Annotated in this window: 30 protein-coding genes, 5 tRNA genes and 1 riboswitch; of the genes, 19 read left to right on the forward strand and 16 right to left on the reverse strand. The window is 72.7% G+C overall.

Annotated elements, in window-relative coordinates; genetic code table 11:
• Positions 1 to 339: 339 nt before the first annotated feature.
• Entirely contained in the window at positions 340 to 900 is a 561-nt protein-coding gene (locus tag ACZ7MX_RS39275) for a MarR family winged helix-turn-helix transcriptional regulator (protein WP_472139478.1), read from the reverse strand.
• 201 nt (positions 901 to 1,101) lie between these two features.
• Between ACZ7MX_RS39275 and ACZ7MX_RS39280 the strand changes: the two genes are divergently transcribed.
• A complete protein-coding gene (locus tag ACZ7MX_RS39280; RefSeq protein ID WP_472139518.1) occupies positions 1,102 to 2,406 on the forward strand; it encodes an MFS transporter in 1,305 nt (434 codons plus the stop codon).
• 172 nt (positions 2,407 to 2,578) lie between these two features.
• Here ACZ7MX_RS39280 and ACZ7MX_RS39285 read toward each other — a convergent pair whose 3' ends face one another.
• Complete coding sequence (locus ACZ7MX_RS39285; RefSeq protein WP_472139480.1) at positions 2,579 to 4,393, reverse strand: ATP-binding SpoIIE family protein phosphatase; 1,815 nt, start codon at positions 4,391 to 4,393, stop codon at positions 2,579 to 2,581.
• Between the two features lie 311 nt (positions 4,394 to 4,704).
• The gene (locus ACZ7MX_RS39290; RefSeq protein ID WP_472139520.1) at positions 4,705 to 6,084 is read right to left on the reverse strand and encodes an NAD(P)/FAD-dependent oxidoreductase; all 1,380 of its coding nucleotides are present in this window, start codon (positions 6,082 to 6,084) and stop codon (positions 4,705 to 4,707) included.
• A gap of 532 nt (positions 6,085 to 6,616) precedes the next feature.
• On the opposite strand from ACZ7MX_RS39290, the gene ACZ7MX_RS39295 reads away from it, so the two are divergent.
• Positions 6,617 to 7,435, forward strand: a complete 819-nt coding sequence (locus tag ACZ7MX_RS39295; RefSeq protein WP_472139522.1) for a TetR/AcrR family transcriptional regulator — start codon at positions 6,617 to 6,619, stop codon at positions 7,433 to 7,435.
• Between the two features lie 423 nt (positions 7,436 to 7,858).
• Positions 7,859 to 9,871 carry a sigma-70 family RNA polymerase sigma factor gene (locus tag ACZ7MX_RS39300; protein WP_472139482.1) on the forward strand — a complete coding sequence of 671 codons (2,013 nt, stop codon included), beginning with the start codon at positions 7,859 to 7,861 and terminating at the stop codon, positions 9,869 to 9,871.
• Between the two features lie 174 nt (positions 9,872 to 10,045).
• Here ACZ7MX_RS39300 and ACZ7MX_RS39305 read toward each other — a convergent pair whose 3' ends face one another.
• Complete coding sequence (locus ACZ7MX_RS39305; protein ID WP_472139484.1) at positions 10,046 to 12,142, reverse strand: asparagine synthase-related protein; 2,097 nt, start codon at positions 12,140 to 12,142, stop codon at positions 10,046 to 10,048.
• Positions 12,143 to 12,943: 801 nt separating this feature from the next.
• Here ACZ7MX_RS39305 and ACZ7MX_RS39310 point away from each other — a divergent pair.
• The 6 genes from ACZ7MX_RS39310 to ACZ7MX_RS39335 all read left to right on the forward strand — a co-directional run bounded on the left by ACZ7MX_RS39310 (position 12,944) and on the right by ACZ7MX_RS39335 (position 19,334).
• Positions 12,944 to 14,392: a hypothetical protein gene (locus tag ACZ7MX_RS39310; protein ID WP_030415920.1), complete on the forward strand. Its 1,449-nt coding sequence runs from the start codon at positions 12,944 to 12,946 to the stop codon at positions 14,390 to 14,392.
• A gap of 297 nt (positions 14,393 to 14,689) precedes the next feature.
• Positions 14,690 to 15,910 carry an L-2-hydroxyglutarate oxidase gene (gene lhgO, locus ACZ7MX_RS39315; RefSeq protein WP_472139486.1) on the forward strand — a complete coding sequence of 407 codons (1,221 nt, stop codon included), beginning with the start codon at positions 14,690 to 14,692 and terminating at the stop codon, positions 15,908 to 15,910.
• Between the two features lie 187 nt (positions 15,911 to 16,097).
• Entirely contained in the window at positions 16,098 to 16,895 is a 798-nt protein-coding gene (gene trmB / locus ACZ7MX_RS39320) for a tRNA (guanosine(46)-N7)-methyltransferase TrmB (protein WP_472139523.1), read from the forward strand.
• 28 nt (positions 16,896 to 16,923) lie between these two features.
• Positions 16,924 to 18,279, forward strand: coding sequence for a PrsW family intramembrane metalloprotease (locus ACZ7MX_RS39325; RefSeq protein WP_472139488.1), 1,356 nt, complete (start codon positions 16,924 to 16,926; stop codon positions 18,277 to 18,279).
• 230 nt (positions 18,280 to 18,509) lie between these two features.
• Positions 18,510 to 18,992, forward strand: a complete 483-nt coding sequence (locus tag ACZ7MX_RS39330) for a very short patch repair endonuclease (RefSeq protein WP_472139490.1) — start codon at positions 18,510 to 18,512, stop codon at positions 18,990 to 18,992.
• Positions 18,993 to 19,031: 39 nt separating this feature from the next.
• Positions 19,032 to 19,334 (forward strand): hypothetical protein, encoded by a 303-nt coding sequence (locus ACZ7MX_RS39335; RefSeq protein ID WP_030415925.1) that lies wholly within the window; start codon positions 19,032 to 19,034, stop codon positions 19,332 to 19,334.
• Positions 19,335 to 19,422: 88 nt separating this feature from the next.
• Here ACZ7MX_RS39335 and ACZ7MX_RS39340 read toward each other — a convergent pair whose 3' ends face one another.
• Both ACZ7MX_RS39340 and ACZ7MX_RS39345 read right to left on the reverse strand, forming a co-directional pair.
• Positions 19,423 to 20,382 (reverse strand): aldo/keto reductase, encoded by a 960-nt coding sequence (locus ACZ7MX_RS39340; RefSeq protein WP_472139492.1) that lies wholly within the window; start codon positions 20,380 to 20,382, stop codon positions 19,423 to 19,425.
• 140 nt (positions 20,383 to 20,522) lie between these two features.
• Positions 20,523 to 21,836, reverse strand: a complete 1,314-nt coding sequence (locus ACZ7MX_RS39345) for a M23 family metallopeptidase (protein ID WP_472139494.1) — start codon at positions 21,834 to 21,836, stop codon at positions 20,523 to 20,525.
• 11 nt (positions 21,837 to 21,847) lie between these two features.
• A riboswitch (cyclic di-AMP (ydaO/yuaA leader) is annotated at positions 21,848 to 21,993 on the reverse strand.
• Between the two features lie 303 nt (positions 21,994 to 22,296).
• Between ACZ7MX_RS39345 and ACZ7MX_RS39350 the strand changes: the two genes are divergently transcribed.
• Positions 22,297 to 23,553 (forward strand): DUF2332 domain-containing protein, encoded by a 1,257-nt coding sequence (locus ACZ7MX_RS39350; protein ID WP_472139496.1) that lies wholly within the window; start codon positions 22,297 to 22,299, stop codon positions 23,551 to 23,553.
• A gap of 102 nt (positions 23,554 to 23,655) precedes the next feature.
• Here ACZ7MX_RS39350 and ACZ7MX_RS39355 read toward each other — a convergent pair whose 3' ends face one another.
• The 5 genes from ACZ7MX_RS39355 to ACZ7MX_RS39375 form a co-directional block, all read right to left on the reverse strand.
• Complete coding sequence (locus tag ACZ7MX_RS39355; RefSeq protein ID WP_472139498.1) at positions 23,656 to 24,798, reverse strand: PP2C family protein-serine/threonine phosphatase; 1,143 nt, start codon at positions 24,796 to 24,798, stop codon at positions 23,656 to 23,658.
• A 255-nt stretch (positions 24,799 to 25,053) separates the two neighbouring features.
• Positions 25,054 to 25,129: transfer RNA gene (locus tag ACZ7MX_RS39360), tRNA-Lys, on the reverse strand.
• A 183-nt stretch (positions 25,130 to 25,312) separates the two neighbouring features.
• Complete coding sequence (locus ACZ7MX_RS39365; protein WP_472139500.1) at positions 25,313 to 27,565, reverse strand: DEAD/DEAH box helicase; 2,253 nt, start codon at positions 27,563 to 27,565, stop codon at positions 25,313 to 25,315.
• Positions 27,566 to 27,854: 289 nt separating this feature from the next.
• Positions 27,855 to 28,553, reverse strand: coding sequence for a hypothetical protein (locus tag ACZ7MX_RS39370; protein ID WP_472139502.1), 699 nt, complete (start codon positions 28,551 to 28,553; stop codon positions 27,855 to 27,857).
• Between the two features lie 202 nt (positions 28,554 to 28,755).
• The gene (locus tag ACZ7MX_RS39375) at positions 28,756 to 29,106 is read right to left on the reverse strand and encodes a metallopeptidase family protein (RefSeq protein WP_472139503.1); all 351 of its coding nucleotides are present in this window, start codon (positions 29,104 to 29,106) and stop codon (positions 28,756 to 28,758) included.
• A 120-nt stretch (positions 29,107 to 29,226) separates the two neighbouring features.
• Here ACZ7MX_RS39375 and ACZ7MX_RS39380 point away from each other — a divergent pair, with 120 nt between their 5' ends.
• The 7 genes from ACZ7MX_RS39380 to ACZ7MX_RS39410 all read left to right on the forward strand — a co-directional run bounded on the left by ACZ7MX_RS39380 (position 29,227) and on the right by ACZ7MX_RS39410 (position 36,370).
• On the forward strand, positions 29,227 to 30,945 hold the full coding sequence (locus ACZ7MX_RS39380; RefSeq protein ID WP_472139505.1) for a metallophosphoesterase family protein: 1,719 nt from the start codon (positions 29,227 to 29,229) through the stop codon (positions 30,943 to 30,945).
• Between the two features lie 82 nt (positions 30,946 to 31,027).
• Positions 31,028 to 31,100: transfer RNA gene (locus ACZ7MX_RS39385), tRNA-Glu, on the forward strand.
• Positions 31,101 to 31,148: 48 nt separating this feature from the next.
• A tRNA-Asp gene (locus tag ACZ7MX_RS39390) sits at positions 31,149 to 31,223 on the forward strand.
• Between the two features lie 4 nt (positions 31,224 to 31,227).
• Positions 31,228 to 31,301 (forward strand) — tRNA-Phe (locus ACZ7MX_RS39395).
• 294 nt (positions 31,302 to 31,595) lie between these two features.
• Complete coding sequence (gene hrpA, locus ACZ7MX_RS39400) at positions 31,596 to 35,684, forward strand: ATP-dependent RNA helicase HrpA (RefSeq protein ID WP_472139506.1); 4,089 nt, start codon at positions 31,596 to 31,598, stop codon at positions 35,682 to 35,684.
• A 91-nt stretch (positions 35,685 to 35,775) separates the two neighbouring features.
• Positions 35,776 to 35,850 (forward strand) — tRNA-Asp (locus ACZ7MX_RS39405).
• 274 nt (positions 35,851 to 36,124) lie between these two features.
• The gene (locus ACZ7MX_RS39410; RefSeq protein ID WP_472139508.1) at positions 36,125 to 36,370 is read left to right on the forward strand and encodes a DUF6274 family protein; all 246 of its coding nucleotides are present in this window, start codon (positions 36,125 to 36,127) and stop codon (positions 36,368 to 36,370) included.
• 560 nt (positions 36,371 to 36,930) lie between these two features.
• On the opposite strand, the gene bldC is transcribed toward ACZ7MX_RS39410, so the two are convergent.
• Together bldC and ACZ7MX_RS39420 are read right to left on the reverse strand one after the other, a co-directional pair.
• A complete protein-coding gene (gene bldC / locus ACZ7MX_RS39415) occupies positions 36,931 to 37,137 on the reverse strand; it encodes a developmental transcriptional regulator BldC (RefSeq protein WP_003949541.1) in 207 nt (68 codons plus the stop codon).
• Positions 37,138 to 37,651: 514 nt separating this feature from the next.
• A complete protein-coding gene (locus tag ACZ7MX_RS39420; RefSeq protein ID WP_472139509.1) occupies positions 37,652 to 38,488 on the reverse strand; it encodes a DUF8083 family protein in 837 nt (278 codons plus the stop codon).
• A 221-nt stretch (positions 38,489 to 38,709) separates the two neighbouring features.
• Between ACZ7MX_RS39420 and ACZ7MX_RS39425 the strand changes: the two genes are divergently transcribed.
• Positions 38,710 to 39,828, forward strand: a complete 1,119-nt coding sequence (locus tag ACZ7MX_RS39425) for a Leu/Phe/Val dehydrogenase (RefSeq protein WP_472139511.1) — start codon at positions 38,710 to 38,712, stop codon at positions 39,826 to 39,828.
• Between the two features lie 313 nt (positions 39,829 to 40,141).
• Positions 40,142 to 40,396, forward strand: coding sequence for a DUF3073 domain-containing protein (locus tag ACZ7MX_RS39430; protein WP_472139513.1), 255 nt, complete (start codon positions 40,142 to 40,144; stop codon positions 40,394 to 40,396).
• 192 nt (positions 40,397 to 40,588) lie between these two features.
• Here ACZ7MX_RS39430 and purM read toward each other — a convergent pair whose 3' ends face one another.
• The 3 genes from purM to ACZ7MX_RS39445 all read right to left on the reverse strand — a co-directional run bounded on the left by purM (position 40,589) and on the right by ACZ7MX_RS39445 (position 44,625).
• Positions 40,589 to 41,659: a phosphoribosylformylglycinamidine cyclo-ligase gene (purM, locus tag ACZ7MX_RS39435; RefSeq protein WP_472139515.1), complete on the reverse strand. Its 1,071-nt coding sequence runs from the start codon at positions 41,657 to 41,659 to the stop codon at positions 40,589 to 40,591.
• A gap of 34 nt (positions 41,660 to 41,693) precedes the next feature.
• Entirely contained in the window at positions 41,694 to 43,253 is a 1,560-nt protein-coding gene (gene purF / locus ACZ7MX_RS39440; protein WP_472139516.1) for an amidophosphoribosyltransferase, read from the reverse strand.
• 574 nt (positions 43,254 to 43,827) lie between these two features.
• Complete coding sequence (locus ACZ7MX_RS39445; protein ID WP_472139517.1) at positions 43,828 to 44,625, reverse strand: maleylpyruvate isomerase family mycothiol-dependent enzyme; 798 nt, start codon at positions 44,623 to 44,625, stop codon at positions 43,828 to 43,830.
• Between the last annotated feature and the right edge of the window lie 266 nt (positions 44,626 to 44,891).

Genomic DNA, 44,891 nt, shown 5'->3' on the forward strand with positions numbered 1-44,891 from the left:
GTTCGGCTTTCGCTTTTCGGCCTTTCCGACTCTATCAGATCTTGTTCGTTCCGTTTACCGGTCCGAATTCGTTTCCGATTCCCCGTCGGAGGGGGTTTTGCCGCGCCTTTCGGCGTGTTCACTACGTTAGCGGAATTCCTCGTCGACGCATAATCGCGCCGCGGTCCGAATTTCGGCATGCCGAAATTGTTCCCGGTGAGGGGCCGTGCAGTAGTGGTGTGCCGCGAGGCGGCGGAAGGGCTGCCGCAGAACCGTTCCGGCGCTGTGGCAACTCGGAGGACACTACAGATCCGGGTGACCGGTGTCAACCCGTTCCACCCGCGTCGGGCGGGTCGCTCGTCAGTCGAGGTCGGTGAGGCGTCCGCCGGCGTCCGGCTGGGCCTCTTCCACGCGGCGCAGCAGACGGGTGAGTACCTGGCCGAGGAGTTGACGCTCCTCGGTGGAGAGGTCCTGGAGGAGGTCCTCCTCGAAGACCGTGGCCATCCGCATCGCGGCGAGCCACTTCTCGCGGCCCTCGTGGGTCAGTTCGACGATGACGCGGACGCGGTTGTTCTCGTCGCGCTCGCGGGTGACCAGTCCTTCGTTCGCCATCCGGTCGATGCGGTGGGTCATCGCGGCCGGCGTCAGGCCGAGGCGCTTGGCGAGCTCGCCGGGGCCCATCCGGTAGGGGGCGCCGGAGAGGACGAGGGCCTTGAGGACCTCCCATTCGGCGTTGCTCATGCCGAGGGTCGAGGTCTGCCGCCCGTAGGCCACGTTCATCCGGCGGTTGAGGCGCTGGAGTGCGGAGACGACCTGCTCGACCTGGGGGTCGAGGTCCTGGAATTCGCGCTGGTAGGCCGCGATCTGTTCCTCGAGGGACGGCTCGGCAGCGTCGGCGGCCGCATCGGAGGGCTCAGGCATGCGGCGCAGTATGACATGAAAGTGATTGGCGTTGAAGTTCTTCTCCGTGTACTCTTTAGCTTCGAAGTTTAGAGTTGAAGTCTTCAGGGTGAGACCGTCCGGATGGCAACCGTCGTCCGGGTCGCGCGTCTCGCCCTGGTGTCTGTCCAGCTCCTTCGACTGTCCCTTATGTCTTTCAAGACCTGACCTAGGTAGGTGAGTGTGACCACCGCGATGGGCGCCGCGCTGCGCCGGATCCAGCTCGGGAACGCGCTGAGCGCGTTCGGTAACGGCTTCACGGTTCCGTATCTGTACGTCTATGTGGCGAAGGTGCGCGACCTTGGTGCCAGTACGGCCGGTGTCGTGCTGGCGATGCTGGCCGTGGCCGCGCTGGCCGTGCTTCCGCTGACCGGTCGGGCGATCGACCGGCGCGGCCCCCTGCCGGTGGCCATCGTCGGTACGGTCTCCGCCGCGATCGGCTCCCTGGGGCTCGGGCTGTCGTCGACCGAACCGCTGGTCATCGCCTCGGCGGCCGCGCTGGGTGCCGGTATAGCGGTGGTCCAGCCGGCCCTGGCGACGATGATCGTGTGGTGCTCGACGACGGTGACCAGGTCGCGGGCGTTCGCCACCCAGTTCTTCCTCAACAACCTGGGCCTGGGCGTCGGCGGGCTCGTCGGCGGGCTGCTCGTCGACGAGTCGCATGCGGCGAGCTTCGTGCGGCTGTTCGCCATCGAGGCCGTGATGTTCCTGGTGCTCGGCGCGGCGGTGGCCACCGTACGGCTGCCGCGGGTGCCGAAGGTCGAGGATGCGGTGCCGAGCGAGGAGCGGCCCGCGGGCGCCTGGCGGGCGCTGTTCGCCGACCGGCGGATGATGTGGGTCTGCCTGCTGGGGTTCGTGCTGTTCTTCGCCTGCTACGGGCAGTTCGAGTCGGGGCTGGCCGCGTATGCGACCGAGGTGACCCGAATACCGCCGGCCAGCCTGGGCATTGCGCTCGCGGCCAATACGGCGGCGATCGTGGCGGCGCAGTTCGTGGTGCTCAAGCTCGTCGAGCGGCGGCGGCGCAGCCGGGTGATGGCGCTGGTCGGCATGGTCTGGACGGTGGCCTGGCTGGCCGCCGGGCTGTCCGGGCTGGTGCACGGTGCGCAGGCGGTGGCGACCACGCTGCTGATCTCGACGTACGCGCTGTTCGGCATCGGTGAGTCGATGCTGTCGCCGACGGTGGCGCCGCTGGTGGCGGATCTGGCGCCGGCCTCGTTGATCGGCCAGTACAACTCGGCGTTCGCACTGGTCAAGCAGTTGGCGCTGGCGGTCGGGCCGGCGGTCGGTGCCCTGATGGTCGGTCATGGCATGTACGCCGCGTACATCGTGATGCTGGTGGTGTGTGCGTTGGGGATCACCGTGCTGTCGTTGCGGGTGGGCCGGATGCTGCGGCCCTGGCAGGACAACCCGCACCGGGCGGTGCCGGCCGCGGCGGTGCCCGCGGCGCGGGTGCCGGCCGAGGCGGAGTCGGTGGTCTGCGGGGCCTGAGGTCCGGCAGGTGTCCGTCGGCCGCGGTCCCGTGGGGGGTCCGCGGCCGGCTGTCATTTCGGGCGCCCGCTTGAGGCGGCCCGATGCGGATGCCCCTTTCAGGCGGCCCGTTCGGGCGCCCTCTGAGGACGGCCCGTTCCTGAGGACGGCCCGTTCGTCCGCGCGGCCGGATTCAGCTCCGGGGCAGGGCGAATTCGCACCAGACCGCCTTGCCGCCGCCCGGTGTCCGGCGGGAGCCCCAGGACGAGGCGATGGTGGCGACGATGGAGATGCCGCGGCCCGCCTCGTCGGCCGGTTCGGCGCGGCGGCGGCGCGGGAGGTGGTCGTCCCCGTCGGTGACCTCGACGATCAGCCGGCGGTCCGTACGGCGCAGCCGCAGCCGCATCGGGGGCGTGCCGTGCTGGAGAGAGTTGGCCACCAGCTCGCTGGCCGCCAGGACGCCGAGGTCGTGCAGCTCCGGTGAGAAGCGCCAGGAGGCGAGCACGCCGGAGGCGAAGGCGCGGGCGCGCGGGGCCGCTTCGGTGCCGCCGTGGAGTTCCAGGGCGGCGTTGTGGAAGAGCTCGGCGTCGTGGCCGCTGCGCTCGGGGTGCTGGAGGACGAGGATGGCGACGTCGTCGTCGTGGGTGGCCGTGATGCCCAGGGAGCGGAGCAGCCGGTCGCAGACGATGTCGGGCGGGCCGGCGGCGCCGGCGAAGGCGCGTTCCAGGGCCTCGACGCCGTCGTCGATGTCCTTGTCGCGGCGCTCGACCAGGCCGTCGGTGTAGAGGACTGCGCTGCTGCCGGGGCCGAGGGTGACGGACCCGGAGGTGTGCAGCCAGCCGCCGGTGCCCAGGGGCGGGCCGGTGGGCTCGGCGGCGCGGCGGACCGTGCCGTCCGGGTCGCGGACGAGGATGGGCAGATGGCCGGCCGAGGCGTAGGCCAGGCGGCCCTCGTTGGGGTCGTGGACGGCGTAGACGCAGGTGGCGATCTGGTTGGCGTCGATCTCGGCGGCCAGGCCGTCCAGGAGTTGCAGGACCTCGTGGGGCGGGAGGTCGAGGCGGGCGTAGGCGCGGACGGCGGTGCGCAGCTGGCCCATGACGGCGGCGGCGCGCACGCCGCGGCCCATGACGTCGCCGATGACCAGGGCGGTGCGGCCGGCGCCGAGGGTGATGACGTCGTACCAGTCGCCGCCGACCGCGGCGTCGGTGCCGCCGGGCTGGTACGTCGCGGCGACCCGGAGGTCGTCGGGCTGTTCGAGCTCCTGAGGGAGCAGGGAGCGCTGGAGGGTGACCGCGGCCTCGCGCTGGCGGGCCTCGCTGGCGCGCAGCCGTTCGGCGGACTCGACCTGGTCGGTGACGTCGGCGCCGAAGACGAGGACGCCCTTGTGCGGGGCGATGCAGGCGACCTCGGGGTCGGGTGCCGGGCCGCTGGCGGCGACCTCGATGGGGGTGCAGGTGAAGGTGTAGTAGCCGTCGCGGGACCGGTCGCCGCCGGACCCGCCGGGGACCTTGCGGGCCTTGACGGTACGGGGCTTGCCGCTGCGCAGGACCTGGTCCATCAGGGGGAGCAGGCCGAGCGCGTCCAGCTCGGGGAGGGCCTCGCGGGCGGTGTGGCCGGCCGGGCGGGGGCCGAAGACGGAGGCGTAGGCACCGTTGACGTAGGCGAGGCGGTGCTCGGGGCCGTAGACGACGGCGACCAGGGCGGGGATGCTGCCGAGGATGTCGTGGACGGAGAGCGCGTCGACGGTGGGCGACAGGGTCACGGGCGCGGTTTCCTGGGCGGACGCCGGATCGGGGTGCTCGGCGCGGGCGGCGGGGACGGAGCCGGTGGTGGCGGCCGTCGGGGCGGCCGGGGTGGCGTCCGCGACCGCGGTCGGGGCGGCGGGCTCCGGGGCGGCGGTGGGCGGGGTGGCCGGCGTGCCGGCGGCGGGGCGGGCGGCGCGGTCGGACCGCGCGGCGGCGCGCCGCTGTGTGCCGGGGAGTTTGGCGCTCCAGCGCGTGAAGATCACGGAGGGGTACCTCTTACTTCGCGTCGTCGCGCGGGATCGGGCCGTCGGCATGGGGGGATCTCCCGGCGGTGGGCCGGGGGAGGGTCGGCTGGGGGCGCTCTCGGCGCCCTTTTGCGGAATGCAGCAAACGTCCAGAATCCTCGTGATTGTCACTCTTTGCAGATACGAGCCCACCCATGGTCACACGTCCAGTGTGGCCGACCGGACGGACATCCGTCAGACGCCCGGCGGCCGGCGTGGAGTTCCGCACTCCGCAACCACCGGCCGGTCCGGGGCTGACGTCACGTCAAAATTTCTGTCCCTACGGCGCGTCAGCTGGCTTCGTTGTGCCGGCCGGTGCCCGCGGCGAGTTCGAACTCGGCGCGCGGGTTCTCCAGCGAGCCCAGCGAGACGATCTCGCGTTTGAACAGGCCCGCGAGGGTCCATTCGGCCAGGATCCGGGCCTTTCGATTGAAGGTGGGCACCCGTCCCAGGTGGTACGCGCGGTGCATCAGCCAGGCGGGGTAGCCGCGCAGCTTGCGCCCGTAGACGTGCGCGACGCCCTTGTGCAGGCCGAGCGAGGCCACCGAACCGACGTACTTGTGCCGGTAGTCCTGGACCGTGCCGCCGCACACCGTCGCCGCGACGTTCTCGGCGAGCACCTTGGCCTGCCGGAGGGCGTGCTGGGCGTTGGGCGCGCACAGGGGGCGGGGTTCGTCGGGCTTGGCGGGCGGTTCGGCCGTCAGGTCGGGGACCGCCGCGGCGTCACCCGCCGACCAGGCGTGCTCCACGCCGTCCACCCGGAGCGTGGCATTGCACTTGAGGCGGCCGTGGTCGGTCAGCGGCAGGTCGGTCGCGGCCAGGATGGGGTGCGGTTTGACGCCGGCGGTCCACACCAGGGTTCTGGTGGGGAAGCGGGAGCTGTCGCTGAGCTGGGCGACGCGCTTCTCGCACGAGTCCAGGCGGGTCTCCAGCCGTACGTCGATGTTGCGGCCGCGCAGCTCCCGTACGGCGTAGCGGCCCATGTCCGGGCCCACTTCGGGGAGGATCCGGCCGGTCGCCTCGACCAGGATCCACTTCATGTCCTCCGGCTTGATGTTGTGGTAGTAGCGGGCGGCGTAGCGGGCCATGTCCTCCAGTTCGGCGAGGGCCTCCACGCCGGCGTAGCCACCACCCACGAAGACGAAGGTCAGCGCGGCGTCCCGGACCGCCGGGTCGCGGGTGGAGGAGGCGATGTCGAGCTGTCCGAGGACGTGGTTGCGCAGCCCGATGGCCTCTTCGACGGTCTTGAAGCCGATGCCGAAATCAGCCAGACCCGGGACCGGCAGGGTGCGGGAGACCGAGCCGGGGGCCAGAATCAGCTCGTCGTAGACCACCTCGATGGCGCCGTCGCCGGTCTCCTCCGCCGCCAGGGTGGCGATCGTCGCCCGGCGTTCGTCGTGGTTGATGTCGGTGACCTCGCCGACCACCACGGTGCACTGCGGCAGGACGCGGCGCAGCGGGACGACCACATGGCGCGGGGAGATGGAACCGGCCGCGGCCTCGGGCAGGAACGGCTGGTACGTCATGTACGGATCGGGATCGACCACGATCACCTCGATGGAGCCCTCCCGCAACTGCTGCTTCAGTTTTCGCTGCAGGTGGAGGGCGGTGTACATCCCCACGTAGCCACCGCCGACGACGAGAATGCGGGCCACGTTGTTCGAAGACACAGCCTTCACAGGGGTTCTCCTCGCGGTGTCGACCTGGCCCGGGGCGGCGCCGAGCAGGCGGCCGGCCGGCGGCGCGACCACCCTCGGGTGCTGCGCTCCCGGGAAAGCGCAGCACTGTTCCATGACGCACCCCCGCAGCGCCTTTGTCCACAGGCCCGTCGAAATGTATGACCGGGCGCTGCCCTGGGGACGGAGCCGCACTCTCCGCGCTGCCGGGCCCAGCTGCGCTGGTCAGCGGGCGGGTGGCGGAAAGCGTACGGGGGCATAATCCGGGCGGATCAGTCCGTTGGGCCGATCGGGGGGCGCACCGTGCGGAAGGCCCCCTTCATTCTTGACCCGGGCTCAACTATGTTCGTATCTCGTTGGGGTGCACCCTTTCGTCGGTGCGTCCCGGCAGTCAGGGCGGGGAGTCTCCGGGGGGAGACGTCATTACCGGGGGATCACTATGACCATTCAGGGCTCTCAATGGCCGACAGCCGTCGCCATGGCGCACGCCACCGACGGCGGCACCGGCAACGGCAACGCCAGCGGCATGCACAGCAACAACGGCGCCATCGGTGCGAACGGCACCAACGGCAACGGGGGCGGCGGCAGCATCGGTGCCGGTTCGGGCACGGGCGCGGGCGGACGGACCACACCGCTGCGGGTGGACGCCCAGCGCAATCTGGAACACGTACTGCGCGCCGCGCGCGAGGTGTTCGGCGAGCTGGGTTACGGCGCGCCCATGGAGGACGTGGCACGGCGCGCCCGGGTCGGGGTCGGCACGGTCTACCGCCGGTTCCCGAGCAAGGACGTCCTGGTCCGCCGCATAGCCGAGGAGGAGACCTCCCGGCTGACGGACCAGGCGCGGGCGGCGCTGGGGCAGGAGGACGACCCGTGGTCGGCGCTGTCCCGCTTCCTGCGGACGTCGGTCGCCTCGGGCGCCGGACGGCTGCTGCCGCCGGGGATCCTGCGGGTGAGCGCGGAGGCCGACCGGGCGGACGCGGCGGCGGACGGCCTCGGCGAGGCCCGGGTACCGCAGCAGCGGATGGCGCCCGGTCCGGACGGCGGGCCGGCCGACCTGCGGCTGGTCGAGCGGCACGGCGGGCCCGAGGACGGCCCGGCGGCCGAACCGGCGCCCGGTCCGGCGGAGACGACGAACGGCGCGGAGGCACTGCTGGAGGTCGTCGGACGGCTTGTGGAGCGCGCCCGGGCGGCCGGTGAGCTGCGGCCCGATGTGACGGTCTCGGACGTCCTGCTGGTGATCGCCACGGGCGCGCCCGCGCTGCCCGACCCCGGTCAGCAACAGGCCGCCTCCGCACGGCTGCTGGAGATCCTGCTGGAGGGACTGCGCTCGCGCCCGGCGGGGTGATGTGGGGGGGCGGGCCGAGTGGGGTGTTCCCGGTGGTCCGGGCCCGGTGGTCCGGGCCGGGTGGTCCGGGCCCGGTGGTCCGGGCCCCCGTGGGATGCCCCGTTGGGGTGGCTTGGTGGCCTGGCGTCCCGGGAGCTGGCGGGACCGGGCCGATGGGCCACCGGTGGGCCACCGGAAGCACCGGCGGGCCACCCGTGGGCGTCTCGTGCGCGCGGTGGCCTCGCTCCGCTATGTGGCCCGTACGGGTTCCCCGTGACGTATGACCCGATTGCGTCATATGGCCCGTACGGGTGAACGCCCGTGCGGGCGGGCGGACGCCCTCCCCGGATGAGTGGTTGACGGACGAGGCCCCCAGGCGCCACCGCCCGATGTGGCACGCTTGCGCGGTATTCGGGTGTGACGGCGGCTTCGGGGGCCTCGGCGATGGGTGTTGACGGGCGGGACGAGCAACGCGACGGCGCGACCGGGCCGGGCGGGTCCGGGACGGCGCCGCCCCCTCAGGTGCCCGGGCGGACCGGGCCGTCGGGGGCCACTGCGGCGGGCGGGCCGGGCGGGCGGCATGCCCGCGCCGGCGGTCCGGCGGGCGACGGCCCCAGCGTGCCGGCGCAGCGGGACGGGGCCGGCCGGGCGACGCCGCACGGCGGACCGGGGGGCCTCCGGGACGCCGCGCGAGGACCCGCCGAAGGGGATCAACTCCCGGCTTCCGACGATCAGTTGATCGCCGGCATGCGGGCCGGCGACGACGGCGCGTACGAGGAGATGTACCGCCGGCACGCCGACGCGGTCCGGCGCTACGCCCGGCACTGCTGTCGCGACGAGCACACCGCCGAGGACCTGACCGGTGAGGTCTTCGCCCGGACGCTGCAGGCGGTGCGCGGCGGCGCGGGCCCCACCACCGCGGTCCGCGCCTATCTGCTGACGACCGTGCGCCGGGTGGCCGCCTCCTGGGCGAAGACCGCCCGGCGCGAGCAACTGGTCGAGGACTTCGCGGCGTTCGCGGTCTCCGCGGCCGGCGCGGCGCTGGACGACGGCACCCTGGACCTGGGTGCGGACGTGCGCGCCATGCACGAGGCCGAGCAGTCGATGGCCGTGCAGGCGTTCCGCAGCCTGCCCGAGCGCTATCAGACCGTGCTGTGGCACACCACGGTCGAGGACGAGTCGCCGAGCGAGGTCGCCCCGCTGCTGGGGCTGACCGCGAACGCCACCGCCGTATTGGCGCACCGCGCCCGCGAGGGCCTCAAGCAGGCGTATCTGCAGGCCCACGTCAGCCAGTCGCTGACCGCCGGCGGCGACTGCGCCCGGTACGCCGACCGGCTCGGCGCGTACGCCCGCGGCGGGCTGCGGATGCGGGCCGAACGGGGCCTGCGCGAGCACCTGGACGGCTGCGCCCGGTGCCGTACCGCGGCGCTGGAGGTCGAGCACGTCAACGAGCGGATCGGTGCGGTGCTGCCGGTGGCGGTCATCGGCTGGTTCGCCGCCGGGTACGCGGTGAAGACGGCCGCCGCGGCGGCCGGGGTCGCGGGGGCGGCCGGGGCCGGTGCGGCCGCCGCGGCAACGGGCGGTTCCGGTACGGCAGGTGGCGCGGGCGGAGCGAGTGGCGGGAGTGGCGCCGTCGCGGGTGAGGGGCTCGGCGCGCCGGTCAAGGTCGGCATCGGGGTCGGAGTGGTGGTGGCCGGGGTGACGCTCGCGCTCGCGCTGGCCGGGGGCGGCCCCGCGCCGGCGCCGCACCCGCGGGCCGCACCGCACCGGCCGGCCCCCGCCGCACCGCGTCATCCGTCGCCCGCCCCGGCGAAGCCGCTGCCGCCGGCGGCCGGCGCCGCACCGCGCCCCACGCCGTCCACGCCACCCGCGTCACACCCGTCGGCCCACCGCCCGGCACCGTCCCGCCCGGCGCCCGCCCCGACGCCCGCCACCCGCACGCCCGCACCGACTCCCCCTCCGAAGCCCGGCCACGAGCCGCCCCGGCCGCGCCCGAAGCCGCCGGAACCGACGGAGCCGGCCCCGACCTCGTACCGGGTCGCCGCGCTCGACCGCGACTTCATGGGTGACGGCACCGCACCGGAGGTGCGCACCCTGGGGAGCGGCTGGCTGTGGCAGCGCCGGTCGCCGGAGATCGCCGGGACGACCTACCCGGACGGCGTGACCATGCACGCCGGGTCGTCCGTCCTCATCGACCTCAACCGGTCGTGCACCTCCTACGACGCGCTGGTGGGCGTCGACGATCTCAGCTGGGGGATGGGCGCCCTGCGCTTCTCCGTGTACGCGGACGGGGAGCGGCTCTGGCGGTCCGCGGTGGTCCGCGGCAATCGGCCGGCCGTCCCGGTCCACGTCCCCCTGACCGGCCACCGGACGCTGCGCCTCGTCGTCGACCCGGCGACGCCCCTGGACGCGGTGGCTCTGGCCGACTGGGCACAGGCCCGCATCAGCTGCCGCTGAGCCCGCCGGTGGCGCGAGCGACGCGAACGGACCGACCTCCAGGCGTACGCCCACGGCGCGCAGTGCGTGCGTCCCGCCGTCGTACGCGCGGCCCAGCCGGGCACACGGGCCGCGCGCCCGGTAGCTCTGGCCCGACCAGGGCAAAGGCCAGAAGCGGGGCCCGCGGACGCGCCTTCAGGACAACCGGGCGCGCGGAACCACGCCGCCCGCGACCGCCTTCTGGCGCGGCGCCTCGGCCCCCGTCCAGCAGCTCCCGCGGCGGGCGACCAGGCGGCGCAACCACAGTTCCGTGGCGACGAGTTCCGCCAGGCCGTCCAACGGGAGCGCGGCGCCTTCGGCCGCCGCGCGGAGGGCGGTGCGGACCACCCGCGCCTCGATCAGGCCGGCATCGGCCAGCAGGGGCGCGTCGAAGAGCTGCACCAGATCGCCGACCGCACCGCGCAGCCCGGCGCGTACCGCCGCGGCGTGGGTGACGTGCGAGGTGGCGCCCCAGCCGGGCGGCAGGTCCCGTACGCCCGCGCCGGCCAGTACGGAACGCAGTACGGCGGCCCGCGCCCCCGGCTGCACCCGGAGCGTGTCCGGGAGCGCGCGGCAGGCGAGCACCACCTGGTTGTCGAGGAAGGGCGCGTGCAGCCGCTGGCTGCGGACCTCCGCGGCCTGCTCGAAGACCCGGTGGTCGGCGGCCTGCCGGGCCAGCGCCGCGCGGGCCCGCCGCTCGCCGGGGCGCCCGACCGTGGCCGTACGGGACGCCGCCTCGCTGAGGCGAACCGATACTTCGGCCAGCGCCTCGCCGGTGAGCCAGCGCGCCGCGGGTCCGGGACGGCACCAGGTCAGCGCGGCCAGCGAGGCGTCCACCGCCCCGCCGGTCACCGGCTCGTCGGCGAACTGCCGCTCCAACAGGCGCCGCGCGGCCTCCGTGATGCCCTCCGGGTACGGCGTACGGGCGAGCCGCCGCGCCGCCCGGTAGACGGTGAACGGCACCAGGACGGACTGGGCGGACGTGCCGTCGGCCTTCGCGAGCGCGGTGACCGGCCGCAGGAGGTGGCGCCGGCGGCGGTCCATGAGGAGGTCGGCGAGCCGGGCGGGATGGGCGTCGAGGACCTGCCGGGCGCCGTGCCCGACGAAGTGGTCCGCGCTGCCGGCCAGCAGCCGGCGCCGGTGGCGGCCCGCCACCGTCAGGGACGGCCCGGGCTCGTCCGTCAGCGGGCCGTTTTCGAGGTCGGCATACGGGAGGGCCTCCTCCCCGGCGGCGACGACGACGTGGTGCAGCCGCGGGTTGTCGGCGATGCTGCGGGCCCGCTCCAGTTCGGCCTCGTGGTGGGCCCGTGCGCCATTGGTGGCGCGGTCGTTGAAGGTGACGGCCAGCAGGCGTTCGCCGTGGCCGTTGAGGCGTCCTGGACGGCCGGGCAGACCGGCGGCCAGAAGGGCGAGAGTTCCGGAGGCGCTGCCTCCGGAGAGGTCGGCGCCGACGCCGGGGGCCGGCGCGCCGCGTGCCGCCCGCCGCTCGGCGGGCCCCATACCGGGCACCGGGCCGGGATCGAGGCCGTCGAGCCCGTCCGGGTCGGGGGCGTGCCGGGGGACCGCCAGCCGGGCGCGGACGGCCTCGACGAGCGCGTCCCGGACCCCGTCCACGGCCTGTTCCGGCGGGATGGGGGGCGCGGCGACGGCGAGCGAGGCGGTCGGCTCGTAGGAGGTGATCTCGCTGGCGCCGCCGCGCAGCACGAGGGCGTGGCCGGGCGGGATCCGGCGGACGCCCTCGTACGGAGTGCCGGCGCCGAGCGCCTCGGGGGCGTCGGGGCAGGCCAGCAGCGCGGCGAGGTGGCCGATGTCGAGGCTGGCCTCGATCAGGTCGGCGAGCGGCAGCGCGGCGGTGGCGTAGGCGGTGCCGCCCGCCCACGGGGTGTGGAAGACGGGGCGGGCGCCGGCCAGGTCACCGGTGACGGTGATCCGCCGTCCTACCTGGACGACCGCGGTGTAGCTGCCGGACCAGGCGGTGAGGTGCCGCAGTGCGCCCCCGCGCGCCGCGTACAGGCCGACCCGCAGCTGGTCGTCCGTGGCCCCGCAGATGCCGAAGACGGCGAGCCGGGTCTCGGGGTCGGCCTGGACGACGCGGACCTCGTCCGGCCGCCAGTCGCCGACCGCCCACAGGGGGTCCGGGTCGCCCCAGAGGATCTGCGCGCCCACGGGGAGGACCGTGCGGCTGCCGACGCCCTCCGGGTCCGCGGCGGACGGCCTCGTGGCGGCACTGCTCCACCCCACCAACCAGCGCATGCCGCCTCCACCCGAATTCCCCGCCCGCCGGGGCCAACGGCCGCCCCGTACCGCGGATTGCCAAGCTGTCGCCGAGCCGTAGTGACGGCCGTGCCGCCCGTAGTGGCGACCATGCTGCCATGACAACGGCGCGGCGGAGACGTCGCGGCGGGACGTATACGGGCAGTTCACGGCGGACGGCGGGCGGCGGGCGCGTACGGTGGGCGGCACACCCGCGGCGCGGCCTTACGCGACACGTCGGCAAACCAGGCAACTGGCCACCTTGCCGAGGCATTTGGTCCACCGATGCGCCAACTCGCCCCCGGTAGGCCCCCCGTGTGGCCCCCGAGGCGCCCGCGCGGCGCTCCTCGACGCGCCGCGGCGCGAAATCATCACCCGTCGATTTTCGGCCAAAGTCCGTACGGCACAGCGCAGTTGACAACTACGGACCTCATGTCAACCGGTGGCGCGATCCTACGGCGGACGGCCTGCGCGACGGTCCGGGAGGCGGGCTACGCCCCCCGGACCGGACCGTCACCCGCGGGGAATGAGGTGACGGTGTCCCCCAGCCCACTGGATCCAGTGCAGCGGGCCGACCCACGCACCAGTCATGGAAGCGCTCCCGAGGTGGGGCGACCAGCGCGCACGGGCGGGCGCACGGGCACACGTACCCGGAGCACATGCCAACTCCCGCACCCCTGTCTGAACATGAATCTCGCCATCCGGGACACCGGCCCTTAACGGTCGGGATCCGGCGAACTACTCTGGGTGGACGCATGCCCCGGGGTAGCGGGGCGGCCGTCGCTGTGTCGAGGGGTGCGCATGTCCAGGGATATACGCGGGCCGAACGAGAAGCTCGGCACCGTTCTCGCCCTCGCGGGTATCAGCAACGCCGGACTGGCCCGCAGGGTCAACGACCTCGGCGCGCAACGCGGGCTGACGCTTCGCTACGACAAGACGTCGGTGGCGCGATGGGTCTCGAAGGGCATGGTGCCGCAGGGCGCCGCGCCCCATCTGATCGCGTCCGCGATCGGCAGCAAACTGGGCCGGCCGGTGCCGCTGCACGAGATCGGGCTGGCCGACGCCGACCCCGCGCCCGAGGTCGGCCTGGCCTTCCCGCGCGATGTCGGCGCCGCGGTGCGCTCGGCGACCGAGCTCTACCGTCTCGATCTGGCCGGGCGGCGGGCCGGCGGTGGCGGCATCTGGCAGAGCCTGGCCGGATCCTTCGCGGTGAGCGCGTACGCCACCCCGGCCTCGCGCTGGCTGATATCGCCGGCCGACAGCTCGGTGGCCCGGGAGGCGGCCGAGGCGCGCGACAAGGACGCCGCGGCAGCCGGCGACGCCGGGATCCCGCAGCACGTGGGCCACAGCGACGTCAGCAAGCTGCGCGAGGCGGCGGAGGACGCGCGCCGCTGGGACTCCAAGTACGGCGGCGGGGACTGGCGTTCGTCCATGGTGCCGGAGTGCCTCCGGGTGGACGCGGCGCCGTTGCTGCTCGCCTCGTACAGCGACGAGGTGGGCCGGGCGCTCTTCGGGGCGACCTCGGAGCTCACCCGGCTCGCGGGGTGGATGGCCTTCGACACCGGCCAGCAGGAGGCCGCGCAGCGCTACTACATCCAGGCGCTGCGGCTCGCCCGGGCGGCCGCCGACGTCCCCCTCGGTGGGTACGTCCTCGCCTCGATGTCCCTCCAGGCGACGTACCGCGGCTTCGCCGACGAGGGCGTCGACCTCGCCCAGGCGGCCCTGGAGCGCAACCGCGGCCTGGCCACCGCCCGCACCATGAGCTTCTTCCGCCTGGTGGAGGCGCGGGCACAGGCCAAGGCCGGTGAGGCGCGCGCCTGTGAGGTGGCGCTGAAGGCGTCCGAGGGCTGGCTGGAGCGGTCCCGGAGCGGCGACCCCGACCCGTCGTGGCTGGACTTCTACTCGTACGAGCGGTTCGCCGCCGACGCGGCCGAGTGCTACCGCGACCTGCGGCTGCCCCGCCAGGTGCGCCGCTTCACCGAGCAGGCGCTGTCCCGGCCGACCGAGGAGTTCGTCCGCTCGCACGGGCTGCGGCTGGTGGTGTCCGCGGTGGCCGAACTGGAGTCCGGCAATCTGGACGCGGCCTGCGCGGCGGGCGCCCGCGCGGTCGAGGTGGCGGGCCGGATCTCCTCGGCCCGCACGACGGAGTACGTCCGCGACCTGCTGCACCGCCTCGAACCGTACGGCGACGAGCCGCGCGTGGTGGAGCTGCGGGAACGAGCGAGACCTTTGCTGGCGGCGCCGGCGTAGGGGGGCGAGGGGAGGGAGGCGGGTCGGTGGATCGGGCTACGGGCCGGCGGGTCGGCGGGTCGACGGGTCGCCCAGCAGTTCCTGGCGGCCGCCGAGGGAGCTTGCTGATCGAGCTCGCTGATCCAGCTTCCTGGTCCGCTTCCTGGTCCCGTTCCTGATCGAGCGTGCCGAGGGAAATGCCGACGGGATTGTCAGTGCCGGCCGTCATGATGGGATACGTCGTCGGGATGGCGCGCGGGCCCGCGGTGACGGTCGGGCCTGCGGTCATGCGGTTGGGCATGCGGTAGGGGAGGTGCAGTGTCGTCGTACGACTGCGACGTGCTGGTGATCGGTGCCGGCATCATCGGGCTCTCAACGGCGTATGCGATCACGCGCGCCGCGCCGGGCACGCGCGTCGTGGTGCTGGAGAAGGAGCAGGGCCCGGCCCGCCATCAGACCGGACGCAACAGCGGAGTGATCCACAGCGGCATCTACTACCCGCCCGGCTCGCTCAAGGCCCGCTTCGCGCTCCAGGGCTCCGCGGAAATGGTGAAATTCTGCACCGAACACGACATTCCGCATGAGGTCACCGGCAAGCTGATCGTCGCCACCGACCGCAGCGAGCTGCCCCGGCTGCACAGCCTCATCCAGCGCGGCCGCGAGCACGGCCTGCCGGTCCGCGAGCTGGGCCCGGCCCAGATAGCGGAGTACGAACCCGAGGTCCGCGGCCTGGCCGCCATCCATGTCGGCACGACCGGCATCTGCGACTTCGGCGCGGTCGCCCGCCGGTTCGGCGCGCTCGCCACGGACGCCGGCGCCCGGATCGTCTACGGCGCCGAGGTCGCGGTGATCGGCCGCCGCCGCGGCCGGGTGGCGGTCCGCACGGCCGACGGCACGGTCCACCGCGCCCGCGCCCTGGTCAACTGCGCCGGTCTGCACTGCGACCGGATCGCCCGGCTGGCCGGCGATGCCCCCGGGATGCGGATCGTCCCCTTCCGCGGTGAGTACTTCACCCTCGCCCCGGAGCGCGCCGCCCTCGTCCGCGGCCTGGTCTACCCGGTCCCCGACCCGGCCTTCCCGTTCCTGGGCGTCCACCTCACCCGCGGCATCGACGGCGCCGTCCACATCGGCCCGAACGCCGTCCCCGCCCTGGCCCGCGAGGGTTACGACTGGCGCACGGTCCGCCCCGGCGAGCTGGCCGGCACCCTCGCCTACCCCGGCTCCTGGCGGATCGCCCGCCGCCACTGGCGCTACGGCGCCGGCGAGCTGCACCGCTCCCTCTCCCGCCGTGCCTTCGCCGACGCGGTCCGCCGCCTCCTCCCCGCCGCCCGCGAGGAGGACCTCCTCCCGTCCCCGGCCGGCGTCCGCGCCCAGGCCGTCCTTCCCGACGGCACCCTCGTCGACGACTTCCTCTTCTCCGAATCCCCCGGCATGATCCACGTCCTCAACGCCCCCTCCCCCGCCGCCACCGCCTCCCTCCCCATCGGCCGCGAGGTGGCCCGCAGGGCACTGGGGGTGCTCGAGGCGGCCCGGAGCTAGGGCCTGCCCGATGGGTCAGGGTCGGACCGGCCATGACCCATGGGGGAGGCCCTAGGGGTGTCTCCTCCATCAGGCCGGGGAGACGTCCCCTGGCTCCGGCGATCCGGGGCCCGCACTCCACCCCCGTAGAATCGAACCCACTGTGTCCCAGAACCGCACCCCCTCCCCCGCCCCCGTGACCAACGCCGTGGCAGCAGACGCTGTGGAAGCCGTGGCCGTGGCTGACGGTCGGCGTGCCGCGCCGGCGCCGCGTCGTGGCGAGCCGATGTTCCCCGACGGCACCGGGCCCGCGGCCGACCCCGCGGGGTCGCACCACGAGCGGCGGATCCGGTCGTTCCAGCCCCGCCGCAGCCGGGTCTCGCCCTCGCAGGCCGATGCGCTGCGTCGGCTGTGGCCGACGTGGGGCCTGGACATCGACGGGCTGTCGCGGCTGGACCTCGACGCGTTCTTCGGTGGCCTCCCGGTCGTGCTGGAGATCGGTTTCGGGATGGGCGAGGCCACGGCGCAGATGGCCGCCGCCGACCCGGCCACCGGCATCCTCGCCTGTGACGTGCACACCCCCGGCCAGGGCAATCTGCTCGGTCTCGCGGATCGGAACGGGCTGTCCAACATCCGGGTGGCCAACGGCGACGCGATCATCCTGCTGCGCGAAATGCTGGCGCCGGGCTCCCTCGCCGGGCTGCGCGTCTACTTCCCCGACCCGTGGCCCAAGAAGCGCCACCACAAGCGGCGCCTGATCCAGCCGGAATTCGTCGCCCTGGCGACGACTCGGCTCGCACCCGGCGCGCTGGTGCACTGCGCGACCGACTGGGAGCCGTACGCCGAGCAGATGCTTGAGGTGCTCTCCGCCGAGCCGACGCTGGAGAACCTCCACCCCGGCTTCGCGCCGCGTCCCGACTTCCGGCCCCTCACCAAGTTCGAGGGTCAGGCCCTGGACAAGGGGCACACCGTCCACGACCTGCTGTTCCGCCGCCGCGGCGCGTAGGGCGTCCGCCGCTCGTTACGGTCGAGGGGTGCACCGGCCCGTTCACCCACCGCCGCGGCCGCGCCGGAGAGCCCTCTGGCGCGGCACGATCCGCCGTACGTCCCGCGACACGACCTGCCAGCCGATCCACGGCACGACCGGCGACACGAACAGGACCCGTCGTACGACCCTCCGCGCCACCGCGCTGATATCCCTGCTCGCGCTCTCCGGCGTGATCATCGTGGGGATGGTCCGCCGGGAGACCGGTACCGAGGGCCTGCTCGTCGGGCTGGGGCTTGCCGTCTTCCCGGTGCCGCTGCTGGTCGCGGCGTTCCGCTGGCTCGACCGCATCGAGCCGGAGCCCCGGCGGAACCTCGCGTTCGCCTTCTCCTGGGGGGCGTGCGCCGCGGCCCTGGTGGCGCTGCTCACCAACGGCTTCGCCACCGACTGGATCGCCGCCAACATCGCGTCCGCCTCACCCTCCGAGGCCGAGACCTGGGGCGCGACGGCGATCGCCCCGGTCGTCGAGGAGACGGTGAAGGCCGCCGCCGTACTGCTCCTCTACCGCTTCCGCCGGCGCGACTTCGACGGCATCACGGACGGCATCGTCATCGCCGGCATCACCGCCACCGGCTTCGCCTTCACCGAGAACATCGTCTATCTGGGCAACGCCTTCGGCGAGGACCAGTCCATGGGTCACACCGGCCTGGACTCGCTCACCGTGGGCACCTTCTTCGTCCGCATCATCATCTCCCCCTTCGCCCACCCCCTCTTCACCATCCTCACCGGCCTCGCCTTCGGCATAGCCGCCACCCGCTACCCCCGCCGCCGCGCCGCCCGTATCGCGCTCGCCGCCCTCGGCCTGCTCACCGCCGTCCTCCTGCACGCCATCTGGAACGCCGCCTCCTCCCTCGGCGACGTCGGCTTCCTCCTCGTCTACGGGCTCTTCATGGTCCCCGTCTTCCTCGCCCTGACGTCCCTGGCCGTCTGGGCCCGCAAACAGGAGCTCCTCTCCCTCCCCGGCTACCTCGCGCCCTACATCACGGCCGGCTGGCTCACCCCGGCCGAACCGGACGCCCTCGCCTCCCTCAAGACCCGCGCCCTGGCCCGCGACATCGCCCGCCGCACCCAGGGCCCCGCCGCCGCCCGCGCCGTCACCGCCTACACCACCGCCGCCACCGCCCTCTCCTTCCACCGCCGCCGCGCCCACCTCAGAGGCCCGGACCCGGACTTCACCACTCGCGAGCAGTACCTGCTGCAACGGGTCAGGCAGTACCAGAGGTGGGGGCGGCCGGCGTTGATGAACGCCTGGCACAGCGTGGGACGGAATTGCCTCGTCGCGAACGAGGCCCGGTCGGCGGCCGCCCGCCGGTGCACGGGCGACTCCGCACACCCTCGGACGTAGCGCTTCGAGCTCCGGCCCGCCGATCCTGGTGCCGCCCGATTCGATCGGGCCGCGCCCTGTCGCCTGTCGTCGGCCCGCCGGCCGGTGCTGAGCAACGGCAATCGTGGACCGGCTCACCGGCTCCCCGGCACACCCGGCAGCTGCCGAGATCCGCCGCGGCCCGCTCCGGCGGCCCCGGAGCGATGAGCCTCGGCTTCTTCTCCTGACCGCTGGTGAGCCATTCTGGGACTATGACACGCCCACCCGTCTCTCCGTCCTCGGTCGGTGTCTCAGCGCGCATGAGCCGTCAGGGCAGACGGGATACCGAACCGGAGCGTGCAGTCCGGCGGCTGCTGTACGCCGCCGGACTGCGCTACCGGCTGCAACGCCGCGTACCCGGTATGGCCCGTCGCACCATCGACATCGCTTTCCCCGGCCCGCGCATTGCGGTGTTCCTCGACGGCTGTTTCTGGCACGGCTGCCCCGAACACGCAACCAGTCCCAAGGCCAATGCCGAGTGGTGGCGCGCGAAGCTCGACGGCAACGTCGCCCGTGACGCAGAAACCAACGCGCATCTCGAAGCGGCGGGATGGACAGTGCTGCGTTTCTGGGAGCACGAGAGTCCCGAGACGGTGGCCGAGTACGTGGCCCGAGCCGTGCGAGAGGCCGGCGCAGGTCGTAAGTCACGGCCACCTGAGCCTCCGGACGGCCAGAACGTACGGGGCCGGACGTAAGGTAAAGGGCAATTGACCCGCGAAACGGAGGAGTTGGGCATGGCCGGCGTTCCGAGCAGTGTGGTGGCGGCGAGTGGGTTGCTCGGGGGTTATGGGGTGGCTCGGTGGACGAAGAAGCGGCCGTTGGGAGGTGTGGCGTTGGCTGCGGCGGGGGCGGTGGCGGCTCGGGAGTGGCAGCGGAAGGCCGGAGGTAAGACGGCGGCGGCGTTGAGCGGGGCCTATGTGGCGGCGTTTGTGGGGTCGCATCCGTTGGCCAAGAAGATCGGGGCCTGGCCTTCGGTGTTCGCCGTGGCGGGTGGGGTGGCGCTGGCGTCCTGGGCGGTGGTGGACCGGCGGGGGTAGGGCGCCCGGCAGCATTGCGGCGCGTGTGGAAGTGGAGCGGGGCCCTGGGGCCCCGCTCCTTCCCTTTGGGGTGGGGCCGCGACTTGGATTACGCCGATGCCTCGTTCAGCAGGGTGAGTTCGGGGGCGGTGAGGGTCAGGTCGGTGACGGCCAGGAGGGGGGCGAGCTGGGCGGTCGTGCGGGCGCTGGCGATCGGGGCGGCGACCGTCGGCTGGGCGGCGAGCCAGGCCAGCGCGACGGTGGCGGGCTCGGCACCGTGGGCGGCGGCGACCGTGTCGAGGGCCTCCAGGACGCGGGGGCCGCGGTCGGTGGCGAGGTACTGCGCGGCCTTCCCGGACCGGGCGCTGTCGACCGCCGCACCCGGCCGGTACTTGCCGGTCAGGAAGCCGGAGGCCAGCGCGTAGTACGGGACCGCGCACACGCCGTTGCGGGCGGCCACGTCGGCGAGTTCGCCCTCGTACGTGTCGCGGGAGACCAGGTTGTAGTGCGGCTGCAGGGCCACGTAACGGGCCACGCCCTCGCGGTCGGAGAAGGCGAGGGACTCCTCCAGGCGCTGCGCGGAGATGTTGGAGGCGCCGATCTCGCGGACCTTGCCGGCCCGGACGAGGTCGTCCAGAGCGGTCAGGAACTCGCCGACCTCGACCGACTCGTCGTCGTAGTGGGTGTAGTAGAGGTCGATGTAATCCGTGCGGAGACGGGTGAGGGACTCCTCGACCGCGGACTTGATGGTGGCGGTGGACAGACCCTTGTAGTCGGGGTGCGCGCCGACCTTGGTGGCGATGACGATGTCGTCCCGATTGCCGCGCGAGGCCAGCCAGTTCCCGAGGACCGTCTCGGATTCGCCGCCCTTGTTGCCCGGCACCCACGCCGAGTACACATCGGCGGTGTCGATGAAGTTGCCGCCGCCCGCCACGTACGCGTCCAGTACGGCGAACGACTCGGCCTCGTCGGCGGTCCAGCCGAATACGTTGCCCCCGAGGGAGAAGGGGGAGACGGACAGCGAGCCCAGGGCCCTGGGGGTAGGGGAGTTGTTGCTTGTCGCGCTCATGGTGGGAGCAACGTTGCGGGGCGGGTGGTTATTCCTGCTCACAGGAGTCATTCCGGTTCCTCGGATGTTCCCGTTTCCTCGGACGGCGGCCACCCTCGCACCGTGGCCGCCGACCTCGCCCCGCCCCGCCCGTCAGGTGCTCAGACGTTGACGCCGTGGTCGCGCAGCCAGGGCATCGGGTCTATCGGGTCGCCGGCGCCGGGGCGTACCTCCAGGTGGAGGTGGGGGCCGGTGACGTTGCCCGTGGCGCCGACCCGGCCGATGACGTCGCCGGTGCTGACCTTGCCCGAGGTCTTGACCATCGAGGACAGGTGGCAGAACCAGAGCTCGGTGCCGTCGTCGAGGGTCAGGACGATGCGGTAGCCGTACGAACCGGCCCAGCCGGCCTGGGTGATGGTGCCGGAGTGCACCGCCTTGACGGGCGTGCCGGTCGGGGCGGCGAAGTCCTGGCCGGTGTGGTCCGCGACCCAGCGGTCACCGGCCTGCCCGAAGCCCGCGGTGAGGGTGTACGAGGAGACCGGGGTGATGAAGCTCTGCGCCAGTTTGGCGAGGCGTTCGGCCTCGGCCTTACGGCGGGCCTCCTCCTCGGCCTTGCGCTTGGCCTCGGCCGCTGCCTCCTTCTTGGCGGCCGCGGCCTTCTCGGCGGCCTTCAGGTCCCCGGCGGCGTCCGTAGTGGCCTGCTTGATCGCGGCCTGCTCGGCGGCCTCGCGGGCCTCCTGCTCGGCGGCGCCCTGCTGGGCGTCGGCCTGCTGGAGGATACGGCTGCGCAGCGCCTCACCGGCGTTCGCACCGGAGCCCGAGCCCGTACCCGCGTCAGAGCCGGAGTCGGAGCCGGAGCCCGAGCCCGTGCCCGACGGCGAGCCCGGTCCGGCGTTCCCGGTGAGCGGGTCGGCGGGGGTGGCGGCGGAGGCGGAAGCGGTGTGCGCGCCGCCGTCGGATATGAGGTCGCCGACGCCGGGCAGGGAGGCGGCGTCCGGGAGGTGGTCGGAGACGGCGTCGGCCACTCCGCCGAGGTCGGGCATCGAGATCGGCACCGGCGGCCGGCCCTCGGCCGTGGCCATCCCGCCCGCGCCGACCGCGGCGATGACACCGACGCCCAGGACCGTCCCCCCGCGGGCGAGGCCACCGCCGCGCTGCTTGGCCACCCGGTGCTTGCCGCGGACCGGGCGGACGGACTCCTCGGTGGGGTTCCATTCCTCCCACGGGCCGTCGGCGTCACCGTTCGCCTCGCCGGCCGTCGCGAAGCGGGTGCCGGTGACGCCGGCCATGTCGGTGGTGACAGCGGTGTCGGTGGCGACAGGGGTGTCAGAGACGAAAGCAGTCTCCGTCACGAAAGTGGGGTCGCCGGGATGCGCGAAGGCGTGCGGGGCGCCTGGCGCGTACGGGGCGCCCGGGCCCCGGTCGTCGAAGTCGTAGGCGGACGGAGCCTCGGGGACAGGCCTGTTGGACGCCACGGGGGCGCACTCCTTTCCTTCCTTCTCGCCTACCGGGTTAGCTGACGGGTTCGGAGCAGGAAGGTCTCCTACGGGCACCCTCTGACGAAGGCGTCCGATTCACCCCAAGGTGGTGGTTCCCCGGTTCCCTTGGTGCAGTTCGAGGTGCTGGAGGTGCGTGAAAAGCGCGTGCGGGATTCGGCGTCGGCGCACGGTGCCGCCTCTTGCGGCGGCTGGGACGACCGCGCTGCGTTATCGGACAGTAATAGAGATCGCGACCGTTTTCCAAGCCTTCCCGGGAATCCATATGCCTCGCGCACCGGCTGTGGCGTGGTGTTTTCCGGTCACCATGGCCATAAATCGGGCGAGTTGACCGCACCACCCCGTGCCACGCCTAAACGATCTCTCGATGATTGTGCGTCAGTTGTTATGCGGAGGGGTGCCTGACCATTACGGAACGTGAAGACAGTAACGTCGGATCATGGTCGTCAACGCCGAGCGCCCTGGACACTCCCTGCACCCCGGACACTCCGAGCGCCCCGGACACTCCGAAAGTCCCGGACACTCCGAGAGCCCCGGCCCCGCCGAACGCCTCCGCAACGCCGGTCACCACCGCCACGGCCGTCCCGGCCACGGCGGCGTCACGACCGGAAGCGCGCAGGACGTGGCGCGGCGGTACCAGGAGTTCTCCTGGGGCGAGGCGCGCGGGCGGTCCGACGCCCACGAGGAGTTGAGCGCCCGGATCGGCCAGGACCAGGAGTTGTGCGAGCTGCTGGCGGGTTCGCTGCCGGCCGGCAACAAGCAGCAGCCCCAGCTCCTGCTCGCCGCCGTACGCCATCTCGACGGCCCGCACGCGGAGCAGGGCCCGCGCGGCGCCGCGGCGTACGGGCGCTGGCGCGAATGGACGATCCGGCACTGGGACCAGGTGCGGGACGTCATCATGCGCCGCGGCACCCAGACCAACGAACCGGCCCGCTGCGCCACGCTGCTGCCGCTGCTCGCCCGGCTGCCCCAGCCGCTGGCCCTCCTGGAGGTCGGCACCTCGGCCGGGCTGTGCCTGCACCCGGACCGCTATCGGTACGCGTATGGACACGGGTACGGGGAGGCGGGCGATCCGGCAGCCCACGCCCCGCTCGTCGAAGTAGGCCCGGCCGACAGCCCCGTCGTCTTCCACTGCCAGGTGCAGGCGCCGGTGCCGGGGCCGGTGGCGGCGGGGCCCGGGCCGCACGTCCCCACCCGCCTGCCCGAGGTCGTCTGGCGGGCCGGGATCGACCTGGCACCGCTCGACCCGGTCGCCGAGCCGGACGACCTGCGCTGGCTGCGGTCGCTCGTATGGCCCGGCGACGAGGCGCGGGCGGCCCGACTGTCCGCGGCCGTCGACGCGGTGCGGACGGTGCCGCGGCCGCGGATCGTCCGCGGGGACCTGATCGACGAACTGCCCGCGCTGGCGGCCGAGGCGCCGGCCGGGGCGACCCTGGTCGTGTTCCACACCGCCGTGCTGAGCTACCTGCCGTATGCCCGGCGCGAGGAGTTCGCCCGGCTCGTACGGTCGGTCCTCGACGGGCGGGACGGCGGCGGCCACTGGATCTCCCAGGAGCACCACTCCGTACTGCCGTGGCTGCCCCTGCCCCCGCACCACACCCCACGCCCGGACGACCCGCTGCAACTGACGCTCGCCCTGGACGGGCACCCGGTCGCGCTCACCGGCCCGCACGGACAGAGCTTCCGCCCGCTGTAGTGGGCCGGGGCCCGTGGCATGCCCCTGGGTCCGTGGCAGAAGCCTGCCAGGGACCTGCCAGGGAACCGGGCAGGAACCTTCCGGGAACCTGACGTCGAGCCCTCACTCCCCCATCGGCCGCTGCAGCGCCAGCAGGGCCATGTCGTCCGCCGGGGCTCCGCCCGTGTGCCGGGCGACGTCCTCGATGAGGGCGTCCAGGAGGCTGCCGGGGCCCGGGAAGTGCCGGCCGCGGAGCTTGTCCGCCGGGTCGTAGAAGCGGCCGCGCGGGTCGCGGGCCTCGGTCACGCCGTCGGTGAAGAAGACGAGCAGCGAACCGGCCGGGAAGAACGACTCGTCGGAACGGTCCGGCCAGCTCGCCACCTCGCTCATCCCCAGCGGCAGCGCAGGCACGGCGGGCAGCAGCTCGCACAGCCCGCCGTCCGGGCCCAGCAACAGGGGCGCCGGATGACCGCGATTGAGGACCCGCAGCACGGGCCGCCCGTCGGCGGGGACCTCGGCCAGGACCGCGGTGGCGAACCCCTCGTACCGGTCGAGCCCCGTGCGCCACCCGCCCTCCCGTTGCAGTGCCCGCTCCAGCCGGCCGGCCACCGCCTCCAGGGTGGCCTCCTGCTCCGCCGCCTCCCGGAAGGCCCCGATGACGACCACGGCGGCCTCCACCGCCGCCAGCCCCTTGCCGCGGACGTCGCCGACGATCAGCCGTACGCCGTGCGGGGTGTCCTGCACGGCGTAGAAATCGCCGCCGATCCGGGCGTCCGCCCGTGCGCCCACGTACCGGGCGGCGACCGCGAGCCCGCCGAGCCGCTGGGGCGGCGCCGGGAGGACGGCCCGCTGCGCGGCCTCCGAGACGTCCCGTACGGACGCCAGATGGGCGTCGGACATCCGGACGACGCGGTTGATGGCGAGCGCCAGCAGGGCGACCACGAAGACGGTCGCGATCTCGGTCACCGACTCGTGGGTGTTCTGGGCGGCGCTGCGGTACGTCACCACCAGGGCCTCGCCCGCCATGGCGGCCAGTGCCGTGAGGGCGGTGGCGGGCAGCGAGAAGAGCGGCGCCGCCACCAGCGGGGCGGCGGAGAAGAAGGGCGCGGCGGTGTAGCTGGGCGGCGTCGCCATGTCGAACGCGAGGCCGCCGACGATGAGGACGGCGGGGAGCCAGCACGCCAGGCTCCGGCCCAGCGGGGACATCCGGGCCCGGCGCGCCCGGCGCTCCCCGTCGCCCGTGGAGGGCCCGTCGCCCTGCGGCATCCGCACCGGTCTCCCCGCTCCGCCCGTCCGCCGTACGGGCACCGTCGTGCCGATCGCGTGTCGACATACCTCGACGTCCCAAGGCTGTCCGCTCCGGGGAGGCACGGCGATTCCACGGGGGCCGGACGGGTCAGCGCCGGATCACCGGACAGCACCGGAGGCCCACCGGCCGGACCACTGACGAGCCTCATCACGAGGAGAAGAGAAAGAAGGCAAGGGAAAAGGGGAGGGAACCAGCCCCTCCCCTTCCCCTTCTGGTGGGCCATCAGGGGCTCGAACCCTGAACCAATGGATTAAAAGTCCACTGCTCTGCCAATTGAGCTAATGGCCCGCACCGAGCAGCATAGCCCGAGGTCGTGCCGCAGCCCGAAGGCATTACCGAACGGCCAGGTCACAGGGGTGCCGCGGACCGTGCGGTGGGCCCTTGGGCGGGGCTGTCCGAACGTACAACACACCGGGCCCGTACGGCACTTGTGTGCGTACGGGCCCGGTGGTGAGCGGTATCGGTCAGCGATCAGCCGTTGCGCTTCCAGCGCGGCTTGTCCTCGCGGCGGCCGTAGGAGCCGGCGGGGGCGCCACGGTGGTCGTCACGGCGGCCGTAGGGGCGGTCACCGCCGGTGCGGTGGCCACCGGTGGAGGGGCGGCCGCCGGAGCGGTCGTCGCGGTTGAAGGGCCGGTCGCCACCGCCGGAACGGTAGCCGCCGGAGCGGTCGTCGCGGTGGAACGGGCGGCTCGGGCGGTCGCCGCGGTCGCGGTTGAAGCCGCGGTCACCGCGGTCGAAGGAACGGCCACCGGCGCGGTCGCCCCGGTCGTCCCGGCGGAAGCCACCACGGTCGTCACGACGGTCACGGTCGAAGGAACGGCCACCGGAACGCTCGTCCCGGTTGAAGCCACCACGGTCGTCACGACGGTCGTCGCGGCGGTCCCGGCGCTCGAAGCCACCCCGGTCGTCACGGCGGTCACGGTCGAAGGAACGGCCACCGGAGCGGTCGTCACGACGATCGAAGGAACGGCCACCGGCGCGGTCGCCCCGGTCGTCCCGGCGGAAGCCACCACGGTCGTCACGACGGTCACGGTCGAAGGAACGGCCACCGGAACGCTCATCCCGGTTGAAGCCACCACGGTCGTCACGACGGTCGTCGCGGCGGTCCCGGCGCTCGAAGTTGCCGCGGTCGTCACGGCGGTCGGAGGCGGCCGGGCGGCGCTCGTCGGCGGCGCTCCGCTCGGCGGCGGCCGTCTCGGCGGCGACCTCCGCAGCGGCCGTCTCGGCGGCGGCGGCCAGCACCTCGGCCGGGTCCTCACCGCGCTCGCGGGCGGCGCGGGCGGTCAGCCGGTCGGCCTCCTCGCGCAGCTCGGCGGCCCGCCGCTGCAGGCGCTCCAGCTCGCGGGTGAGCTGGGCGACCTCGCGCTCGGCCTGCTTGGCGGAGTTGTTGGCGGACTCGGCCTGGACCTCGGTGAGCGAACGGGCGCCGGTGATCCGGGCGACGTCCTCGTCGAAGGTGCCGGAGCCGACGATGTGCCGGGAGGCGTCCACACCGGCGTCCTCCATCAGGCGGAAGATCTGCCGGCGCTGGTGGGGCAGCGAGAGCGAGACGACCGTGCCGGACTGGCCGGCGCGGGCGGTACGGCCCGAGCGGTGCAGGTAGTCCTTGTGGTCGCCGGCCGGGTCGACGTTCAGGACCAGGTCGATGCCGTCGACGTGGATGCCGCGGGCCGCGACGTCGGTGGCGACCAGCGCGTTGACGTAGCCGTCCTTGAAGTCCGCGAGGACCCGGGTGCGGGCGCCCTGGGTCATGCCGCCGTGCAGCGCGTCGGCCTTCACGCCGGACTCGACGAGCTGCTCGGCGATGCGGTCGGCGCCCAGCTGGGTGCGGACGAAGATGATGGTGCGGCCCTTGCGGGCGGCGATGGCGGCGGTGACCGGCGCCTTGTCCTTCGGCTTCACGACCAGGACGTGGTGGGTCATGGTGGTGACGTTGCCCTGGGCGCTGTCGACCTCGTGGCTGACCGGGTTGGTCAGGTAGCGCTTGACCAGGGTGGAGATCTCGTTCTCCATCGTGGCGGAGAACAGCATCCGCTGGCCGCCCTGGGGCACCTGGTCCAGCAGCTCGGTGACCTCGGGCAGGAAGCCCAGGTCGGACATCTGGTCGGCCTCGTCGAGGACGGCGACCTGGACGTCCTCCAGGGAGCAGGCGCCGCGGTTGATGATGTCCCGCAGCCGGCCCGGGGTGGCGACGAGGATGTCGACGCCGCGCTCCAGGGCGTAGATCTGGTTGCCCATGGACGTACCGCCGCAGACGACCTTCATCTTCAGGCCGAGCACGTCGCCGTAGGGCTGGAGGGCGTCCGCGACCTGCATGGCCAGCTCACGGGTCGGGGTGAGGATGACGGCGCGCGGCTTCTTCTTCTCGGTGCGGCCGTCGGCGAGCCGGGCCAGGGTGGGCAGACCGAAGGAGAGGGTCTTGCCGGAGCCGGTGCGGCCGCGGCCGAGGATGTCCTTGCCGGCCAGCGCGTCCGGGATGGTCGCGGCCTGGATCGGGAAGGGGGTCGTCACGCCGTTCTGCGCGAGCTTGCGCACGACGCCCTCGGGGAGGCCGAGGTCGGCGAAGGTGATGGTGTCCGCGTCGGTGTCGGTGTCGACGTCGGCATCGGCCTGGACGTCGGCAGCGGTGTCGGCGTCGGTCGTGACCTCGGTCACCTCGGCGGCCGGACGCTCGTCCTGCTCGTCGTGGGCGGGCATGACGGACTGATCAGTGGAAATGGACATGCGAAATGCGAAACCTTCCGGAGTCTCGGCACGCGCCCAAACTCCGTGTGTTTCACACGACCGCCTCAATGCGGTCAGCCACGGCAAGGGAGAGAACGCGCCACGCGGCGCGCTTCTTTTCTGGCGCCGGGCAAATGGGATCAAACGATCTACCACCATACGCACTCCGCCCCCCGGATGGCAAATAAGCCGCTGACCAGGGCTTTCGGTCCGGGGCTCGGGTCTTCCCGCGTCCGACCCCGCGTTTTGCGGTCCGCCTCCCGCCCCCGATCCCCCTGTGACCCTCGCCTCAGGCCCCCTCGCCCATGGTGCCCGCATCCCTCGGCTCCCCCGGCTCCCCCGGCTCGGCCAGCGACGACATCGGCGAGACCGGGGACGGGCCGGACGCCTGCGCGGTCGGCGGTGCGGGGGTGCTCGGCGGCGGGGTCGGGGCGGCGGTGGGGGTGCTGGGGGGCGTGGGCGTGTCGGGCGGGGAGGACGGCCGGGCGGAGTGGGACGGCGAGGGACCGGCGGGCCCGTGGGGTCCGCCGTGGCCGCCGGCGCCGCCGCTGTCGCCCGCGCCGGGTTCCGGGCCCGAGGGCTGCACCGGGCCGGGGGTCGCCCCCTCCTCGGAGGGCTTCGGCTTCGCGGACTTCGACTTCTTGCCCGGCTTCTCGTCGCCGCCGGCCGGGCGGGCCTCGCCGTTGCGGCCCAGTTGCCGCGCTCCGGCGCCGCGCCCGTCGGCGGTCGGTCCGCCGGGGCCGGGCTGCCCGCCCCGGCCGCCGTGGCGCGCGGCGCCGCCGGACGGCTTCGGCTGCGCCGGGTCGCTGACGCTCATGCAGCCGGCCAGGGACGCGGCCAGCGTGGTGACGGTCACGGCGGCGACGGCGACCCGGGACAGCGCCCGGCCCGCCGGCGACGAAGGCACGGACGGCTGCCCGGCCGACGACCGGGAGGCGTACGGCTGCGAGGCGGGCAGCTGCGAGGCGGGCGGCTGCGACGACGGCACCGGTGGCTCCGGTGGCCGCGCCGCCGCGGGGACGGCGGGCGGCGGTGTCGGGGACGGTGAGGGGCGGCAGGGGCTCGGGCGCACGGCGGGACCTCCGGATCCGGAGCGCAGGGACGGCGGCACGGACGCCCTGCCCAACTCCCGCCCCCCGCTTGAGGACACGCGCCCCGCGCCGCCGATCACGCCGGGGCGCCGCCGCGGCTCAGCCGTAGCCGAGCGAATGCAGCCGGGCGTCGTCGATGCCGAAGTGGTGCGCGATCTCGTGAACGACCGTCACCTCCGCCTCGGCGACCACGTCCTCGCGCGTCGCGCACATCCGGAGGGTGGGCCCCCGGTAGATCGTGATCCGGTCCGGCAGCACGCCCGCGTACCACTCACCGCGGTCGGTCAGCGGCGTCCCCTCGTACAGCCCGAGCAGCTCGGGGTCGGCGGCCGGCGGTTCGTCCTCGACGAAGACCGCCACGTTGTCCATCAGCCGGGTCAGCTCCGGCGGGATCCGGTCCAGGGCCTCGGCGACCAGTTCCTCGAACTCCTCGCGCGTCATTTCCAGCACACCACCATTCTCCGCCACCTTTCCCCGCCTCCGATCGTCGCCGCCTGCCCGCCGTCCCGCACCACCACTCGAAGTCGCCGCGCCCTGATTGACGGTCGTCCTGCCGGGCATACGGGGCCAATGGCCCGTGCTGAGCGCTCCCGGACATCGGCCCCCGACCTACCGCGAAACCCCCTGCTCCGGTGGCTGCCCCGCCCGTTCCGCCCGCCGTGGCGTCCGGGCCGGGACCGGCCGCCCGGCGTATCCGCGCCGCCCGGAGCCGTCCGCAGCTCCTCCCGCTTCCGCCGTACGGAACCCGCCGTCGACCTCCTCGACCCGCCGGGTCCGCTGGCCCGTTCGCTCGGCCTGATAGCCGTGACCGCGCTCGGTTCCTGGCTGGGGCTGCTCCTCATGGGCACCGTGCACGCCCCGGTCGGCCCGATGGACACCAGCATGGCCCTGCGCCCCTCGCTGACCGGCGGGACCCGGATCGACGTCGCGCCGCTCGGCGACCTTGAGCTGAGCAGCCACTACGCGCCACTGCGGCTCGACGTCGACGTCGACCGGCTGGACCCGGTCCGCTCGCAGGCGCTGGTCGCCCACCCCGAACGGTTCGCCGGCCTGCAGGACGAGGTCACCCATGACGTCACCCGCGGCGCCCTCGGGCTGGCGGCGCACTCCTGCCTCGCCGTGGCCGCCGGCGCCACCGCGCTGGGCCTGGTCGTCTACCGCCGGCCGCGCCGCGCCCTGGCCGCCGGCGGCCTGGCGCTCGCCCTGCTCGGCGCCTCCGCCGGCACCGCGTACGCCACCTGGAACCCGGACTCGGTGCTGGAGCCGAAGTTCTCCGGGCTGCTGTCCTCGGCCCCGTCCGTGGTCGGCAACGCGCGCAGCATCGTCAGCGAATTCGACGTGTACCAGAAGGAGTTGGCGCGGCTGGTCACCAACGTCACCAAGCTCTACGACGCCACCTCGACGCTGCCGGCGTACCAGCCCGACCCCAGCACCCTGCGCGTCCTGCACGTCTCCGACATCCACCTGAACCCGGCCAGCTGGCGGATCATCGCCTCACTGGTGAAGCAGTACCGGATCAACGTGATCGTCGACACCGGCGACACCATGGACCACGGCTCGGCCGCCGAGAACCACTTCCTCGACGCGGCGTCCACGCTCGGCGCGCCGTACGTGTGGGTGCGCGGCAACCACGACTCGCGCACCACGCAGAGGTACCTGTCCGGCCGCCGGCACGTCACCGTCCTCGACAACGGCCGGGTGGCCCGGGTCGCCGGACTGCGGATCGCGGGCACCGGCGACCCGCAGTTCACCCCGGACCGCTCGGTCGTGGCGGCCGGGGACGCCGCCGAGCGCGCCGCCGGGGACCGGCTCGCCGACGTGCTGCGCACCGAGCGGCTGGCCGGAACGCCGGTCGACCTCGCGCTGGCCCACAACCCGGCCGCCGCGGCGCAGACCGACGGGCTGGTCCCGCTGACGCTGGCCGGCCACATCCACCACCGCGAGAACACCACGCTCCCCCGGGGCACCCGGCTGATGGTCGAGGGCTCCACGGGGGGCGGCGGGCTGCGCGCGGTGCAGAACAAGAAGCCCGCCCCGGTCCAGGCATCGGTGCTCTATCTGGACCGCAGGACCAAGCGGCTGCAGGCCTGGGACGAGATCACCCTGGGCGGGCTGGGCCTGTCCCGCGCCGAGGTCAGCCGCCACCTCCCCCGGGAGAACCAGCCCGGCGCCACGCCGTCACCCACCCGCTCCGCTCACCCGTCCGGCCCGCCCTCCGGACCGTCGGCCGGCCGCTCACCGGGGGCTTTCTCGCGGCCGACCAGGACCCCTTCCGACGGCTCCGGGTAAACCGTTTTGGCGAACGGTCCTCCCATCCCATATGCTTCTCACGTCCCCGACGGCGCCGGTAACGACGCCAAGGAGGCCACCAGCCCTCATCGTCTAGTGGCCCAGGACGCCGCCCTTTCAAGGCGGTAGCACGGGTTCGAATCCCGTTGGGGGCACGTAACACCGTGTGTGAGAATGGTTCAGGCCGCTTTCACACAATGCAAGGTCCTGTGGAGCAGTTTGGAGTGCTCGCCACCCTGTCAAGGTGGAGGCCGCGGGTTCAAATCCCGTCAGGACCGCTGCGGCTGGGTAGCTCAGTTGGTACGAGCGATCGCCTGAAAAGCGATAGGTCGCCGGTTCGACCCCGGCCCCAGCCACACCCTTTGGACGAAGGCCCCGGTTCCCCGAACCGGGGCCTTCGTCGTGCGTCCGCCCGGCGGAATCCGCCGCTCAGCCGTCCGCCACATGGACCGCATCCCTCTCGCGGCCGCCGGGGTGGCGGTGGCGCCGGACCCGGAAGACCGTGGGGTCGCCGCGATGACCAGACATGCGGCCACGCCGAGCCACCGATGTCCGGCCTTCCCGTACGGGAGGCCGTCCGCGGCGGGCACCCGGCCGGGCCGGCAAATGGTTCGCCAGTCGTTCACCCGAGGTGAGATCCTGGGGGACGTATGTCCAGTCAGCCTGCCTCCGCCCTGCCCGACGGCATCTCCTCCACCCCGCCCGGCACCGCTGCCCCCACCCTCCCCGCGCTGAGCGCACGCCTGCCCGAGCTGATGCTGCGCGACGCGCAGCGACTGGGGCGCCGGCTCGACGGCGCGCGCCGGATCCGTAAGCCCGAAGCCCGGGCGGCCGTGCTCGCCGAGATCGCCGACGGCATCGACGAGGCCGAGCTGCGGGTCGCCCAGCGGCGCGCCGCGCTCCCGGAGATCACGTATCCGGAAGAGCTGCCGGTCAGCCAGAAGAAGGACGACATCCTCGCCGCGATCCGCGACCACCAGGTCGTGATCGTGGCCGGTGAGACCGGCTCCGGCAAGACGACCCAGATCCCGAAGATCTGCCTGGAGCTCGGCCGTGGCGTGCGCGGTCTGATCGGGCACACCCAGCCGCGCCGGATCGCGGCCCGTACGGTCGCCGAACGCGTCGCGGAGGAGCTGAAGACCCCGCTGGGCGAGGTGGTCGGCTGGAAGGTCCGCTTCACCGACCAGGTCGGCGCCGACACCCTCGTCAAGCTGATGACGGACGGCATCCTGCTCGCCGAGATCCAGACCGACCGCGAGCTGCGCCAGTACGACACGATCATCATCGACGAGGCGCACGAGCGCAGCCTCAACATCGACTTCATCCTCGGCTATCTGGCGCAGCTGCTGCCCCGGCGCCCCGACCTGAAGGTCGTGATCACCTCCGCGACCATCGACCCGGAGCGGTTCGCGCGGCACTTCGGCTCGTTCGCGACGGTCGGGGCGGCGGACGCTGCCGCGGACGACGGCGACGCGGCTCCCAGCGCGCCGATCGTCGAGGTGTCCGGCCGTACGTATCCGGTGGAGGTGCGCTACCGCCCGCTGCTGGAAGAAGGCGGCCAGGACGCGGACCGCGACCAGATCACCGCGATCTGCGACGCGGTGGACGAGCTGCAGGCCGAGGGGCCGGGCGACATCCTGGTCTTCCTCTCCGGCGAGCGGGAGATCCGCGACACGGCGGACGCGCTCAACAAGAAGCAGCTGCCGCACACCGAGGTGCTGCCGCTGTACGCCCGGCTGTCGCACGCCGAGCAGCACCGCGTCTTCCAGCGTCATACCGGCCGGCGGATCGTGCTGGCCACGAATGTCGCCGAGACCTCGCTGACCGTGCCGGGCATCCGGTACGTCATCGACCCGGGCATGGCCCGGATCTCCCGCTACAGCTACCGCACCAAGGTCCAGCGGCTGCCCATCGAGCCGGTCTCGCAGGCCAGCGCCAACCAGCGCAAGGGCCGCTGCGGCCGGACCAGCGACGGCATCTGCATCCGGCTGTACTCCGAGGACGACTTCCTCTCCCGCCCCGAGTTCACCGACGCGGAGATCCTCCGGACGAACCTGGCCTCCGTCATCCTGCAGATGACCGCGGCCGGCCTCGGCGACATCGAGAAGTTCCCGTTCATCGATCCGCCGGACCGCCGCAACATCAAGGACGGCGTGCAGCTCCTCGAAGAGCTCGGCGCGCTCGATCCGAAGCAGAAGGATCCGAAGAAGCGGCTCACGCAGACCGGGCGCAAGCTGTCCCAGCTGCCGGTCGACCCGCGACTGGCACGGATGGTGCTGGAGGCGGACCGCAACGGCTGCGTCCGCGAGGTCATGGTCATCGCGGCCGCGCTGTCCATCCAGGACCCGCGCGAGCGGCCGTCCGACAAGCAGCAGCAGGCCGATCAGCAGCACGCCCGGTTCAAGGACGAGACCAGCGACTTCCTGGCGTTCCTGAATCTCTGGCGCTATGTGCGCGAGCAGCAGAAGGAGCTGTCCTCGTCGGCCTTCCGCCGGATGTGCCGCAACGAGTTCCTGAACTACCTGCGGATACGCGAGTGGCAGGACATCTACTCCCAGCTGCGCACGGTCGCCAAGACGATGGGGATCCATCTGAGCGAGGAGGACGCGGCACCGGACCGCATCCACACGTCCCTCCTTGCCGGTTTGCTTTCGCACATCGGACTGAAGGACACCGAGGCCAAGAACGAGTACCTCGGCGCCCGGAGCGCCAAGTTCGCGGTCTTCCCCGGCTCCGCGCTCTTCAAGAAGCCCCCGCGCTGGGTGATGTCCGCCGAGCTGGTCGAGACCTCCCGGCTGTGGGCGCGGGTGAACGCGAAGGTCGAGCCGGAGTGGATCGAGCCGCTCGCCCAGCACCTGGTCAAGCGCACGTACAGCGAGCCGCACTGGGAACAGAAGATGGCGGCGGTGATGGCGTACGAGCGGGTCACGCTCTACGGCGTACCGATCGTCGCCCAGCGCAAGGTCAACTACGGCCGGATCGATCCGGAGACCTCGCGCGAGCTGTTCATCCGCAATGCCCTGGTCGAGGGCGATTGGCGCACCCACCACCAGTTCTTCCATGACAACCGCAAACTCCTCGGTGAGGTCGAGGAGTTGGAGCACCGCGCCCGGCGCCGCGACATCCTCGTGGACGACGAGACGCTCTTCGACTTCTACGACCGGCGGATCCCCGACCACGTCGTCTCCGGCGCCCACTTCGACTCCTGGTGGAAGACCACCCGCCGGGACGAGCCGGAGCTGCTGAACTTCGAGCACTCGATGCTCATCAACGAGTCCGCCGAGGCCGTCACGAAGGACGACTACCCGGATTCCTGGCGGCAGGGAAAGCTGAAGTTCAAGGTCACGTACCAGTTCGAGCCGGGCGCGGACGCGGACGGCGTGACCGTCCACATCCCGCTGCAGGTCCTCAACCAGGTCTCCTCCGAGGGCTTCGACTGGCAGATCCCGGGCCTGCGCGAGCAACTGGTGACGGAGCTGATCCGGTCGCTGCCCAAGCCGATCCGGCGCAACTACGTGCCGGCGCCGAACTTCGCGGCCCGCTTCCTGGACTCGGCGGTCCCGCTGCAGGGCTCCCTGACGGCCTCGCTGGCCGCCGGGCTGCAGCGGATGGTGGGCGTGCCCGTCGATCCGGCGGACTTCGATGCGGCCAAGGTCCCCGACCACCTCAAGATCACCTTCCGGGTGGTCGACGAGCGGCGGCGCAAGCTCGCCGAGGCCAAGGACCTGGAGGCGCTGCGGCACAAGCTCAAGCCGAAGACCCAGGCGGCCATCTCCAAGGCCTTCGAGCAGGCCGCCGAGCGGCCCGGCCGGGGCCGCAAGGGCGGCGGGGACGCGGCCGACGAGGCGGCGCCGGCCGGTGTGGAGCAGCGCACCGGCCTGACGTCCTGGACGATCGGCACGCTGCCGCGCACGGTCGAGACCCGGCGGGCGGGCCAGTTGCTGAAGGCGTATCCGGCGCTGGTGGACGAGGGAAGCAGCGTCGCGGTCCGGCTCTTCGACACCGAGGCCGCGCAGCAGTCGGCGATGTGGGCGGGCACCCGCCGCCTCATCCTGCTCAACATCCCCTCCAATCCCGCCAAGTTCGCCCAGGACAAGCTGAGCAACCAACAGAAGCTCGCACTGTCCCGCAATCCGCACGGCTCGATCGCGGCGCTCTTCGACGACTGCGTGACCGCCGCCGCGGACCGTCTGATCGCGGCGCGGGGCGGCCCGGCGTGGGACGAGGAGTCCTTCCGCAAGCTGTTCGACGCGGTCCGGGCCGACCTGGTGGACGTCACACTGCGGACGATCCAGCAGGTGCAGGAGGTGCTGGCCGCCTGGCAGGCGTGTGAGCGCCGGCTGAAGGAGACGTCCTTCCCCTCGCTGCTGCCGTCGCTGACGGACGTCAAGGCGCAGCTGGCGGAGCTCATCAAGCCCGGCTTCGTGACCGCGCACGGCGCCAAGCGGCTGCCGGACCTGATGCGCTATCTGATCGCCGCCGACCGCCGTCTGACGCAGCTGCCGACCAACGCCGAGCGGGACCGCACCCGCATGGCGAAGGTGAAGGAGATGCAGGACGAATACGCCTGGCTGCTGGAGCAGTTCCCGCCGGGCCGTGCGGTGCCGGCCGAGGCCCGGGAGATCCGCTGGATGATCGAGGAGCTCCGGGTCAGCTACTTCGCGCACGCCCTGGGGACCGCGTATCCGGTCTCCGACAAGCGGATCATGAAGGCGGTGGACGCGGCGGTGCCCGCCTGAGGGCCGGCCTCCGGTATCGAGTTCGACCGCACCCCCTGACCTGCTGTACAGTCTTGCTTCGCAGCCCGCCGCAAGCGGAAAGCAAACGCAAGGTCCTGTGGAGCAGTTTGGAGTGCTCGCCACCCTGTCAAGGTGGAGGCCGCGGGTTCAAATCCCGTCAGGACCGCCCTTGTTCGGCCCGCATCCTCTTGGATGCGGGCCGTTCTGCGTGTGCTGCGCGCCATTTGTCGTGCGCCGTGCCTGCCGTGCGCCCGCCGTGCGCCGCGCGTCCGCCGCGGACCGTACGCCGGTCCGGCGCTCGCCCGCCGCTTCCGCCGCCTCCGCCTTTCCCGCGCCGTCGGCTGCGGCCCGTGACTGCTTTGCTGCCCGCTGTATTGACGGGACCTTCCGGCGCCGGTACTCACTTGGGGAGGTTTGTGGGGGCCGGGGAGGTAAGCACGATGACGACTGCGGTACGGCACGAAACCAGGGCGCTGCTGCGAGCCCATCTGGCCGCGGCCACGGGCTACCGCCACCGGATGCAGCACTGCCCCATCTGCCATCAGCTGCTGCGGCTCGCCATGGAGCCGCACACGGCCCGCTCCGGGCCCGCCACGAGGCCGGCCGCGCCCGCCTCCGCCCCGGCCCCCGATCCGGCCGCCTGCGAGCCGCCGGCGGCCGAGGACAAAAGTCCCGCACCGCGGTGACCAAGGACGCCTGCGCGGCGTCTTGTCCGGTGGAAGGGCGAAGAAGGGTGGGGAGCGGCGAGGGGGGAAGGCGCCCCACAGGAGGGGCAATTCCTCTACCGCAGCGGGCTGATGGCGACAAGCGGCGCGCCGTGTGACGGGAGTCACCGAACAAGTTTCGCGGGGCGGGGAACTTACACCCGCCATACAACGGGTCAATTTAATATGTGCAATTGCACCACCCTCCGGGTGCACCGCACACCCATTCCCGGAGTCACTCCCGAAGTGCCCCCGGAGGGCCCCTGGAGGCGCCGTGGACGCCACCGGGCGCCGGCCCCGGCGACAGGTGACCCGAGCCTTCCGACCGGCCCTGGAGCGGCCGTACACATGAAAATCGCGCTGGACCCGGCGGAGTCCAGCGCGATCGGTGACGTACCCAGTGGAGCGGGTGTGGGGCCTGTTGGGATCAGACGCCGCGTCGTATGAAGCTGTGTGAAGCGTGGTGGAGCAGGTCGAGCCTGGTGCGCGAAGTGGGCGTTTTCGGGTTGGGGGCCCCGAAAACGGCCTGGCTACGCGGCTTTTCAGGCCTCGCTGCGCTGCTGCGGAATACCCGCCAGCAGTGCGCGGACCTCAGCCTCGCGGTAACGCCGATGCCCTCCGAGCGTGCGGATGGACGTGAGCTTGCCTGCCTTGGCCCAGCGGGTGACCGTCTTGGGGTCGACACGGAACATCGTGGCAACCTCGGCAGGGGTCAGCAGCGGCTCGGCGTCAGGGGTGCGAGCGGTCATGAGCGGCCTCCTCGGGAGAACCGAACCATCACGGTTCTTTCCTCTAAATTCTGCACCTTGACCCACGTTGCCCGAAATGGCGGACGCGGGCCGAGTCGGTTATAGGACGAACGGCTTGTCCTCGGCACTACAACTACACCATCTGTCCAGCCACGTCGGCCAAACCGATGGAATTGCCCTCTCAGGTGTTCAACCTCGGCGGATGCCGATGGACCGTGCCATAGCGGACAGTCACACCGCCGTGACGATCAGTCACAACGGGCTCAGCCGCCACGAGACCCCTCAAGGACCGCAATACCGATCTATCCGCCCTTAGTTGGACGGAAGGAGACCGGGTCGGGCTCCTTGTCCTATTTTGGCACGAGGGAGAGGCTTGCTAGCAAGACCCGAAGTGAGTGCTTTAGATCACGCTTGGGGCAATCGCCCGGTTAAGGACCTACGTCCCTTACCACCCCACCACCGCGAAGCGAGCACCGTACGACAGCACCGTGAACTCGGGAAAGGGTTCGGGCGATCAGCTCGAGAACTGACGTTCGCGGATCGCGCGCCACCGCTGGGAGAGCTTCTCGTACGCGGCACCGGCCCGCTCGCCGTCCCCCTCGCGCAGCGCCGCCAGGCCCTCCGCCACCTCCGCGGCGGAACGGTCCTCGGCGAGCTGCCCCTCGGGCACCGCGTGCACCAGCCCTCCGTAGTCCAGCTCCACGAGCGAGCGTGGGTGGAATTCCTCGAGCCAGCGCCCCACATCTACCAGGCCGTCGATCAGCGGGCCCTCTTCCAGGGCGTTCCGCAGCGTCCGCAATCCCCGCGCGACCCGCCGTCTGGCCTGCACCATCGGCGTGCGGTAACGCAGCACGGCACCCTGGTCACCCTCCGTATATTCCCGCTCGGCGTCGTCGAAGAGGACGAACCAGCGGACCGGGACGTGCCAGGACGCGCTGCGGATCCACGGCCGGGCGTCGGGGTTGCGCTCGCGCCACTGCTCGTAGTCGGTGGCGGCCTGCCGGCGCACCACCGGGGGCAGCGCCGCGTCCAGCACCGCCGCCGGCAGCAGCTCCTCCAGGCCCTCCAGGGCCTGCCAGCCGCGCAGCCGGGTGCGCCAGGGGCAGATGCACACCACCTCGTTCACGACCGCGACGAAGGCGTCCGCGCTCTCGTGGACCGGGACCGGCACCGGCGGGGTCGGCAGCAGGTCGGCCAGCGCCCGGCGCTGCTCGTCCTGGGCGGTGGGGGTGTCCTCCCGCTTGGCATAGCGCGCCCAGTGGGAGCGCTCCGGCTCGGGGAACGCTGCCAGCGGCTCGTAGACCCGCAGGTATGCCATGTACGGGACCTTCACCGATGACGCCAGGGCCACGCCCGCTCCTTACGAGGGAAGTCCACCGCCCAAGGACCCGCCGCACGGCGTGCCCGACACGCCCGAGGGCCCCCGACCGGCCTGCGATACGACCAGATCGTCCCACGTCCGTCCCCCGGGAGAGGGTGATCCTCGGCACCTGACCGATCAACGGCGGCCGCAGGTCTTACGCTCTTCCCAACCGGCCCTCCCCACCCGTAGGAGGGCGTCCTTCGCGACTTATGGGAGTCACCACCGTGACTGACGTACGTCCGGCCCCCGCCGGCACCGACGGCGGCGTTCTGCACACCCTGTTCCGATCGGAACAAGGGGGCCATGAGCAGGTCGTTCTCTGCCAGGACCGGGCCAGTGGCCTGAAGGCAGTGATCGCCGTCCACAGCACCGCGCTGGGCCCCGCGCTCGGCGGCACCCGCTTCCATGCCTACGCCTCCGAGGAGGAGGCCGTGCTGGACGCCCTGAACCTGTCGCGCGGCATGTCCTACAAGAACGCCCTCGCCGGGCTGGACCACGGCGGCGGCAAGGCCGTGATCATCGGCGACCCCGATCTGATCAAGACCGAGGAACTGCTGCTCGCCTACGGCCGGTTCGTGGCCTCGCTCGGGGGCCGCTACGTCACCGCGTGCGACGTCGGCACCTACGTCGCCGACATGGACGTGGTCGCCCGTACGAACAAGTGGACCACCGGCCGCTCCCCCGCCAACGGCGGCGCCGGCGACTCCTCCGTTCTGACCGCCTACGGCGTCTTCCAGGGCATGAGGGCTTCCGCGCAAGCCCTGTGGGGCGACCCGACGCTGCGCGGCCGCAAGGTGGGCATCGCCGGCGTGGGCAAGGTCGGGCACCTCCTCGTCGAGCACCTCCTCAAGGACGGCGCCGAGGTCGTGATCACGGACGTCCGCGCCGACGCGGTGGCGCGGGTCCGCGCCGAGCACCCGCAGGTCACCGCGGTCGCAAACACCGAGGCGCTGATCCGCACCGAGGGCCTGGACGTGTACGCGCCGTGCGCGCTGGGCGGGGCGCTCAGCGACGACTCGGTGCCGGTGCTCACCGCGAAGGTGGTGTGCGGTGCGGCCAACAACCAGCTCGCGCACCCCGGCGTCGAGAAGGACCTCTCCGACCGCGGCATCCTCTACGCCCCCGACTACGTCGTGAACGCCGGCGGCGTCATCCAGGTGGCCGACGAACTGCACGGCTTCGACTTCGACCGCTGCAAGACCAAGGCGGCGAAGATCTTCGACACCACGCTGGCAATATTCGCTCGTGCGAAGGCCGATGGGATCCCGCCGGCGGCGGCCGCCGACCGGCTCGCGGAGCAGCGGATGGCGGAGGCACGGAGGAGCTGACCGAACGTTCCGGCCAGGTCGGCCGGAAACACCACCTTGCGCGGCCCGCCACGGCCGGTCGGGGAGACATCCCTCACCACCCGTCGGCGGGTCGCCGTGCGGGACAGGTTAAAATCGCAGTTGACCAGCGGGGACGGGGCACCCTGCGGGTCGTGCCGAGCGGCGGGTGATGCGGGCGACGTACCGTATGGCCGCGGAAGCAGGTACCGTTAAAGCTCTACGGGCCGGTCTCTCCTTCGAGAGCCCGCTCTGATCCATGAACGCGTGTCAAGACTCTGGGGCCACCGAGCCCCGTCACTGAGGGGGTCGACCCATGGGGCGCGGCCGGGCCAAGGCCAAGCAGACAAAGGTCGCCCGCCAGCTGAAGTACAACAGCGGTGGGACGGATCTCTCAGCACTGGCCAGCGAGCTGGGTGCAAGTACGGCGCCGTCGAGCCAGCAGCCTCCGAACGCGGAGCCGTTCGAGGATGACGAGGACGACGACCCGTACGCACGGTACGCAGAGCTGTACAACGACGACGATGACGAGGCTGAGGGCGACTCCTCACAGCAGCGTCGTCGTGCTTGACGTCCTGCGCGCTCGCGGTACCCGCTGACAGCATCACGGACCCGGTCCTGGGCATTGCCCGGACCGGGTTTTGTGCTGCCCGGAACGTGAGCGTCCGGGCGCCGGCCCGCCGGGAACCGGCCGTGCCGGTCCGCCGGAGGTGCGCCGCAGCGGCGGCCGCACCGGTGGGTGCCGGTGCGGCGGCCGGTCCGCTCAGGCGGCGTAGTCACCGGTCAGGGTCACCGCGTCGGCGTGGTCGCCGCGCTCGACGATCTCACCGCTGACCCAGGCGTCCACCCCGCGGTCGGCGAGCGTGGTCAGCGCCACGTCCACCGACTCCTGCGGGACGACGGCGATCATGCCGACGCCCATGTTCAGGGTCTTCTCCAGCTCCAGGCGCTCGACCGAGCCGGCCGTGCCGACCAGGTCGAAGACCGGGCCCGGCGTCCAGGTCGCGCGGTCGACGGTGGCGTGCAGCCCGTCCGGGACGACCCGGGCGAGGTTGTTGGCCAGTCCGCCGCCGGTGATGTGCGAGAAGGCGTGGACCTCGGTCGTCCGGGTCAGCGCCAGGCAGTCCAGCGAGTAGATCTTCGTGGGCTCCAGCAGCTCCTCGCCCAGGGTCCGGCCGAACTCGGCGACCTCCTGGTCGAGGGACATCCCGGCCCGCTCGAAGAGGACGTGCCGGACCAGGGAGTACCCGTTCGAGTGAAGTCCGGACGAGGCCATCGCGATCACCGCGTCGCCCGTACGGATACGATCCGCGCCCAGCAGCCGGTCCGCCTCGACGACGCCCGTACCGGCGCCGGCCACGTCGAACTCGTCCGCGCCCAGCAGGCCCGGGTGCTCCGCGGTCTCGCCGCCGACCAGCGCACAGCCGGCCAGCACGCAGCCCTCGGCGATGCCCTTGACGATCGCCGCGACCCGCTCCGGGTAGACCTTGCCGACGCAGATGTAGTCGGTCATGAACAGCGGCTCGGCGCCGCACACGACCAGGTCGTCGACGACCATGCCGACGAGGTCGTGGCCGATGGTGTCGTAGACGCCCATCTTGCGGGCGATGTCGACCTTGGTGCCGACGCCGTCGGTGGCCGAGGCCAGCAGCGGGCGTTCGTAGCGCTTGAGGGCGGAGGCGTCGAAGAGGCCGGCGAAGCCCCCGAGCCCACCGACGACCTCGGGGCGGGTGGCCTTCTTCACCCACTCCTTCATCAGGTCCACGGCGCGGTCGCCGGCTTCGATGTCGACGCCCGCGCTCGCGTAGCTGGCGCCGGAAGGTTCAGCGGACATGGCTGAGAACTTTCGTGTCGTGTGTGTACGAGCTCTACGGGCGACGCAGCGCGTCGGCCCCGCCGACCCCGGCGGTGAGCGTCTGGACGCCGTCCACGTCGGACTTCGTCGGTGTCGCGGTCTCCGACTCCAGGAGGTGCTTGCCCAGCAGCTCCGGGTCGGGCAGCTCCATCGGGTACTCGCCGTCGAAGCAGGCGCGGCACAGGTTCGGCTTGGCGATCGTGGTCGCCTCGATCATGCCGTCGATGGAGATGTACGCGAGCGAATCGGCGCCCAGGGACTTGCCGATCTCCGCAACGCTCAGCCCGTTGGCGATCAGCTCCGCGCGGGTGGCGAAGTCGATGCCGAAGAAGCACGGCCACTTGATGGGCGGCGAGGAGATCCGGATGTGGACCTCGGCCGCACCGGCCTCGCGCAGCATCCGCACCAGCGCCCGCTGGGTGTTGCCGCGGACGATCGAGTCGTCGACGACGACCAGCCGCTTGCCGCGGATGACTTCCTTGAGCGGGTTGAGCTTGAGGCGGATGCCGAGCTGGCGGATGGTCTGCGAGGGCTGGATGAAGGTCCGGCCGACGTAGGAGTTCTTGACCAGGCCGGACCCGTAGGGGATGCCGCTGGCCTCGGCGTAGCCGACCGCGGCGGGGGTGCCGGACTCGGGCGTCGCTATCACCAGGTCCGCGTCGGCGGGCGCCTCGGCGGCCAGCTTGCGGCCCATCTCCACGCGGGAGAGGTACACGTTGCGGCCGGCGATGTCGGTGTCCGGGCGGGCGAGGTAGACGTACTCGAAGACACAGCCCTTGGGGCGGGCCTCGGCGAAGCGGCTGCTGCGCAGGCCGTCCTCGTCGATGGCGACCAGCTCGCCGGGCTCGATCTCCCGGATGAAGCTGGCGCCGACGATGTCCAGGGCGGCGGTCTCGGAGGCCACCACCCAGCCGCGCTCCAGCCGGCCGAGGACCAGCGGGCGGATGCCCTGCGGGTCGCGGGCGGCGTAGAGCGTGTGCTCGTCCATGAAGCAGAGCGAGAAGGCGCCCATGACCTGGGGCAGGACGCGGGGCGCGGCCTCCTCCACGGTCAGCGGCTTGCCGTCCTCGTCGACCTGGCCGGCGAGCAGCGCGGTCACCAGGTCGGTGTCGTTGGTCGCCGCGACCTGGGTGGCCCGGCCGCCCTCGCGGGGCAGCGCGGCGACCATCTCGGCCAGCTGAGCCGTGTTGACCAGGTTGCCATTGTGGCCGAGCGCGATGGAACCGTGCGCGGTGGCGCGGAACGTCGGCTGGGCGTTCTCCCACACCGAGGCACCGGTGGTGGAGTAGCGGGCATGGCCCACGGCGATGTGGCCCTGGAGGGAGCCGAGGGAAGTCTCGTCGAAGACCTGGGAAACCAGGCCCATGTCCTTGAAAACGAGGATCTGGGAGCCGTTGCTCACTGCGATGCCCGCGGACTCCTGTCCACGGTGCTGCAGCGCGTACAGCCCGAAATAGGTGAGTTTGGCGACCTCTTCACCGGGAGCCCAGACACCGAAGACGCCGCATGCGTCCTGGGGGCCCTTCTCGCCGGGGAGCAGGTCGTGGTTGAGTCGTCCGTCACCACGTGGCACGCCCCTGAGTCTAGGGCAGGTCGCGCATTCATCCGAACCGGGGATGGCCGCGTACCTGGATGAGTGCATGAAAGGGACATCAGGCGCGCTTGACGTGGTCACGGCCACGCGGCCCGGATTTCCGCCCCCGCAGGCCCCGAAGCCCTTGGCGCACCTGGGGCGTTGCCGGGCGCCCCGCTCCGCGCAGTACCTGGCACACCGCCGCCAGGTCGACCTCGGTCGCCTCGCGAGCGCGCCCTGCCGCTGAGCACCAGCAGCGTAGCTGCGGGTGACGACGGGCCCGGCGGTTTTCCCGGGCCACCCCTCTGAGCTGGCCTTTAGCCGCGCCCCCGCCCCTCTCCGCCACCACCCGGAATGCCGCTTTCACGCCGTATGCACTGAATGCCGTGCGAGTGCCTCCGTGTTCCGGTGTGAGATACGCGACGCCTCCCCGCCCTCCACCGTCGCCAGGGGACCGCGCGCCGCGCTGCTGCCGTATCCGAAGGGCTGGCCGGCCACCCGGTCCCGGTGCATCCGCCGGCCGGCCGTCCCTGGGCCCCTTGCGCAGCCCCTCGGCCTCCTGGCCCGCCGCCCGTCAGCCCATCACCGGCAGCTGGCCGCCGAGGCCGGCCCGCTCGCCGCTGGCGCTGACCGTCGCGGCGGCCAGCTCCGCGTCCCAGGTCGTCCGGCCGGTGGCCAGGCGTATCCAGGTCAGCGGGTCGGTCTCGACGACGTTCGGCGGGGTGCCGCGGGTGTGCCGGGGGCCCTCGACGCACTGCACCACGGCGAACGGCGGCACCCGGACCTCGACCGATCCGCCGGGCGCCTTGACGGCCAGCGCATCGGCCAGCAGCCGCGTCGTGGTGGCCAGCGCCTGGCGGTCGTACGGGATCTCCACGCCGGTCGCCGCGGCCAGGTCGTCGGTGTGCACGACGAGCTCGACGCATCGGGTGACCAGGTAGTCGGCCAGCCGCATCGCGCCGGGCCGGGCGGCCACCAGGCGCTCCGTACCCTCCGGCGGCAGGAGGCGCTCGAACTCCTCCACGGTGCGCGCCAGCAGCTCCACGGGGTCGTTGCCGGACGCCAGCGCGCGGGTGTCCGCGTCGATCCCGGGGGCGAGTGGTGCGGTGGCGGAGGGCCAGTCCAGCAGGGCGGTCGTCACCTGCGGTGGGGCGGGCAGCGCGAGCGCACGCGACACGCTGCCGACCACCAGCGCCAGATGCGCCACGAGCTCCCGCACCGTCCAGTCACCCAGCCGGGTCGGCCGCGCGAACTGATCGGCCGTCAGCTCGCCCACGGCGGCGCGGACATGCGCGAACTGCGCGCGGACGGCGGCGCGGGTCTTCTTCTCGTCGTACTGGCGGGAGCGCGACTTCCGGGCGGCAGGAGACATGCGATCAGCGTAAGCGGCAGCACTGACAACCGCCCCGCGTCACACAGCGCGCCCGGACCCGCGCCAGGCCGACACGCGGAACGGCCCGCCAGGCGTACTGGCGGGCCGTTCCGAGGCGGAGCAGGTCAGGCGATCAGCCCCGGGATGGTGCCCTCGTGGGCGGTGCGCAGCTCGCTGAGCGGGATGCTGAACTCGCCCTGGACGTCGATCTCTTCGCCGTCGACGACACCGATGCGGGTGGCCGGCAGGCCCCGGACGGTGCACAT

This window comes from Streptomyces sp. NPDC107765, assembly GCF_055657085.1.

What these genes read in the sequence shown, in the direction of transcription:
- ACZ7MX_RS39275 (WP_472139478.1), bottom strand. Translation starts at nt 900, where the DNA reads ATGCCTGAGCCCTCCGATGCGGCCGCCGACGCTGCCGAGCCGTCCCTC.
- ACZ7MX_RS39295 (WP_472139522.1), top strand. Translation starts at nt 6,617, where the DNA reads ATGCACAGCAACAACGGCGCCATCGGTGCGAACGGCACCAACGGCAAC.
- ACZ7MX_RS39300 (WP_472139482.1), top strand. Translation starts at nt 7,859, where the DNA reads ATGGGTGTTGACGGGCGGGACGAGCAACGCGACGGCGCGACCGGGCCG.
- ACZ7MX_RS39305 (WP_472139484.1), bottom strand. Translation starts at nt 12,142, where the DNA reads ATGCGCTGGTTGGTGGGGTGGAGCAGTGCCGCCACGAGGCCGTCCGCC.
- ACZ7MX_RS39310 (WP_030415920.1), top strand. Translation starts at nt 12,944, where the DNA reads ATGTCCAGGGATATACGCGGGCCGAACGAGAAGCTCGGCACCGTTCTC.
- ACZ7MX_RS39330 (WP_472139490.1), top strand. Translation starts at nt 18,510, where the DNA reads ATGACACGCCCACCCGTCTCTCCGTCCTCGGTCGGTGTCTCAGCGCGC.
- ACZ7MX_RS39335 (WP_030415925.1), top strand. Translation starts at nt 19,032, where the DNA reads ATGGCCGGCGTTCCGAGCAGTGTGGTGGCGGCGAGTGGGTTGCTCGGG.
- ACZ7MX_RS39340 (WP_472139492.1), bottom strand. Translation starts at nt 20,382, where the DNA reads ATGAGCGCGACAAGCAACAACTCCCCTACCCCCAGGGCCCTGGGCTCG.
- ACZ7MX_RS39350 (WP_472139496.1), top strand. Translation starts at nt 22,297, where the DNA reads ATGGTCGTCAACGCCGAGCGCCCTGGACACTCCCTGCACCCCGGACAC.
- ACZ7MX_RS39355 (WP_472139498.1), bottom strand. Translation starts at nt 24,798, where the DNA reads ATGCCGCAGGGCGACGGGCCCTCCACGGGCGACGGGGAGCGCCGGGCG.
- ACZ7MX_RS39365 (WP_472139500.1), bottom strand. Translation starts at nt 27,565, where the DNA reads ATGTCCATTTCCACTGATCAGTCCGTCATGCCCGCCCACGACGAGCAG.
- ACZ7MX_RS39380 (WP_472139505.1), top strand. Translation starts at nt 29,227, where the DNA reads ATGGCCCGTGCTGAGCGCTCCCGGACATCGGCCCCCGACCTACCGCGA.
- hrpA (WP_472139506.1), top strand. Translation starts at nt 31,596, where the DNA reads ATGTCCAGTCAGCCTGCCTCCGCCCTGCCCGACGGCATCTCCTCCACC.
- ACZ7MX_RS39410 (WP_472139508.1), top strand. Translation starts at nt 36,125, where the DNA reads ATGACGACTGCGGTACGGCACGAAACCAGGGCGCTGCTGCGAGCCCAT.
- bldC (WP_003949541.1), bottom strand. Translation starts at nt 37,137, where the DNA reads ATGACCGCTCGCACCCCTGACGCCGAGCCGCTGCTGACCCCTGCCGAG.
- ACZ7MX_RS39425 (WP_472139511.1), top strand. Translation starts at nt 38,710, where the DNA reads ATGGGAGTCACCACCGTGACTGACGTACGTCCGGCCCCCGCCGGCACC.
- ACZ7MX_RS39430 (WP_472139513.1), top strand. Translation starts at nt 40,142, where the DNA reads ATGGGGCGCGGCCGGGCCAAGGCCAAGCAGACAAAGGTCGCCCGCCAG.
- purM (WP_472139515.1), bottom strand. Translation starts at nt 41,659, where the DNA reads ATGTCCGCTGAACCTTCCGGCGCCAGCTACGCGAGCGCGGGCGTCGAC.
- ACZ7MX_RS39445 (WP_472139517.1), bottom strand. Translation starts at nt 44,625, where the DNA reads ATGTCTCCTGCCGCCCGGAAGTCGCGCTCCCGCCAGTACGACGAGAAG.